This is a genomic window from Pseudomonas sp. PA-6-3C (assembly GCF_021605825.1).
GTDB classification, from domain to species: Bacteria; Pseudomonadota; Gammaproteobacteria; order Pseudomonadales; family Pseudomonadaceae; genus Aquipseudomonas; species Aquipseudomonas edaphica.
In genome coordinates this window covers 1-57,671 of sequence record NZ_WKDV01000019.1, presented here as the reverse complement: position 1 = coordinate 57,671, position 57,671 = coordinate 1, and the positions used below count along the sequence as shown (strand labels likewise).

Sequence of the window (57,671 nt, the reverse complement as noted above, 5' to 3'; positions counted from 1 at the left end):
CCAGTTCGCCGCAGGTATCGTTTTCCAATAGCCAGCAATCGTACCGATCGAGCAGTTGCGCCACCTCCAGGCGGTCTTGGGGCTGCAAGGCAAAGGCTGACGGCAAGCTGATCGACGACGACAGCACGACCAATTGCACTGATTCGTGACGCAGCATCCCTTCAAGCAATGCCAGTTCCAGGCGGCCATCCTCGCCCCAGGGCAGTTCAAGGACACGTACCCCGGCATCCTGCAGCAGGCGCAGGATCGACCACTCGCAGGGTGACTCGACCACCACCGAGGCACCGCGCAAGCCCAATACCTCGATAAGGATGTCGAGCACACCGCGCAAGTCCGCGCCGATGTACACGTCATCAGCATGCCAGCAGCGGGTCGGTGATGAGGTGTAGCGAGCCGCCAGTGCGGCTCTTAATTCCCACACCCCGCAGGGCTGTGACCAAGGCTGCAGATGCCCAGGATACTGGCGCACCAACTCGCGCTCCAGGCGCAGCAAGGTGCCGTCCAATGATGCCAGCAAGGCCGGTTCATCGCCGCTGAGCACTGTCATGCCCGGGCGCCGGGACGCCACATAGAGACGCTCGAGCAGATCCCCGCTGGGACACGCCACGGGTCCACCGGCGAGCGGCCAGGCGTAGTACCCCGACTTGGCCACCGAATACACCCTGCCCTCCTTTTCCAGCAACGAATACGCATATTGAATGGTGGAGATCGACACGTTGAGTCGCTGGGATAACTGGCGCAATGACGGCAGCTTTACGCGCGTATCCGTGCTCACCTCGTTAATCAGGCTGATCATGTAGCGGTAGACCGCCTGATAAGCAAAGTCAGCCTGCCGTGCGCCCCGCAGCGTCATCGCCCAGACAGCTGAAAGGCCATGCCATCACGGGCTTGAGACCTTTGCACAGGCGCGCTGCGGGCACCGCCGAGGGCCAGGTTCATCGGCCGCTTGCGGTACAGATGCTGGAGCAAAGGCAACGGCAACCCACTGGCATCGGCGACCCATTGCTGCAGCATCTCGGCTGCCGGTTTACCCTGCAAAACCTTGTGCAACTCGGGCAACGCCACCAGCATGCCAGGGTGGCACTGACGCAAATAGCCTTCCAGCCGTTCGCCATGATGAATGAAAGGCGAAAACAGCAGGCAGACCAACTGGTTCTCGTCCAGACCGAAAAATTGTTGGGCAAGGCTGCTCGACAACGCACGCTCCCCGCGATTGGCGACCTGGTTCACCAGCTCTTCGGGCACCTGCCGACGCCGCAGGTAATTGCGCGCCTGCCCGAGGAACTCCTCCACGCCCTCCTCGTAATGCAACTCGCGCAGGCATTCGGCCTGCAGGCCGCGCAGGTGCGCCATCAACGGTGGGTTGGCAAAGCTTGGGTGGCTAAAGTGAAAGCCCAACGGATCTGGCGTGTAAGCCATGAAGTCGATGAGCAACGGCGCAGTCGCGCGGTCGATGCCTTCGAGCAAGTCGGCAATGCCGATATAGGCCAGGTGGCGATACCCGCCTGGGCTGACGTCAGCTTTGGGCACATAGTGCTCGCCGTACAGGTCACGGTAGAAGTCGCCGCTCCACTCATCCATGCGCGTGAACAACCCGCCAAGCGACGTCGGTATACCCTTGGCAGCCTTGACGCTTTTGGCCTGGGCGGCTTTTTTCAGCCAGGCCAGCAGCTGGCTCTGTTTGCGCGCGGAATCGCCGCTGACCAGCGCGTGCACGCCACCGTTCCAGGCGGTGACACGCTGATAAAAGTCCCCCAGTGCCAGGTAGGCATCGTTACACAGCGTGGCGCGAACATCGCCGGAGGTCAGGTGCCCCACCATCAACATGTTGCGCTGGTGAGCTTCACAGCCACGGCTGGAGGCCGGACGCTGATGGTTGAAGGGCAACACCTGTTCGTTTTCGACCATCAACAACTCGACCCGCTCGTCATCATGGAAAAACAGCCGGCTATAACCGCGATGAATCGCGTCGAGGGTTTCTTGCGTCATACCCGCGTGGCGTAACGTTGCCACCCGTAACTGGAAGGTCCTGGGCGCACGTGCGGCAATACTCAACTGTGCGGCACGCAGTAGCGCCAAGGTGTAGCTGCTGACTTCGCCACCGCCATGGGCCACCAGCACTTTGTAATCGCCTACTTGTTCCATGCCGCCGGCGGCCACGACAATACGCTGAATCAATAATTGAAGTGCGGTGCGCTCCGCGCGTGTGAAATACCCAACCAAGCGTTGTTGAACTTGCTGGTAAACATAATTCATGGCCTGCTCGTGAATAGCGCTCATAGTTCTACTACCTGAGTTGAAATATCAGTTCAAAACAACTACCGAGCGTAGTTGTCCGATCTATTGCATGTGTAAGAACGTTGCCTGCGGCGCAGTGTGTGCGACAGATAAACACTAGCACCCGGTAACAAATCGATAAGGACCGCGTAGGGGGCTCCTTGCACGGCAGCGCTGGCGTCGAACAGCCGTACCACAAGCATCCCAGCGATTTTCAGCAGCGCTCCTAGGAATATTCAGACAAGCTCCTACAACTCTTTAACCTCGAATTTAAAGATCCATCTGACAAATAAAACTTGTCAATTTTCAATCTCCGGTCATGCATCGATCGGAACCAGTCCTTGGCGTGCCGATCACCTCGCGTCCTGATAGCAATGGCGTCACGCGTAGTTGCAGGAAGTACCTGCTGACGAATCAGACAATCATTCATTACTCAGTCCTTGAGTTGAAAGTGAAGTACCAATTATCAGGGCTGAAATAATGATTAACAGATACAGAAGCTGGCCGAAAACCAGTTCAGATAGTTGCCGGGCCAAATACGCAGGGCGCAGACACAACAACGCCGCGCTGAATTTCAGGGCGGCGGCGGGAAAAAGGGCATCGTTTGCGGGACCGGACGGCCGTTGCGCGTTTCAGACAACGCGCGGATTCAACCCTTTCAAATGGCGCATTTGCCCCATGCGCCGAGGGTTTGTAAAACTCATTTACGAATCTTCCTACACCTCAAACAGCCTCAACCTGCAACGCAACGCGCTCGCGGCACGGGCATTCGTCCATGTAACGGTGTGCTTCTACAAACTGGTTGAACGCAAACACGGTGGTTTTCAGCGGCACAAGCACGCGATCGGCCGTCAGTTGGTTGATGTCACGCAATGCGCGTTGCAAGGCGACGTGGTCCTGAATGATGCCCAGTTCCGGCTTACCGGTGAAGTTACCGATACAGTGCACAAAGAACTGGATGTTCTTCTGGAACGCTGCACAGGCCGGGAACGGCGTCTGGTTACCGCCTTGCAAACCGTAGAGCACCAGGCTGCCACGGGGCGCCAGCACATCACCGAGCAATGACATCTGCGGGCCGCCCAAGCCATCGAACACCACATCCACGCCGCGGTTATCGGTGAACTTGTTGATTTGCATCAGCAGGTCCTGCTCTTCGGTGACGATGACCTTCTCGGCCCCCAGCGACAGCAGGTATTCACGCTCGGCGCTGTCCTTGGTGGCGGCGATCACGCGCACGCCCAGCGCCTTGCCCAGTTGTACGAACGAAGGGCCGGCACAGTGGCTGGCGTCAGTCACCAGGGCAAATTGGCCGGGTTTGACCCGCGCCAGGTCCATATAGGCAAAGTAGGCGATCAACAGCGGCGTGTAATGCACGCTGGCTTCAATCGGGCTCAGCACATCCGGATAACGGGTCAGCGCCGAGCGCGGCAATACGATTTGCTCGCCATATACCGGGTAATCATTGGGGCTTTCGGCCGGAAAACTGGCCACCTTATCGCCTACCGCCAAGTCATCCACGCCCTCACCGAGGGCCACCACCACACCGGCCATCTCATGGCCAAGGCCGGACGGCAAGCGTGCATGGGAGGACGCCAGGTTCTGGCGCCACAGAATGTCATACCAGCTGATGCCAATCGCTTCGACACGCACCTGCACTTCGCCCGGTGCGGGCTGCGCGGCTGCATGCTCTTCGCATTTGAGCACCTCGGCCGGACCAAACTTGTGAAAACGGATCGTGCGGGACATCGCAAACCTCGTCAAAGTAACCTCTAATGCCATGAACTCTATCTGGGCTTTCCAGGTAAGGCCACCGGTCGCCATTAATAGTCGACATGTCTGTCATTGATTCCGCAACTGAGGCATTTGCCTCAAGTATCGTAGGAAAACTCAATTATCCGGTGCAGAGTACCAGCCTTTCCCCGTAAGATTCATGCCGGTCATTGTTTACATGTGGCCGCTCACGTCAAGTTAGCTGACTCTTCCAGGACACAAGATGAACCGTAACGACCTGCGTCGTGTCGACCTTAACCTCTTGATCGTATTCGAAACCTTGATGCATGAGCGCAGTGTGACCCGCGCCGCCGAGAAATTGTTCCTTGGCCAGCCGGCCATCAGCGCGGCGTTGTCGCGTCTGCGTGGGCTGTTCGATGACCCGCTGTTTGTACGTACCGGGCGCAGCATGGAGCCGACGGCACGTGCCGTGGAAATCTTCGCCCTGCTCTCCCCGGCCCTGGACTCGATCTCCACCGCGGTGAGCCGCGCTGCCGAGTTCGACCCCGCCACCAGCACCGCCGTGTTCCGTATCGGCCTGTCCGACGACGTTGAATTCGCCTTGCTGCCGCAACTGCTCAAACGCCTGCGCGCCGAGGCGCCAGGCATCGTGCTGGTGGTGCGCCGCGTCAACTACATCCTGATGCCAGGCCTGCTCGCCTCCGGCGAAATTTCCATCGGCGTCAGCTACACCGCCGACCTGCCGGCCAACGCCAAGCGCAAAGTGCTGCGCCGCAGCCTGCCAAAACTGCTGCGCGCCGACAGCGTGCCCGGCGCCCTGAGCCTCGACGACTTCTGCGCCCGCCCTCACGCCCTCGTGTCCTTCGCAGGCGACCTGAGCGGGTTTATTGATGAAGAGCTGGAAAAACTCGATCGCAAACGCCACGTGGTATTGGCCGTGCCGCAATTCAACGGGCTGGGCACACTGCTGGCCGGCACCGACATCCTCGCCACCGTGCCGGATTACGCCGCCGAAGCACTGACCTCGGCGGGCGGTTTGCGCGCCGAGGACCCACCGTTGCCGGTGCGCACGTTTGAGCTGCATATGGCGTGGCGTGGGTCGCAGGATAATGATCCGGGGGAGCGGTGGTTGAGGTCGCGGATTCAGATGTTCTTTGGCGACCCTGACAGTCTCTAGGCGTCTTCTGGAGGGCTCGAATGCAACTGCCAGAGCAACGCCGACGGTTTGGCAGTCACAGCGCCGGGGCAACGGGCATGGCAATACGGGTGCGCCGCTCATTCAGGGCAAATACCGTCATCGCCAGCGCCGCAATCGCGCCGGGGATCGCAAAGACCATGAAATTCAGTTGCAGAGGCAGTTCGATCGCCATCAGCGCGCCGCCCAACAGCGGGCCGACAATCGCGCCATTGCGACCGATGCCGGACGCCCAGCCCAGGCCCGTGGCGCGAATCGACAAGCCGTAAAGCTGCGCAGCCCCCGCGTACAGCAGGATCTGCGTACCAATGGTGGTGGCGCCCGCGACGAAGATCAGCAGGTACAGAACCGGCATCGGGCTGTTGATGCCCAGCAGGCTGATCGAGACCATGGCCGCGGCGAAGAAGCAGATCACGACTTTCACCAGATTCAGGCGGTCGCCCAAACGGCCGCCGAGCAGCGCCCCGGCCATGCCGCCCAGGTTCAGCGCGATCAGGAACGACAGGCTCGACCCCAGGCTGTAACCGGCGCCGGCCATCAGCTTGGGCAGCCATGAACTCAATGCGTAGACCATCAGCAGGCAGCAGAAAAACGCGACCCAGATCATCGCCGTACGTACCGCCAGGCCATGGCGGAACAGCTCTACCACCGAGGCGCCTTTACCGTTGCTGTCGACGATCACCAGTGCATCGTCGACCTCGATCCTGGTGCCTGGCGACAACCGATTAAGCAGCGCGCGAGCCTTGTCTTGTTGGCCCTGGCGGATCAGGAAGCCGATGGATTCTGGCAGCCAGTACACAATCAGTGGCAACAGCAGCAGCGGAATCACCGCCACAAAAAACATCGACTGCCAACCGTAGGCCGGCAGCATGAAAATCCCCACGCTGGCGGCGAGCATGCCGCCCAGGGAATAGCCGCTGAACATGAAGGCCATCAAGGTACTGCGCAATTTCTTCGGCGCGTATTCGTTGATCAGCGCCGCCGCGTTGGGCATCAACCCGCCGCAGCCGAGCCCGGCGATAAAACGGCAGATACCGAACTCGGTTGGGCTGCTGGCAAAGCCATTGATCACGGTGGCCAGACTGAACAGGGTGAAACAGAACACGATGCCTTTCTTGCGCCCGAAACGGTCCGCCAGGGTGCCGAAAATCAACGCGCCGAACATCATGCCGAACAGCGCATAGCTGCCCAGGGCGCCAGCCTGCAACGGCGTCAGCCCCCACTCGCGCATGATTGACGGCAGGACCACGCCGTAGATAAACAAGTCATAGCCGTCAAAGATCAACAGCAAGGCACACAGGCTCACGATCAACCAGTGGAAGCGGTTGAACGGGGCATTATCGATAATCGAATGGACATCATGGCTACGCATGGCAGTGCTCTCTTTATTGTTGTTGTGAGTCAGTGTCATCTGATGGAAAAAGCCTTAGCCGAGGTCGCCGCCGCCCACCGGCAAGGTCACGCCGGTGATGTAGGAGGCCTCGTCGCAGGCCAGGAACAGAATCGCGCCAGCTTGTTCGTCGATGCTGCCGTAGCGTTTCATCGGGCTGCTGTCGAGGGTCTGGTCGACGATCTGCTGGTACCACACACGCTCTTGCTCGCTCTGCGGCTGGCTGTTGCGCGGGATCCGCCGTGGCGGTGCCTCGGTGCCGCCGGGCGCGGTGGCGTTGACCCGGATCCCGCTGCCGGCAGTCTCCAGGGCCAGGCAGGCCGTCAAGGCATTCACGCCGCCCTTGGCCGCGCCATACGGCACGCGATTGACCCCACGCGTCGCCACGGAAGACACGTTGACGATGGCGCCCGCGCCCTGCTCCAGCATGTAGGGCAGCACGCAATGGCAGCACCACAACGTAGGGAACAGCGAGCGGCGCACTTCGGCCTCGATTTCAGCCTCGGCGTAATGCTCGAAGGGCTTGGCCCAAATGGTCCCGCCGACGTTGTTGACCAGCACGTCGATGCGCCCGAAACGCGCCGTGGCGGCGGCCATCACCCGCGCGCACTCGCTGTAGTGTTCCAGGTCGGCGGTCAGCAGCAGCGCTCGCTCATGCTGCAATTCATGCACCAGCTCGGAGCGATCCACCGCGACCAGCCAGGCGCCCTCCTCCAGCAAGCGCTCGGCGACACGCCGGCCGATCCCTTGGGCAGCGCCGGTGACCAGCGCGACCTTGTTGTTAAACCGTTGAGTCATGCGGCAGTCCTCAGGCGGCATCGCACGTGGCGACGGCGTTAGCGGTGAATTTCTCGTAATGGAAGCTGGCCGGGGTCACGCCCTGCTGCTTGAAGTGCTCGCGCACCGCATCGACCATCGGCGGCGGACCGCACAGGTACACGTCGACATCGCCGCCATTGAGGGCTTCGTCGGCCATGTGCTGGGTCACATAGCCCTGGCGCGGGTGAGTGGTGTGCGGATCAGCCACGCAGGTCACCAGGTTGAAGTCGGGCAAACGCGCGGAAAAAGCCTGCAACGCCTCGACCATCACCAGGTCCTGATCGCGCGTTACGCCGTAGATCAACCGGATTGGGCGGGTTTCCTGGCGCTGCGCGAGCACTTCAAGCATCGACAGGAACGGCGCCAGGCCGGTACCACCGGCCAGTAACAGCAGCGGCCGCGCCACCTCACGCAGGTAGAAACTCCCCAGCGGGCCGGTAATCGCCACGCGGTCGCCGGGCTGGGCGTGCTCCAGCCAGCTGCTCATCAACCCGCCGGGCACGTGCTTGATCAGGAAGCTGGCGTGCGTGTCGCCCGGGCGACTGCTGAAGGAGTAAGCGCGTGTCTGCCCACTGTCGGGCACGCTGATATTCACGTACTGGCCGGGCAGGAATACTGGCGCCTGGTCCAGCTCGAAACTCACCTGCAGCGCGGCATCGGCATGTCGGGTGATGCCGGCCAGCGTCGCGGCAAACTGCGTGGTGCCGGTCTTGCAGGCGCTGGACGGCACCGGCACGGCGATCACGCAGTCGGACTGCGGCACCATCTGGCAGGTCAGTACCTGGCGCGCCTGCGCTTCGTCGGCGCTCAGCGCGTCGTCGATATAGTCGTCGCCCAAGTCGTAGGCGCCGGTTTCACAGCGGCATTTGCAGGTGCCGCACACACCGTCCGAGCAGTCCATGGGCAGGTTGATGCGTTGGCGGAAGGCGGCATCGAGCACCTTTTCCCCCACCTTGCAGTCGATGAAGCGGGTCACCCCATCTTCGAAGTTCAGAGCAATGGCATACGTCATGGCGGTGTCCTCAGATATGGTAGATGTCGATGACCTGGTGGATGTAGTCGTTTTTCAGCACCACCTTCTTGCACGTGATCAGCGGCTGCTCGGCACGGATGTCGAGGCGATAGAAGGAGGTACCGAAATAACTGTCGGTGGTTTTGTAGCGGTGGCTGAGGGTGTGCCAGTTGAAACGCAGGTCCACCTGCGAGCCATCGTCGGCCAGCACTTCGAGGTTGCACAGCATGTGCACGGTGCGTGGCTCGGGCGTGCTGGCGCTGGAGCGCTCGGTCTTGATGCGGAAGATGCGGTCTTCCAGGCCGTCACGGCTGGGGTAGTAGATCAGCGAGATTTCGCGCTGCGGGTCTTCGGTGAGGGTGTCGTGATCGTCCCAGGCGGGCATCCAGAACTCGGCCTTGGGCGAATAGCAGGCCAGCCAGTCATCCCATTGGCGGTCGTCGAGCAGGCGCGCTTCACGGTAGAGAAAGTCCAGCAGGTGCTCACGGGCAAGGCTCATGGCTGCACCTCGCGGTCGCTGGCAATCAGCCCTTGCTGTTCGCGCTCGATCGCACGCTGCAGGCTTTGGGCCCAGTGCGCATGCTGGCGCACAAACAAGCCCTCGTCCTCGGTCTTGACCCCGCTGAGCTGCGGTTGCATACCCATGGCCAAGGCATTCTCATCAGCCCCTTCCACCCACTGTTTGGCGCCACGGCTGAGGTCATTCCACAGGGTGCTCGCGCCCTGGTAACCGGTCTGGCAGGCGCGGAACTCCTCGAGGTCATCCGGGGTGCCCATGCCGCTGACGTTGAAGAAGTCTTCGTACTGGCGAATCCGCGTGGCGCGCTCCTGGGCGCTTTCGCCGATGGGCGCCATGCAATAGATGGTCACTTCGGTTTTATCCACGGCGAGGGGGCGCACCACGCGGATCTGGGTCGAGAACTGGTCCATCAGGTACACATTGGGGTAGAGGCAGAGGTTGCGGGTCTGGTCGACGATAAAGTCGGCGCGCGCCTGGCCCAGGCGTTCGGCCAAGGCCTCGCGGTGAGCGTGCACCGGACGCACTTCGGGGTTGAGCAGGCGCGTCCACAGCAGGATATGCCCGTGGTCGAAGGCGTAGACGCCGCCCAGGCTTTTCGACCAGCCATTGGCGTCGACGGTGCGCGTGCCTTCGGCCTCGTAGTTGCGCCGGCCCATGGTCGCCGAGTAGTTCCAGTGCACCGAGCTGACGTGGTAACCGTCGGCGCCGTTTTCGATTTGCAGCTTCCAGTTGCCGTCATAGACATAGGATGAGCTGCCGCGCAGCACCTCCAGGCCCAAAGGCGCCTGGTCGACCATCTGGTCGATGATCACGCGGGTTTCGCCCAGGTAATCGCGCAGTTCCGGCACCGCATCGCTGAGGCTGCCGAACAGGAAACCGCGGTAGTTTTCAAAGCGCGCCAGGCGCTTTAGGTCATGGGAGCCGTCGCAGTCGAAGCTGTCCGGGTAGGCGCCGGTCTTGGCGTCCTTGACCTTGAGCAGCTTGCCGGCGTTGCTGAACGTCCAGCCATGGAAGGGGCAAGTGAATGAGCCCTTGTTGCCTTGTTTGCGCCGGCACAGCATGGCGCCGCGATGCGCGCAGGCGTTGACCAGGCCATGCAGCGCGGCGTGTTTGTCACGGGTGATGACCACCGGCTGGCGGCCGATCCAGGTGGTGAAGTAATCGTTGATCTCGGGCACCTGGCTTTCATGGGCCAGGTAGATCCAGCCGCCTTCGAAGATGTGTTTCATCTCCAGGGCAAACAGGTCGGGGTCGGTAAAGATGTCGCGGCGGCAGCGGAACACTCCGGTGGCGGGGTCTTCCTGTACGGACTCGCGCAATTGGCCGGCGAGTCGGTCGAGTGTACTGATCATGGGGCGGGCCCTCCGTTGTTCTTGTATCAGGCGCCCTCACCGTACGTGTTCGCCCTGCGCGTCAATATCCGCTGCCTGCACATCGTTATCCGCCCGGCGCACGTCGCTTAACGATGGCGTTTGAAGGTCTGCGACGGCAGTTCGCCGAAGCATTTGCGATAGGCCTCGGCAAACCGCCCCAGGTGCATGAAGCCATGGTCCAAAGCCACCTCGGTCACGCTGCGCGTGCTGCGCAGTTGCAAGTGTGCGTGTACCCGTTCGAGCTTGCAGCGGCGTACATAGTCGCGCGGCGACAGCCCCACCTGGCGCGCAAACAGGCTGTACAGCGAACGTTCGCTGACGTTGGCCACCGCCATCAACTGCTCGACGCTGATGTCATCGCCCAGGTGCTGCTGGATAAATTCGCGCACCGCTTCAAACCCACCGCCGTGGGCCGCCTGGGGGATCACCCGCAACACATTGCTGCCCAGCAATGCCAGCAGCTTGTTGGCCACGATGCGTTCATACAGACCCTGCGTGTGGGGCTCGGCAGCGTTTTCCGCCTCATGGCAGATCAGCCCGAGCAACGGCAGGAAGCCGCCCATTTCACTGAGCGCGTGGCGGGCCGTCGCGAAGCGGATACCCACCTGCGGCAGGCTCCAGTGCTGCTCCAGGCAGGCGTTTTCCAGCAGGCGCACCGGCAGTTTGATGATGAATTTCTCGCAGTCGGCGGAATAGGTCAGGTCTACCGGGTCGTCCGGGTTGATCAGCAGGATTTCCCCCGGCCCGAACACGTCATCCTCACCACGGGAGCTGGAGCGGCAATGCCCGCTCAACAGGATCTGCAGGTGATAGATGGTCTCCAGCGCCACCGATGTGACCCGTACCGGTGCGCCGTAGCTGATGCGGCACAGGTCCAGGCTGGCGAAGGTGCGATGGCTGATACTCGCCCGGGGCCGGCCCTTGGGAGGCAGGCGAATGCAGTGGCTGCCCACGTGCTGGTTGACGTAGTCCGACACCGCGTAGGCATCGGCGCCCCGAAAAATCTGGCTGCGCTCACTCAATAGCACGGTCATGGTTGCGCCTCTTTTATAGTTATTGGGCTCAGGCTGACGCGTGGGTACGGGGGCGTCCAATATGGATAAAGTCTGAAGGGATACCCTGGAGGTATTGTCGGGCGTTCTGCGCCAGGGTTTCAGCGGTGCGCCGGGGCGCGCAGGGCTTGCGGTGAGCATGGCGTGCTAAAACTTTGAAACAATACGCTTGGCCGGATTGGACGGCCGCTCGGGTACCTAGCGATACCCCCGCGCCTGAACATCGAACAACTCGGCATAGCGCCCACCCGCCGCCATCAATTGGTGATGGCTGCCCTCCTCCAGGATTCGCCCGCCGTCCAGCACGATGATGTGGTCGGCATTGCGCACGCTGGAGAATCGATGGGAAATCAACAACGTCATGCGGCCCTTGGCGTGTTCGCGAAAATGCTCGAACACCGCCGCCTCGGCGCCGGCGTCCAGCGCAGCCGTCGGCTCGTCAAGAATCAGCAGGTCCGCCTCCTGGCGCATATACGCGCGTGACAAGGCGACTTTCTGCCATTGCCCACCCGACAACTCCTGGCCGCCAAGCCAGCGCCCTAACTGTGTGCCGTAGGTTCTGCTCAGGCGCTCGATGAATTCGGCGGCCACCCCCTGGGTAGCGGCAGTGCGCCAGCGCGCCTCGTCGTTCAGCGCATCGACGTCACCCACGCCAAGGTTCTCGCCGACGGTCATCTGGTAGCGGATGTAATCCTGAAAAATCACCCCGATGCGCTGGCGCAGTGTCTGTTCATCCCAGTCTTGCAAGTCGCTGCCATCCAGCAGAATGCGCCCCGCGTGCGGTGTATACAGGCGCGTGAGCAGTTTGATCAGGCTGGTTTTGCCCGAGCCATTCTCGCCCACCAGGGCCAGGCTTTGCCCCGGCGCCAAGTGCAGGTTGATGTCAGTCAATGCCGGCCGCTCAGCGCCGGGGTAACTGAAGCCCACGTGCTCGCAGCGCAGACCGTCGCCGGGACGCGCGCCCTGGGTAAGCCGGCCACGCGGCACGACCACGGGGGTTAGCAGGTACTCATAAAGGTCCGACAGAAACAGACTGTCGTCATACAGGCCGGCAATCGCGCTGAGGCTGGCGGTGATCGCACTTTGCCCCTGCTTGAACAGCACGATGTACATGGTCATCTGGCCCAGGCTGGTCTGGCCGCGCACGGTGTCCAGCACCACCCAGGCGTAAGCCACATAAAACGCCGCGGTGCCCAGCAGGCCCAGGGCAAAGCCCCAGGCATCCCGGCGCACCGTCAACTGGCGGTCTTCGGTGTACAAGCGCCGGGCGTTGTCGCGGTAGCGCTTGAGGAACAGCGGCGCCAGGCCGAACAGTTTGACCTCTTTGGCGTGGGTTTCGTGGGACAGCAGCGATTCCAGGTAATTCTGCTGACGGGTCTCGGGCGCGCGCCGGTGGAACAGGCGAAACGCATTGCCCGAGAAATGCGTCTCGGCGAAGAACACCGGTAACGCGCCGACCACCAGAATCACCAGCGCCCACGGCGAAAAGTGCACCAACAGCACGGCAAAGCTGATCAGCGAGATCAGGTTCTGCACCAGCCCCAGGCCCTTGGTGACCAGGCTCAGCGGCCGTGTCGACGCGCCCTGGCGCACGCGCACCAGCTTGTCGTGGAACTCGGCGTCTTCAAATTGCAGGAGTGAGAGGGTCTGGGCTTTCTCCAGAATCATCAGGTTGACCTTCACCCCCAACTGCACCCGCAGCAACGATTGCTGCATGGACAACGCACGCTGGGCGGCGGCCAGCAGCGCCAACACGCCCGCCTCGGCCAGCACGTACTGCATCACCGGCCACACGGGCGCCTGGCTGCCGGCGGCATGAATCTGCATCGCGTGCACCACGCCATCGACAATGCGCTGGCCGATCCAGGCAGCCAGCGCAGGCAACAGACCGGCAATGATGGTGGCCAACAGCAGGCCTATGAATAAGGGCCGCGACGTGCCCCACACCAGCTTCAGTGCCCGGCGCGCCTGGATGGAAAACGCGCTCAATCGATTCAACAGCACCATGAATGGCATGGACTCCGTGTGGGGGGCTGGGGTGAGACGGGTGGATTATGGCAGGCGATGGCGTTGCGCACATCCAACGACGAGGCAACGGGAGATTAATTAAAACAGAAGAAAAAAGGCGCTCCGCAGAGCGCCATAAACACACTTATTGCAGGCTTACTTGACGCTGGTCTGGCTTGCCGGCAGTACCGATCTCAATACGTTTTGGCTTGGCTTCTTCGGGTATAACCCGAAGCAGCTCGATGGCTAACAGGCCGTGGGTGAGCGCTGCACCTTGCACTTCGATATGGTCAGCCAGCCGGAAGGACAAGCGGAAGGCGCGTTGCGCTATCCCTTGGTGCAGGTAAGTCACCTTCTCGTCGTTTTCACGTTTTCCACCAGAAACGCTCAATACGCCATTTTCAACCTGAATGTCTATGTCCTCCTCAGTAAGCCCTGCCACTGCAATCACAATGCGGTATTGATCCTCACCATGCTTCTCCACGTTATGCGGTGGATAGGTATTACCAGCCTCACTACGAAGCGCTGATTCAAACAGGTCGTTGAAGCGATCAAAACCCACAGACTGACGAAACAGAGGGGCCAAAGAAAGAGTAGTAGCCATAGTAAATCTCCTGAGTGTTCTCCAAGTGATTTAAGACGCGACCCGTTTGCGGCATCGCGTAGAACCGAAAATAGGTGCTACCAAAACGTTTTCAAGAGCCCCTCGAAAAATTTTTTCAACTCGATTGTTTAGGCAGGCGGAGCCCGATCCTGCGTGGCTCCGGGTAGGTAGATGCAGTACTCACTGATCAGAGGCGAGCAGCTTTTTAACTTCGGCAATGATCAAGTCGATGTTGAATGGTTTCGACACTACCGCATCAAACAGATCCGATCTCTGCATACCGATGTGTGCCTGAGCACCGCTCATCAAGATGATCGGCAATTGATTAGCGCACGGGAGGGCTCGAACGGCTGTGGCAAATTCCAGGCCGTCCATAACAGGCATCATAAAGTCGGTGATGATCAAGGCAGGCCTTTCTCTATCCAGCACTTCCAGTCCTTTTCGACCATTGCTGGCAGTCACCACCATGAACCCCTCATCCTCCAGCGCGAAGCTGAGAATGTCAGCGATCAAATACTCGTCATCGACGACCAGGATGGTGGTCATGTTAATTCAACCCACTCAAAAGCTTAAGAAAGTGAACCGGGCGATGTCTCAGTGGGGGCTGAAGGTTCATGTCTCGAAGCCTTTTTCAGGAAAACATCGCGATCTTGGATGACAACCTCAAATCTGGAGGGGTCATAAGAGCTATCTCGTACCTTAAGAATGGAAAGCGTCCTGCTTAGTTCAGAGTGATTCTCAGAGAAACGCATCAGCATCAAGTTATCGACGATGCTGGACAGGTCAGAGTTTGGCGCGCTGACCTCGGAGCCAAATAGATCACGCATTTCCCAGGACGCGAATACGGTTACGCCCCTGGATCGCAGTTCATTCATCAGCGCACTGAAGAAGTCAGTAGTTCGCGCCGGGTTTGTAGAGACTCGGGTCATACCGCTGAGGCTATCGATGAACAGGCGCTTGATGCCCTTTTCTTCTACAAGACTCAACAGGCGAGCGCCCAACCCATCCAGTAACCCCTCAGTCGTCGGCTGCCAGGCAATGCTCAGGGCGCCGCTGTTCTCCATGCCTTGGATATCGATACCCAATGATTGGCCTTTGAGTCGCAACCGTTGCGGGCTTTCATAAAAGCCAAAATGCAGTCCCGGAGCCTCCACCGTCGACTCGGCCAGAAATTTCAGGCCCAGCGTCGTTTTACCAATGCCGGAGGGGCCCATGACCAGAGACACGCTGGAACTGTAAAGGCCGCCACCCAATATGCCGTCCAGCGAACCAATGCCACTGGCGATACGCGTCATGTCGGCGCTGTCGGGGGCGGATGGGTGGCTATAAAGGCTTTCGAGACGAGGGTAAACCACCAAGCCATTGTCGGTAATCTCACACTCATGAAGGCCTGTCAGTGCTCCACTGCCGCGAGTTTTACGCAGTTGAATACGACGTACCGAGCGAGTGCCAAATAGCTCTTCGCCCATTTCAATGACGCCATCAACCATGGTGTGTTCAGGGCTGCCGTCGTCGAGACGGGAGCTGGTCAGAAACAGCACCGTGCAACCCGCGAAAGCAGCGTGCCCTTGCAACTCGGAAATGAATTTCTTGGTGTCGATGTGCGAGTCGGCTTTTGAGCGAGCATTAAGCAAGCCGTCTACCACCATCACTGTAGCTTTTTGTCGACTTATCTCGCGCCGAAGCAGTTTTACCACCTCGTCCAGCCCTTCGTTTTCCAACGTATCAAACGCGCTGACAAACTGAATGTCGGCGCCCACTTTGGACGCGTCGAAAAAGCTCAGAGTAGAAAGAAACTGAAAAAGACGGTCGTGTGACTCGGCCAGCAGTGTGGCGACCAGAACCCGGCCTCCATTGTTCGCATGATGGAACCCAAGTTGGTTGGCCAGGATCGTTTTGCCAGACCCTGGTCGCCCCTGGATTATGTAGGAGGCGCCCGCGACAAGCCCTCCCTTGAGCAGAGCGTCGAGCCCTTCAATTCCACTTTGGAGGCGTTTTAGCTTTTCCACAATGCGACCCTGATCTGAAAAACAGGCTGTTTAAGCCGAGTGGTGGGAATGCTAACGCCATTTACGCTTTAGAGCCATTCAGACCTGAAGCATGGTGGGCGAATCAGCGGGGATGGAGTTCCAGATCGTGTCTCCCCATGCACCCATTCGCAGGTAGCGGCGGTAAAGACCTCACCTTGACCTTGTGGAAGTGCACCACCATGCCGACCCCGCACCTATGCAAATCGACACGAGTGTGACTAAGGTCGGGCGCCAGTCGGATGGCGGGCGGCAACTTCAGAAGCACGCAAGGTCGCACTGGGCGGCAGATATCTCATAGGGGCGGTATCCAGCGAGTCATCGGAAAGGCGCGTACATGAACGTTAACTCATGCAGCAGCCAAACTTACTGTAAACGTCGCCTCCCTGACGGGACAGTGGCTCAATTGACACTGAATGCTCAATGATGGGGAGGCTTTTCGGTGTACTGGATCCGGAAGGCCAACAGGGCGATGAGCCTTTACTCCTTGGCCCTCAGCACAACAATCCCCGGCGTGTTAGCCACATACGTAAGAAACGGCGAATCCACCACCTTCTGGCTGCCTGAATGCGAGGACGCATTGCGCAGTACGGGGCCTTTGTCCGTCATGATAAAGAACCCCACATGGGTCACATCCAGCCCGGCCAAGGGCGTATAGATGCCAATAAAATCGCCCTCGTGCAGGCGATTGATGACCTTCTTATCGATAAAACCGGCGGGAATGTAGGTGACCGTACGCTGGACCACCGGCAGGCCAGGCAAGTAGGTACTGCCGTCGGCTTTTTGGTTGAGGCGTTTTTCGCGGCGAACGGCATGGGCACTTATCTGCGCGGTGATGTCTTGCGCCGGTTTATACGTGCCGCTGTAGGCCCAATCCGTGTAGAAGTGCTTACGGCTCAGAAAGTCGAGATCGCCATCAACATAACGCGTGCGCAACAGGTTTTTCATAAAGTCGGGTTGTGCTGCTGATCGTCGCAGGGCCTCGACGTAATCCAGGTAGGTAAAGCAATCCAGGCCTCGAAAATCGACCACCAACTGTTCGGGCGTGCTCAGTGAGCCCTGTAACTTGTTGGCAACATAGGGCGTGCCTAAAAAGGCCTCCGAGATCAGGCCGATCTGTTGGCCCGCGGGAAGCAACCGGTAGTTTGGACGCTCATGGAGAATCGCATTGAGCTTCTCAACGGTGTAAGGATCCAGCGGTGCATCGAGCGTCAGCGGCGCGTTTGGCTGACGTTCGAACGCATGGCTTCCAGTGGTTGCGCCCGACGAGCCGCAACCCGCCAACAGCATCGACATCAAGATAAAAACATAGGGTGTGCGCATCTGACTCTTCACTTATCCAAGGGGCATCCGATCATACCTGCCAGCGCAAGTCAGCCGTGGCCGGCGCTCAAGCGCTCCCACAAAAAGCCGTAGACCAGCGCTTTCATGTACGCACTCTGGGCATTATCCGCTGCGCCGCCGTGGCCGCCTTCGATGTTTTCGTAGTACGTCACGTCCTGGCCGGCATCGATCATTTTGGCCGCAAGTTTACGGGCATGGGCCGGGTGTACGCGGTCATCGCGGGTCGAGGTGGTGAACAGCACCGGCGGATAGGTCTTGGCCGGGTCGAACAGGTGGTAGGGTGAAAACGTCTGGATGTAGGCCCATTCTTCAGGCACGTCCGGGTTGCCGTACTCTTCCATCCACGAGGCGCCTGCCAGCAAATGGTGATAGCGCTGCATGTCGAGCAACGGCACCTGGATGACGACGGCTGCGAACAGCTCGGGGTATTGGGTGAGCATGTTGCCGGTCAACAGGCCGCCATTGCTGCCACCTTGCACGGCCAGGTGTCGGGGCGAGGTGATCTTGCGGTTGATCAGGTCTTGCGCCACTGCGGCAAAATCCTCATAGGCGCGCGCACGCTTGTGCTTGAGCGCCGCCTGATGCCAACGCGGGCCGTATTCGCCGCCGCCGCGAATATTCGCGACGGCATACACACCGCCTTTGGACAGCCAGGCGCGGCCCAGCCCGCCGGAATACTCCGGGCACAGCGACACTTCAAAACCGCCATAACCGTAGAGCAAGGTCGGCGCGTTGGCGTTGTACTGCAAGCCCTGTTCGTGCACCAGGAAATACGGCACGCGGGTGCCATCTTTGGACACGGCAAAATGCTGAGCAACCACATGCCGGCTCGCCTCGAAGAACGCCGGCATGGCTTTGAGCACTTCGGGTTGCGCCCCAAGCTCGACCAGTGACAGCGTGACCGGCGTGAGAAAACCTCGGGTGACCATCCACACGGCGTCGCTGTCATCGCTGTCGACGGCGCTCACATCCACGGTCGCCATCGCCGGCGCGCCGATAAATGCGCTGCGTGCCCAGCCTTGTGGGCCTGGCGTCAGCACGCTGAGGCGGTTTCTGACGTCCTCCAGCACGTTGAGTACCAAGTGGTTGCGGGTCCAGTCCATGCCGGCCAGTGAGGAGCTGTCCGATGGCACGAACAACAGGTCGAAATCCCGCGCGCCGGCCATGAAGCGTGCAAAGTTGATCGCCAGCAACGAGCCGGCCACGTAGCCATCACCCACCGTCCAATCATCACGCAATTGCAGGAGCAACCAGTCTTTGTGCACCGACTTGTCGGCCGAGTTCGGCGCGTCGATTTTGCTCAGCGTGCCATCCGGGGCGCGCAGGTACAGCTCGTTGTTGTAGAACGCCAGGGTGCGGCTGACGAAATCACGCTCGTAGCCCGGTGTGCTGTCGTGCATCGCCGCGATATACATATCGTCGTGCCGGCCTTCGTAGACGATCGTCGCGGCACTCAGGGGCGTACCGCGCTGCCATTGCTTGACGATGCGCGGGTAACCCGAGCGGGTCATGCTGTCTGCACCGAAGTCGGTAAACACATACACGTTGTCGTGGTCGATCCAGCCCAGCCCACCCTTGGATTCGGGCAACTCGAAGCCGTCTTTGACCCAGGCTTTTTCGACCAGGTCGAATTCGCGCGTGACACTCGCGTCCGCGCCGCCCCGGGACAGTGCAACCAAGGCGCGTTGATAGCCAGGGTGCAGGCAGTCGGCGCCGTGCCATACCCAATTCTCACCTTCCAGGGCATTCAACGCGTCGATATCCAGCACGGTTTCCCAGGCCGGTTGCGCCTTGCGATATTGCGCAAGCGTGGTACGCCGCCACAGGCCGCGAGGGTGGGCGGCGTCGACCCAGAAGTTGTAATAGTGGGCGCCGATTTTTTCCACGTAGGGGATGTTGCTGTCCGAGTCGAGCACCGCCAGCAGGTCGGCCTGCATCGCCTTGAAAGGCGCGGATTCGGCGAGTCGGGCGTGGGCCTTGAGGTTTTGTGCGCGCACCCAATCCAGCGCCTGCGTGCTGTCGACGTCTTCCAGCCAAAGGTAAGGATCGTCGCCCGTGGAAGGCGGTGTCGGGAGGTTTGGCATCTGCGCATCCTGTGGAAAATTTGTTCGGAAAATCAAGGAGTGTCACTCAACCGCGCCCAACCCTGCAACCAGCACCTCCACCACCGCACGCACCTTGGGCAGCGCATAGCGGTTTTTGACCCAGGCCACACTGATGCCCATGCCGACACTGGCCAACTGCGGCAAGACTTGCACCAGCGAGCCGTCCTGCAAGTGTTGCTCAACCAGCCACGACGGCAGTTGCGCGATACCGCAGCCGGCCAGCGCAGCCAACTTCAGCCCGGCGCCATGGCCGATCACCAGTTGCGGCTGCACGTGGCTGTGCAGTGTCGCGCCATGTTCGCCGGCGTGCTGCCAGTGGCTGACGCGACCATCGACCCAGCCGTAGGCAATGCACTGATGCTGTTCAAGGTCACGCTCGGACTGTGGCGTGCCGTGGCGAGTGAGATACGCAGGGGACGCACATAAAACATGCCACTCTCGGGTAAGTAACTGGTGCCCTACCGTCTCCGGCCAGGCCGGGTCGTCGCCGATGTGCACGACGATATCCACGCCTTCCTTGAACGGATCGACAAAGCCATCAGAGAAGGAGATGTGCGGGGTCAGCAATGGATGAGTGTTCAGCCACGGCAGCAGGATCGGCAGCACCTGCGCCTGGCCAAAGGCGCCGGGCAGGTCAATGCGCACACGCCCGCGCAGTTCGGTGTTTTCAGCCTGCAATGCCCATTCGGCTTCTTCCAGGTCGGTTAATACGCCGGTGCAGGTGCGCAGGTAGGCAACGCCGGCATCGGTCAGCGACAACCTGCGCGTGGTGCGGTGGAACAGTCGGGCACCCAGACGGGCTTCCAGGCGCGCAATGCTTTTACTCACGGCCGAGGCGGTCAGGTTCATTTTCTCGGCGGTCGCGGTAAAGCTGCCGTGCTGCGCGACACAGACAAATACATCGATGCCCTTCAGGCGCTCTGAAGAAAACATGCACAGCCCTTATTCATGAATTGAGTTCCTGTGTCTGGATAAAAACCATCCTAAATCAGAACTCGGTTCAAAGGTAAGCTGCTTGTACTCTGATAAATGGACTCTGAGGCTCGAATGCTGGCCACGCTGAAAAACTACCCCGCCACCCTCAACCTGCTATTGAGCGCCTCGCTGATACTGACGCTCGCCCGCGCAATCACCCTGCCCTACCTGGTCATCTATTTGTCGAGCCACTTTGGCTTGAGCATCGCCGATATCGGCTTGGTGATCGGCAGCACACTGATCATCGGCTCGCTGCTGAGCCTGTATGGCGGCTTTCTGGTGGATCGGATGAGCAGTTACCGGCTTATCCTGCTCTTCTGCGGTGTGTTCACGCTGGGCTTTCTCGGCGCCCCTATCGCGCCTGCGCTCTGGCTGTTTTACCTGTGCCTGGTGTTGGTGAACCTGGCGTATGCGGTGATTGATATCGCGGTAAAAGCCGGGTTTGGCAGCCTGCTCCCCGTTGATCAGCGCAGTGAAGCGTTTTCGATCAAATACACGCTGACCAATATCGGTTATGCCGTCGGGCCGTTCCTGGGCGCGGGGTTGGCCGCCGTGGATGCCAGCCTGCCGTTTCTGATGTCAGCCGGGCTGGGTGCCGGGTTCTTGTTTATTTACTTCGTGTGGGGCGACAGGCGTTTGGAGACGGCCCAAGCAAACCAGCCACCCGTAGCGTTCCTGGCGGTCGCCACACTGCTGCTGCGCGATTACCGCCTGGTGTGCTTTACCCTCGGCGGACTTCTCAGTGCCGTGGTATTCGGCCAGTTCACGGCCTACCTCTCGCAGTACCTGATCGTCACCACTACACCTCAGGAGACCTACCGGATCATCAGCACGATCGTGGCCACCAATGCCCTGACAGTTATCAGCTTGCAATACAGCCTCGGCAAGCGGATTTCCCCGCGCGACCTGAATCGGTGGCTTGCCGCTGGCCTGAGCCTGTTTATTGTCGGGCTGGGCGGGTTTGCGCTGTCGACCACGCTGCTGATGTGGGTGCTGTCGATGGCGATTTTCACCCTTGGCGAAATTATCGTGTTCCCGGCCGAATACATGTTCATCGATAACATCGCGCCCAATCACCTGCGCGGCATGTACTACGCCGCGCAGAACCTGGGCAATGTCGGCGCGGCGTTGGGGCCGGTGTTGTGTGGGTGGGTGTTGGCTACGCAGCCGGCGTACAGCATGTTTTATATGTTGGTGGTTTTTGTTGTGGCGGGCGGGTTGATGTACTTTTTGGGAGGGCTGACTGCTAGTAAGCGTGGCAGCCTGACGCCACCGTAAGACGTTTGAAGGAGTGGATTCATCTTGTTGCGAGGCAACGACAGCGGGTTGTGAGCCTCGTTCCTTGCACGCTACGCAATACACCTTTGTCATCACGCCTATTGATAGCTCCCTAACGAAAACGCCATTCTAGAGGGCTCGCCTCTCGCTTATATCATTCCGAATGATAGTTACCTTTGTTTCATTCGATTCGTGACATAGCACCTCGCCGCGCATGATCCGCCCATCTCAAATACATTGGCGGATGCACCTCATGGAACAGTCACTCAAACACTTGCGCTTCCCCTTGGCGATTTTGGCCGTTGTGGTGATGAGCGCCTGCGGTAAGACCCCGGATCAAGCGGCCGCCATGCCCCCCGCGAAAATCAGTGTGGCCAAGGTGCTGGAACAGCCGGTCAACGAGTGGGATGAATTCACCGGTCGCCTGGAAGCCCCGGAAACCGTGCAAATTCGTCCGCGCGTATCCGGCCAGATCGACCAGGTGGCCTTCACCGAAGGCGCTCTGGTGAAGAAAGGCGACCTGCTGTTCCAGATCGACCCGCGCCCGTTCCAGGCTGAGGTGCGCCGCCTCGAAGCCCAGCTCGCACAAACCAAAGCCGCCGCCAGCCGTAGCGATAACGAAGCGCAACGTGGCGAGCGTCTGCGCCAGAGCAATGCGATCTCCGCTGAACTGGCTGACTCGCGCACCACCGCCGCCCAGGAAGCCCGCGCCGCTGTCGCCGGGATCCAGGCGCAGTTGGACCTGGCCAAGTTGAACCTGAGTTTTACCCGCGTGACCTCGCCGATCAGTGGCCGCGTCAGCCGTGCGGAAATCACCGCCGGCAACCTGGTGACCGCCGACACCACGCCGCTGACCAGCGTGGTCTCTACCGACAAGGTTTACGCCTACTTCGACGCCGACGAGCGCGTGTACCTCAAGTACACCGAGCTGGCTCGCGAAGGCCGCCGTGGCGCGACCACTCCTGTGTACCTGGGCCTGTCCAACGAAACCGGCAACCCGCACCTGGGCCAGATGAACTTCGTCGACAACCAGGTCAACCCGGCCACTGGCACCATCCGTGGTCGCGCCGTGTTCGATAACAGCAAGGGCGAATACACCCCGGGCCTGTATGCCCGCTTGAAGTTGGTCGGCAGCGGCACCTACTCCGCCGTGCTGATCAACGACGAAGCGGTGGGCACCGACCTTGGCAAGAAGTTCGTGCTGGTGATGGACGGTGACAAGCCGGCTTATCGCTCGGTGGAACTGGGGCCGAAGATCGAAGGCCTGCGCATCGTGCGCAGCGGTTTGACCAAGGACGACACCATCGTCGTGAAGGGCTTGCAGCGCATTCGTCCGGGTTCGCCGGTTGCGCCGGAAACGATCCCGATGGCCAGCAAGGAAACCCTCGCCGCCTTGGCACAACAACGACAAGCGCTTGAAGCCAGCAACCTGGAACAAGTGGCGCCGGATAAAGCCGCGCCCAAGCTCGCAGCCGTCGCGACTCCACGCGGTTAAGGGATACAACTCAAGATGAATTTTTCCAAGTTCTTCATTTCGCGGCCGATCTTCGCAGCGGTGCTGTCGCTGTTGATTTTGATCGCCGGTGCGATCTCGCTGTTCCAACTGCCGATCAGCGAATACCCGGAAGTGGTGCCGCCCACCGTGGTGGTACGTGCCAACTTCCCGGGCGCCAACCCCAAAGTCATCGGTGAAACCGTGGCCGCTCCGTTGGAGCAAGCCATTACCGGCGTCGAGAACATGCTGTACATGTCCTCGCAGTCGACTGCCGATGGCAAGCTGACCCTGACCATCACCTTCGCCCTGGGCACCGACCTGGATAACGCGCAGGTGCAGGTGCAGAACCGTGTGACCCGCACGCAGCCCAAGCTGCCTGAGGAAGTGACGCGCATCGGTATTACCGTCGACAAGGCTTCCCCTGACCTGACCATGGTTGTGCACTTGACCTCACCGGACAAGCGTTACGACATGCTCTACCTGTCCAACTATGCCTTACTCAACGTAAAGGATGAGTTGGCGCGTCTGGGCGGTGTGGGTGACGTGCAGTTGTTCGGCATGGGCGACTACTCCCTGCGTGTTTGGCTGGACCCGAACAAAACCGCTTCGCGCAACCTGACCGCCACCGATGTGGTCAACGCGATTCGTGAGCAGAACCGTCAAGTGGCCGCCGGTGCCCTGGGTGCGCAACCTGCACCGAATGCCACTAGCTTCCAGTTGTCGGTGAACACTCAGGGCCGCCTGGTGACGGAGGAGGAGTTCGAGAACATCATTATCCGCTCCGGCGCCAACGGTGAAATCACCCGCCTTAAAGACATTGCACGGGTAGAGCTGGGTTCCAGCCAGTATGCGCTGCGCTCGTTGCTCAACAACCAGCCGGCGGTGGCGATCCCGATCTTCCAGCGCCCAGGTTCCAACGCCATCGAGATCTCCAACGAAGTACGCGCCAAGATGGCGGAGCTGAAAAAGAGCTTCCCGGAAGGCATGGATTTCAGCATCGTCTATGACCCTACCATCTTCGTGCGTGGCTCTATTGAGGCGGTGGTTCACACCCTGTTCGAAGCACTGATTCTGGTGGTGCTGGTGGTGATCCTGTTCCTGCAAACCTGGCGCGCCTCGATTATTCCATTGGTGGCGGTGCCGGTATCGTTGATCGGTACCTTTGCGGTGATGCACTTGTTTGGCTTCTCGCTCAACGCACTGTCGCTATTCGGCCTGGTACTGGCCATCGGTATCGTGGTGGACGACGCCATCGTGGTGGTGGAGAACGTCGAGCGAAATATCGAGTTGGGACTCGAACCGTTCCCGGCCACCGAAAAGGCCATGAGCGAAGTAACCGGCCCGATCATCGCGACCGCGTTGGTGCTGTGTGCGGTGTTCATTCCAGCGGCCTTTATCAGCGGCTTGACCGGTCAGTTCTATAAGCAGTTCGCGTTGACCATTGCCATTTCCACGGTGATCTCGGCATTCAACTCGCTGACCTTGTCCCCTGCCCTGGCCGCCGTGTTGCTGCGCAGCCATGACGCGCCGAAGGATCGCTTCTCCAAGGTGCTCGACAAGCTGTTGGGTGGCTGGTTGTTCCGCCCATTCAACCGCTTCTTCGAGAAAGCCAGCCATGGGTATGTGGGCACCGTACGCCGGGTGATTCGCGGCAGTGGTATCGCGCTGTTCCTGTACGCCGGCCTGATGGTCCTGACCTGGCTGGGCTTTGCCCACACGCCAACCGGTTTCGTACCGGCCCAGGACAAGCAGTACCTGGTGGCTTTTGCGCAATTGCCGGACGCCGCGAGCCTGGACCGTACCGAAGACGTGATCAAGCGCATGTCTGACATCGCGCTGAAACAACCCGGCGTGGAAGCCGCCGTCGCCTTCCCGGGCCTGTCGATCAACGGCTTCACCAACAGTCCGAACAGCGGCATCGTGTTCGTGACCTTGAAGCCCTTCGATGAGCGTAAAGACCCGAGCATGTCTGCTGGCGCAATTGCCGGTGCATTGAACGGCAAATACAGCAGCATCGAGGAAGCCTACATGGCGATCTTCCCACCGCCGCCGGTACAGGGCCTGGGTACGATCGGCGGGTTCCGCCTGCAAATCGAAGACCGTGGCAACCTGGGTTACGACGAGCTGTACAAGGAAGTGCAGAACATCATCACCAAGAGCCGCACCACGCCTGAATTGTTCGGCCTGTTCACCAGCTACACGGTCAACGTACCGCAGGTCGATGCTGCCATCGACCGCGAAAAAGCCAAGACCCATGGCGTGGCGATCAGCGACATCTTCGACACCCTGCAGATCTACCTGGGTTCGTTGTATGCCAACGACTTCAACCGCTTTGGCCGTACTTACCAGGTCAACGTGCAGGCAGACCAGCAGTTCCGCCTGGATGAAGACCAGATCGGCCAGCTGAAAGTGCGTAACAACAAGGGCGAGATGATCCCTCTGGCGACCTTTATCAAGGTCAGCGACACCTCGGGGCCGGACCGCGTGATGCACTACAACGGCTTTATCACCGCCGAAATCAACGGCAACGCCGCACCGGGCTACAGCTCCGGCCAGGCTCAGGCGGCGATTGAGAAACTGCTCAAAGATGAATTGCCCAACGGCATGACCTACGAGTGGACCGACCTGACCTATCAGCAAATCCTCTCGGGCAATACCGCGCTGTTCGTGTTCCCGCTCTGCGTACTGCTGGCGTTCCTGGTGCTCGCCGCCCAATACGAAAGCTGGAGCCTGCCACTGGCGGTGATCCTGATCGTACCGATGACCCTGCTGTCGGCCATCACCGGGGTGATTATCTCCGGTGGCGACAACAACATCTTCACCCAGATCGGCCTGATCGTATTGGTGGGCCTGGCGTGTAAGAACGCGATTCTGATCGTCGAGTTTGCCAAGGATAAACAGCAGGAAGGTCTCGATCCGCTGGCCGCGGTACTGGAAGCTTGCCGCTTGCGTCTGCGGCCGATCCTGATGACCTCGTTCGCCTTCATCATGGGTGTGGTGCCTCTGGTGTTGTCCAGCGGTGCCGGTGCCGAGATGCGTCATGCCATGGGTGTGGCGGTGTTCTCCGGGATGATCGGGGTGACCTTCTTCGGTCTGTTGCTGACCCCAGTGTTCTACGTACTGATCCGTCGTTATGTGGAGCGCGGCGAAGCACGCAAAGCGGCCAAGGCCTTGAAGCTGGAGACACAGCAATGAGCGTGAAAGTATTTTTGCCGAGCTTGCTGGTACTGGCGCTGAGCGCCTGTGCCGTAGGCCCGGACTACAAAACCGAAAAATTGGAGGCGGCCAATATCACGGCCGCCGCCGACACCAAAAGCTATGACCACGCCAAGTACGAAGGCATCTGGTGGCAGCAGTTCGAGGACCCGACCCTCAACCAACTGGTCACCCAGTCGTTGAGCGGTAACCGCGACCTGCGTGTGGCGTTCGCCCGTCTTCGGGCGGCACGCGCCATCCGTGATGACGTGGCCACCGACATCATGCCGGTCGTCACCTCTCGCGCCAGCAGCGACGTGGGCAAAGGCCAGATCCCGGGCCAGACCACCAAACGCGTCAACAGCGAGCGCTACGACCTGGGCCTGGACATGGCCTGGGAAGTCGACTTGTTCGGCCGCATCCGTCGCAACCTGGAAGCCAGCGATGCGGACCAACAGGTCGCCGAAGCCGACCTGTACCAACTGCAAGTCACCATGATTGCCGAACTGGTAGACGCCTACGGCCAACTGCGCGGCGCTCAATTGCGTGAACGCATTGCTCTGGACAACCTGAAGAACCAGCAGGAATCGCGCACCATTACCGTGAGCCTGCGTGATGCCGGTGTGGGCGATCAGCTCGATGTAGAACGCGCCGACGCACGCCTGGCCGCCGTTGAAGCCAGCGTGCCGCAACTGCAAGCCGAGCAAGTGCGCGAGCGTAACCGCATCGCCACCCTCCTCGGCCAGCGCCCCGACAAGCTGAGCGTGGACCTGAGCCCCAAAGACCTGCCGGCGATTGCCAAGGCCTTGCCGATCGGCGACCCCGGCCAGTTGCTGCAACGTCGCCCGGACATTCTCAGCGCCGAACGCAAACTGGCCGCCGCCACCGCGCGTATCGGCGTGGCCAAGGCCGACCTGTTCCCACGGGTCAGCCTCAGCGGCTTCCTCGGCTTTACCGCCGGGCGTGGTTCGCAGATCGGTTCGGCTGCCGCCAATGCCTGGTCCCTTGGCCCTAGCATCACCTGGGCCGCCTTTGACCTGGGCAGCGTGCGTGCACGGTTGCGCGGTGCGAATGCCGAAGCCGATGGCGCCCTGGCGACCTACGAGCAGCAAGTGTTGCTGGCGTTGGAAGAATCGGAGAATGCCTTCAGTGATTACGGCAAACGCCAGCAGCGCCTGGTCTCGCTGATTCGTCAAAGTGAATCCAGCCGCGCTGCCGCAGACCTCGCCGCGATTCGTTATCGCGAAGGCACCGTGGACTTCCTGGTGCTGCTCGATGCGCAGCGTGAGCGCTTGGCGGCTGAAGACTCCCAGGCCCAGGCCGAAGTGGACTTGTATCGCGGCATCGTCGCGATCTACAAGGCCCTGGGCGGTGGCTGGCAGCCGGACACGGTCGTCGCCAGCAGCAAGTGATGTAACGAGCTCCTTTGGTTGGTCGCATCCAGCCAATTTTTAGCCCTGCGGCTCATTCGGTCGCGGGGCTTTTTTTTGCTGATGATTTGAGGTGAGGCTTTCAGCTCGGTCGTGCAGGAGGGCGACAGTTGTCGGGGCGCGCGCAGAGTCGGGGTCAAACCAGCGAGAGATGAGCATCCCTGCTCGAAACAACAGTGGTTACGTTTTAGAAACGATTCAGCCTTCAGACGCCTTGGGCGGTGATTGCTGGGCAAAATCTATCGTGCCGTTAACCGTATTTGGCAATCCGATGTTTCCCACTAAGTTAGTGACTTCTTTGCCCGTACGCTCGCGTGGCGATAGCCTGATTAATGTCGCGGTTTTTTTGCTACCACACACCAGTTTTCTGAAATCAGAGAGTCCTTTCCCTAATGATTTAGGGACGTTCACCCCCACGCTTCTGACGCCCATTGCGGTGAGACGAAACAAGGATTTCGCCGTGCCGGCCACTGCCCCCGGTAGATTAAACATCGACAGCACTGCTTTACCCGCAACGGTTAACTTGGCAGCTATCGACCCTGCCTTTGCGACCGCGCTGACGGCACTGGCGGCCACAAACAGAGCACCTACAATTTCCAAGCCCAGCCCAATAGCGCCCACGGCAACACGACGGCGATCGCCTGAGGCGAGCTCTTCGATATTGCCTTTGAACGGAATCAGGGTATTGATGACGAAATTATCAATAGCATCCAAACGCTGCTGAACGGCTTCGTTATACGTCGTGCCTGCAGCTTGCTTCATCAGCAGCAAGGGGTCGACGAGCAAATTTTCCAGTTGCAGGGCTCTAAGAATTTCAGCCGTTCGTGTCGATGAATAGGTATTGGGCAAGCCCGCTGATGCGTCCTGACGCTTAGGCGGCGCGGGAAAGTGCGCGACGACCTCAATATCAACCGGCAGTGTCGGGCTTAGACGCCGGCGCATGATTTTCCCGAAGGAATCGGTACCCGAATCACTCATAAACGTCATGGCGTCGACCAGTTCCGGGCGTTCTGCGTAGCGGTTAGAGCCGGGGAGAAACTCATAACACTTGGCGCCCGACGCATCTCTGAGAAACAGAACAGGCCCGATTTTTTGCTGAGCCTCTTCTTGATTGAGGTCGCCCTCTTGAGTCGAAGCGCCATAGACGGTGACTTCGCCAGACTCTAACCTTCGCCTGTCTTCAACAGGCAATTCGCTCATCAGCATTTTCGTGGCAATGCCCTGATAGGTTGCCAAGCTTGTAATTCCCTGCACGACGGGCAATAGAAACACGCTTTCGATCGGCTTCAACTTTACAAGTTGATTCTTCAATGCCTCGAACGCGGTTTTATCTGAAGAGTTGATAAAGTTCCATTGTTTCGTGTTTATATTTTCAGCCGTCAACTCGCCTGACAAGTATAAATCCTTGATTGAGCATGGCCCCGCTGCAAGCCCAAGGACAGTGGTATCAGGTTTCCACGCGTTGATGGCTGAGTTCGCAATGTTGCTCAATGGTACAGCGTTCACAACTGAAGAACTGGGCTTGAACAGTACCGTCCTTTTACTAAAGAACTCACTCTGGCCAGGGCAAACACGCTCCAATTCCTGTTCACCTACATGCGTGCGGGCTTTAAGTAATGAGCTGGCCTTATCAAGGCTGGCGGCCACTAGCCCAGTGTCCTCCACGCGCTTGTTGTAAGCAATTGCCGCGGCATTCAGCGCTGTGGGTGAGTAATCATCCTCCTCGGTCACGACCCCCTGGGCCAAGGCCCAATCGTATATCGGTCCGGCACAGTGCATTGCTTCCAATTGTTCGTGTTCAGGCGAGACCGGCCTCAGTAAGGCACGAGAGCCAAGTTGTTCTACACTCATCAGCCGCGAACTGCCTTGAGATGCCATTTCCGCCAGTGCCGTGTGGACGCGCAGGCTGACCAGTGGCAACGTCCCCACACGTACAGTATCCGCGCCCTTCACCAGAAACTCGGGGGCGACGGTCGACAACAATGCATGCGTGACCAGTATCGCTTGATCGAGGGGCAGTTGTTTTTCTCTGGCCAGGTGTTGTTCAAGCTCAGTACGCACCTCGAACAGGGTTTTTCCTGCGTTTGATGCCGAGTACAGGTTGTAGCCGCCGATATGATTGCGCTGCGTACCCAGCGTTGGATCTATGATCAGCAGATCACGGGTAAGGATCAGCTGTTTGCGATAGCTTGGCGAAGCCTTCCCGCGCACCTCTGCCCCGTCGTCTTTAAGTGCAGCAAGAATGGGCTCACAGCGCCTCAGTCCTGCACCTTGAGTCAACGCTTGGCTAATGAGTTCGTCGGCATTCTGGCGGATGGATACCGGGCTCTGGCCTGCCCAGGGTTTGGGTGAGCAATCAAGCAGTGTCAACTGTGGGGGTATGTTGTTGCCGGGTGCTGAGCGGCGGACTCTGATACGTTGCCCCTCGGTCAGGGAATCAGGTGATTGCTGATCTTCCAGAAAATTACGGGCATAGCTGCCAAGTGGTGGTTCTGGTGGTAGCGGGTTGAGTTTCCAATTCACAATGTTGCGCAAGTCGCTGGCAGTCATGACGGCCGGTAATTCGCTCGACGTTGCATAGCGCAGCAATTGCCATACATCGCCGATTGAATGTGATCTGATTATTTTTCCAGTTGCTTCCGATTGCTGAATGGCACTGTCGAGCAGTTGCGCGAGCGTGGGATGGGCCAGAACTTGCTCCGTCACGTTGCGCCACGGTCCAGATGTGCCGTTGGCGCTGACCATAAACTGCCCATTCTCCAGCCGAACCTGGGCATTCACGCCTGTGCGGTTTGCGCTCAAGATGGGTGCCATCAGAGGATCGCGCATCAAGCGCTTCACTATTCTGAGCCCCGAGCGATTGGCAATCCCAAGTGACGACCCCGGTGCAATGTCCTGGGAAATCGCTCTGAGGTCGATGTCCTCGTTGTCTGGTTTGTCCTTGAGCTTACTGAGCAGCGTATTTATCAATGCGCTTTCATTTTCTACATCCATGAACTCACGCTCTGCCAGCTTGCGCATTTCAGGCGACCGCAGGGGGTCTTCCTCAACAGGCTTTACCGGAAAACCGGTGGCTTTGAGAGCGTCGGCATCGGTACTGTTGATGGGCCAGCGAACGCCGTAGAACGCCGCAATCTCAGCGGGCAAAAGCCTGGTTCCGGGGTTGCTCAGGCCATTTGCTTGCGGATCAAGCATGGCAGCACTGGCAATCACCTGCCGTCCGATCGGCCACCAACCGCTGCCATCAGACGGGGTAAATGTAGTGATTTTACCGGTATCTTGCGCTTGTACCGTCAGGGTGGACCCCACTATGTGAAACCTAGGCATCACGAAATTTTGCGCCCTTACCCAAGCCTGCAGGGACGGCGCGTTCCACGCGTCAACAAAGTGGCCCATCCATTTGCCAATCGACGTCTCTGGCGACAAATCTTGAAAGCGCCATTCGTCTTGGTGCCCGCTACTCAGCAGGGTGGCCAGTTCAGCGTCAGCTTCAGCGGTTGGTTTAACGGCAACCGCCAGCTTGTCGGTTTGGCCGGTTGACGTCGCCAGGTTCAGCTCACCGGGTGACGGATTTGATTGGTGTGAGAGCGCACTGTTGCCTGTATCAACACGGGATAAGCTCATTAGACGTACTCCAGAGAAAGGAGCCTAATAATCTGAGAGCCGCCCCTTCGAAACGGATCGGCTTATTCTGAAGCGCAGTGCAGCAAGTGTATGTACACATTACCTCCTGCTAATCAACGCATGAGCCTGCGTCACAAAGACGGCAACGCGTCACTCAGAATCAGGCTGCGGTAGTGCCCTGGGTTTGAGCCGGACCATTTGCGGAAGGCTTTGTAGAATGAGCTGACATCAGCAAAACCAAGGCGCACGGCAATTTCAACAAAACTGATATCGGCCTCGGCAAGCCAGACAATCGCCAGTTCCTTGCGCACGCTATCCTTGAGCCCCTGATAAGTCTGCCCTTCATCTGCCAGGCGGCGACGCAAGGTTGACGCCGATATACACAGGTTGGCCGCCAAGCCTTCGGTTTCGGGCCAGGTATTGGCAGGCATATGGCGCAGATCATTTTTGATGCGATTGGCCAGGCTCGCCGGGTCGCGGTACTTGACCAGTATGTTGGCCGGCGCATGCGCCAGGAACCGCTTGAGTTCTTCCGGGCTACGCTTGATCGGCAGGTCGAGACAGTCGGCAGAAAAGATCATGCGCGTGCGTGGCCGATCAAAGCGCAGGTTGTCGGAGAACATCACGCGGTAGTCATCACAGAATTGCGGCTGCGGGCAACGCAGCTCAATGGCGAGTATCGGGATACGCCGACCCGCCAGCCAACAGGCCACGCCGTGGACGATCATCCAATAGGTGAAATAGGTAAACGCGCGTTTGGGTTCGGGTTCGAGCAAGACGATTTCTGCCAGGCTCTGTTGGCGCACCAGCTGTGCAGGCATCTGCTCGAACATCAGCGACAAAAAACCCAGGCCGGTTTCCAGGCCGGCATCCAGGCTCGGTTGCGCCATCGCGGCGCGGCACAGGAACGCCAGGCTGCCAGACTTGAGTTGGCGCGGGTCCATGCCAAAAAACTCATCGTCCATGCGCCGCGCCAGCAAGCGCCACAGGCGTGCGTAGGCCGTGGCGGGCACGCGAGCGTCGGGCTGCTCGAGCAGCGCCGGGTCTATTCCGACCTTGCTCAAGGCTTCAACCGTGGCCGTGCCGGGCGCGCAGCTCTGCAGCAAGGCTTCGCGCACAAGATGGATAGAGATGGTGTCTTTTTCCGCCATGGGAATCGGGCTATTCAATGCTGCAAAAGATGGGATGCATCATAAGGGCGGTTGCGATTCGCCACCACCGTTCAGCCGCAGTTCAGCAAAGGTCAATATTGGCTGTTTAGTAATGAGTATCATTATGTTACAAATTAGCATCCTATCCAGCCTTGATGCGGTGCCGAATGCTCGTTCCCTTTCTAATCATGCTGCGCGAAGGCATTGAAGCCGCATTGATCGTTGGCATTATTGCCAGTTACCTGCAACAGACCGGCCGTGGCCAGTGGATGCCCGCCGTGTGGATCGGCGTGTTCCTGGCCGCTGCGTTGGCCCTGCTGGTAGGTGGCGGCCTGGAACTGGTCAGTGCGGAGTTCCCGCAGAAACAACAGGAATTGTTCGAAGGTATCGTCGGCTTGGTAGCCGTCGGCATCCTCAGCTCCATGGTGTTCTGGATGCGCAAGGTGGCGCGCTCCATCAAGCATTCCCTGCACGAATCCCTGGATCATGCACTGGCCGGCTCCAAGCACCAAGTCATCGCGCTGATCGCCATGGTGTTCTTTGCCGTGGCCCGTGAAGGTCTGGAAACCGTGTTCTTCCTGCTCGCCGTGTTCCAGCAAAGCGAAGGTCCGGGCGCCCCGATTGGCGCCCTGCTCGGCTTGATCCTGGCGATTATCGTCGGCTTCCTGATCTACACCGGCAGCATGCGCCTGAACCTCGGCGCGTTTTTCCGCTGGACCGGCCTGTTCATCCTGGTGGTGGCCGCCGGCATTCTTGCCAACTCGGTGCAGGCGCTGCATGAAGCCGGGGTGTGGAACCACCTGCAAACCGTGTTGTTCGACTTCAGCGCCGTGCTGCCGATGGACAGCCCGTTGGGTTCGGTGCTCGCCGGGATGTTCGGCTACCAGGAAGCGCCGACCGTGAGCACCCTGGGTGCCTATCTGATTTATCTGGTGGTGGCGCTGGTGATGTTCTTCCTGCCCTCGGCCCCTGCCAAGCCTGTCGCCAAACCTTCTTCCGTTTCCAGCCATTAAGGACCGTCTCTTGTCCAACCCAACCCTTCAACCGGCACCGCCGTCGCGCGCCCTGCGCTGGGCAGTGGCCGGCTCGGTGGTGGTGATGATCGCCGCCGGTGCGCTGTTTTATTACGCCGCGCAATTGGCTGCCGCCAAGCGTCAGACCAACCACAATGAAATCGCCGTGACGATTCACGCTCACGCTTGCGAGCCGAATGAAATCAGCGTGCCCGCCGGGCGCGCGAGTTTTCGCATCATCAACCGCTCCGACCGCGCGGTGGAATGGGAAATCCTCGACGGCGTGCTGGTGATTGAAGAACGCGAAAATATCGCGCCGGGCCTAAGCCAGGTGATCAACGCCAACCTGTTGCCCGGCGACTATGCGATCACCTGCGGCTTGCTGAGCAACCCGCGCGGCACGCTGCATGTGACCCCGACCGCCGAGTCCAATGCCCAGGCCAAGGCCAAACCGTCGATGGTGGCCTTTATCGGCCCGCTGTCGGAGTTCCGGGTGTACCTGAGCGGCCAAGGCAGTGCACTGGTCAAGGCCGTGACCGCGATGCAGCAAGCCATTGCCGCCGGTGACCTGGCCCAGGCGCAAGCGCTGTATGTGCCGGCACGTGAAGCGTATCAGCGCCTGGCTCCCGCCGCGCAACGTCTGGCCGAGCTGGACAACGCGATCAACGCCCGCGCCGATTACTTCGAAAAACGCGAGCAAGACCCTGCGTTCAGCGGCTTCCACCGCCTCGAATACAGCCTGTTCCAGCAGCGCAGCCTCGATGGCCTCGGCCCGATCGCCGAGCGCCTGGTCACTGACGTCACCACCCTCAAGCAACAGCTGCTTGCGCAATCACTGCCGCCGGAACAACTGGTCAGCATTGTGGTGCGCAACCTCAACAGCCTGGCGGATGTGCGTGCCGCCAGCGGTGAAGAGGAACGCTACAGCCATATCGACTTGAACGGTTTTGCCGCCAACCTGGTGGCCGCCCGCAAGGTGGTCGACCTGATGCGCCCATTGCTGACCAAATCGGCGGCGGACCTGTTGCCAAAAATCGACAGCGCGCTCGATGCCTTCGATGCCCAACTCAACAGTTTTAAAGTCGACGGCCAGTACAGCCGCTACGACAGCGTCACGGCCGATCAGCGCAAGCAGATCGCCGACAAGGCCAAGGCTCTGGCCGTTGCACTCGATGGAATCGACCCCGCCCTTGGCCTTTCCGGCCTGCAGTGAAGACGACCTAATAGATGAGTGATTCAGAACAGTTTTCCGCGCAACGTCGCCGCGTCCTGTTGGGCATGGCCGCCACCGGTGCCGCGATTGCCGGCAGCACCCTGACCTGCCCGGCCATGGCCGCCGCAGCCGAGCAAGTCACCACCGCACCACGCAGTGACAAGACCCAGGACCACCACGACTTTTTCGGCCAGCACCAGACCGGCATCGTCACCCCGCGCCCGGCCTGCGGCATGCTCGTCGCCTTCGACGTGCTGGCCAGCGATCGCGAAGACCTGGAGCGCCTGTTCCGCACCTTGAATGAGCGCATTGCGTTTCTGATGACCGGCGGCACCGTGCCGCAAGTCGACCCGAAACTGCCGCCCACCGACTCCGGGATCCTCGGCCCGGTGGTCACGCCGGATAACCTGACCATCACCGTCTCGGTCGGCGAATCGCTGTTCGATGAGCGCTTCGGCCTGGCGGCAGCCAAACCCAAGCGCCTGAGCCGCATGGTCGGCTTCCCCAACGATGCGCTGGAACCCGCGCAGTGTCACGGCGACCTGAGCCTGCAATTCAGCTCGAACACCCCGGACACCAACATCCACGCCCTGCGCGACATCGTGAAGAACCTGCCCGACCTGCTGCTGGTGCGCTGGAAACAGGAAGGCAGCGTACCGCCCCAGGCACCGGCCAAACCCGGTGAACCGGCGCAGAGCGCACGCAACTTCCTCGGTTTCCGTGACGGCTCGGCCAACCCGAACTCCAACGATGCCAAGGCGATGGACCAGATCGTCTGGGTGCAGCCCGGCAGCGACGAACCGGCGTGGGCCGCCCACGGCAGCTACCAGGCCGTGCGCATCATCCGCAACTTCGTCGAGCGTTGGGACCGCACGCCGCTGCAGGAACAGGAAAGCATCATCGGCCGTATCAAACCGACTGGCGCGCCCATGGATGGCGACAAAGAAACCCAAGTACCTGACTACAGCAAAGACCCGCAAGGCAAGTTGACCAAGCTCGATGCGCACATCCGCCTGGCCAACCCGCGCACCCCGCAGACACAGGCCAACCTGATCCTGCGTCGGCCGTTCAACTACTCCAACGGCGTCAACAAAAACGGTCAGCTGGACATGGGGCTGTTGTTCATCTGCTACCAGGCTGACCTGGAGAAAGGCTTTATCAGTGTGCAAACCCGGCTCAACGGCGAGCCCCTGGAGGAATACCTCAAGCCGGTTGGCGGCGGGTACTTCTTCACCTTGCCTGGGGTGACGGGGCCTAAGGACTTCCTTGGCCGCACGCTGCTCGCTGCAACGCACTCTCAAACCACTGCCAAGACCTAAAACAAACCCAGAGCGGAAAAGCCCCATGAAGAAGTCGACTATCGCGTTGTCGTTGCTAATGACCCTTTCACCGTTGGCAGCCTTCGCCGCCACCGCGCCTCTGGACCTGGTAGGCCCGGTGTCGGACTACAAGATCTACGTCACCGAAGAAATCGGCGAATTGGTCACCCAGACCAAGGCGTTCACCGATGCCATCAACAAAGGCGACCTGGCCACTGCGCAGAAGCTCTACGCACCGACCCGCGTGCACTATGAGTCCATCGAGCCGATCGCCGAGCTGTTCAGCGACCTCGACGCTTCGATCGACTCGCGTGTTGACGACCACGAGAAAGGCGTGACCGCTGAAGACTTCACCGGTTTCCACCGCATCGAATACGTGCTGTTCTCCGAAAAGACCACCAAAGGTCTGGAAGCGCTGACCGCCAAACTCAACACCGACGTCAACGACCTCAAAACCCGCGTGGATGGCCTGACCTTCCCGCCGGAAAAAGTCGTCGGCGGCGCAGCAGCACTGTTGGAAGAAGTGGCTGCCACCAAGATCTCCGGTGAAGAAGACCGTTACAGCCACACCGACCTGTATGACTTCCAGGGCAACATCGACGGCGCGAAGAAAATCGTCGACCTGTTCCGTGGCCAGATCGAGAAGCAGGACAAAGTCTTCCTGGCCAAAGTCGACAAGAACTTTGCCGCCGTGGACAAGATCCTGGCCAAGTACAAAACCAAGGACGGCGGTTATGAGACATACGACAAGGTCAAGGAAACCGACCGCAAGGCCCTGGTGGGCCCGGTCAACACCTTGGCTGAGGACCTGTCGACCTTGCGCGGCAAGTTGGGTCTGAACTGATTAAAAGCCCCGAGCCATGCATTCATACCGCAATGCACGGCTCGGGGCTTATCGGTGCTTAGTTCACCGGTGCGTCGGGCTTGAAGTCTTCAATTGGCGCTCCAGTGGGTGTCTGAGTTACCGGATCAATCGCATACCATTTAGTGTCTATTTGTACCGCATATGTCGGGCAACTTCGACTCACGCCCAGCTGGCTTCCTGGGTAAGCGCCGCTCGCCTGCCGTGGGGCTAACGCGTCATACGCCCCAAGCCCCCAACGGCATTTCTCAAAGGCGGTGGTCGTCAGAAAAAAGCCTGGCCCCACACAAACCAATTCGCCTCTGAGCACCTGCCTGGCCGCCCCCAGGGCTTTGGGGCCAATCCTGAGCACATCAAAAACCCCGTCCAGCGGGTTGAACAAACCGCGCAACGTTTTCGATCCACCCTTCAGCGCGGTCATCGTAAACGCACGACTGCCGAACGGCACAACCGTTTTGAACCCACTGAAAAAGCCACGTAACCCACCGGTAAACGCAAAAGAAGTAAAGTCGATCACCAGCCCCTTCAGGCCTGCGCCAATCTTGCCGTCGGCAATATCGGCAATCGCCCCCACAAATGGGATCAGGCTTAATACCATCCTGAGGTTTTCACGGGTAAAGACCTTTCCGGAATCAAACGGATAACTGCGTCTTCTCTGTAGCGTTGTCGGCGCGTTGGCGTATTCCAACAGCGTCTTGCGCTTCACATCGAACGTAGCGTTGACGATGGCCCTGGCTATATCGTTGGTTTTTTTCGACGCCCAACTGTTAGGCACAGCACCTGGCGTGCTGCTGGCCCACCTCGACGAATTTTGCCCCGGCAACGTCTCTCCGAACTTTTCGATAATGGCCTTGGTTCGCACGCCGGGACGCAGCTCGCTGCCTGTCTGATAGGCCTGAAGGTCAAAATCTACTTGTGTTGCCTTGCGATAGTCCGCAGGTACATTGGCAAAAGGACCATACGGGACCGTCCCCTTTTCAATCACCCCGTCCAACTTTAGCGTAGAGAACAGCAAGTTACGCTTGCACACTTTCATGGACCCCGGGAACATTTCGAGACAGGTATCGCCTCCCTCTGGCCCCTTGTTTTTGTAGCGCAACAACACACCCTGCTTGGCCCTCTTTTCGACCACCTTCGAGTCGCTCCCCTGATCCTGTGCCAGGGATTCCCCGGTTTCCTCACGCAACGTGAAAATCTCCACATCGCCGGACTCCAACCCTGTGCGTACATCCAGCGGTGCATTGGCGATCATCAGTTTGATCACCGTTTCCTGTGCGCGACGACTGTCGGCCAGGTATTGGTCCACTGCCGGCGCTACCAGCGGCTTGATACGTGGAAGCTTCTTGATTCTTTCTTCAAAGGTTTCCTGGGAGATAGTGGGGTGCGTGAATGCGTATTTCTTCTCGCCAAAAAGTCGCGTATTCACCCACTGCTGAGCCACGAAAAAAGGGTCCTCCTCAGGTTCTCCGGCAAGGATCAACTCGGTCAACAACGGGGTACGTGTTTCCAGGTGGCCCTCGTTTCTGGCGTCATACGGTTTGTCGGTCACCAGCGTCAACTTGATCTTGGCGATCTCATCCCGCGTCATTTCGGGAAACAACAGAACCAATTGATCAATCAATAGGCTCGTCTGCGAAGGTGGCTCACTTGTCAGGCTCTGGAAGGCCGCGACAGTACTGCTCTGGCGGTCAGCAAACGCTTGCGCGGCCGCCCGATAATCCCCTGCGGAATAAGTCCCATCGCTGGTTTTGGGAAACACACCGGCCATCACCGCCCAATCCAACAGAGGCGCAGCCCCCAGGCATTTGATCAGCGTCTCGTGCTCCGGCCCCATGGGTTCGAGTCGGGTAAGGGCTTGCGCCTCCGAGATGTTCAATGCGCGCGAACTGCCTGCCCCACTGAGTTTTTCCGCCATGGCGCAACCCAGGCGCAGGCTCATCCAAGCGGTCGAGCCCACGCTGACTTGGCCAGGAGACAGCTTGAGCGCCTCAGGTGCCTGTGGCGATAACCCAGGATCCGGTTTGATCAGAAACTCGGGGGCCGCCTGTGCCAACAACATATGGGCGATCAAGGGCGCGGTATTGACGTCGGCACCCTTTTTTCTCAATAAGCCTTCAATGTCAGCACGTACTTCGTCCAAGGTACGACCAAGGTTGTTGGGCTGATAAATGTCGTAGCCCGCAACCATCCCAGGCTTGCCAGGCATCTGTGCATTGACGCTGGCCTTGATGGTGGCCGCCAGGAGTTGATGGCGGGTAGCCTTTGACAGCTGTTTGCCGCCGGTAACCTCAGCCATATTCAACTGCTGCGCCAATGCCTGAGCCTTGATGATCGCCTCGTGCGAGTCGAAAAACTGCTGCAGTTGCAGGTCAGGGTCGCGGGGCAAATTTGTCCGGGCCATATGGCTGGCGAACAGTTCGGACACCGAGCCAGGCCCGCTGGACGCTGCCTTCAACACGTTCAGGTCAGCGGGCGACAGCGCGCCAGGGGCCCATGTATAAGGTGACAAACGGGCATAGTCACCCTGCGTTGGCGCGGGTGGCAGCTTGGCGGTCAGCCAACTGATGGCCGAATTGATCTGCGTAACCGTTTCGGGGCTTCCCAGCCCGGAAAACGCCAGTACTTGCCGCACGTCATAAACGGCCTGGGAGTACAGGGCATTCCCGGTCGCCTTGCTCATCTCTACCAGTTGATGGAGGTCGTTATTGAGCGCGTGGATAGCGGCTTTTTCGGCCGGGCTGCCACCTATCGAAACGTTGTAGATCTCTTGGTCAAGAATGACTTGAACACTGATCCATTGATTGGCCGAGTCACGTATCTCAAGGCTTCCATTGGATATCCTGTAAACGCTCTCAGCACCACCCAGACCGGACCTCTCGATGAAAGCCTTGAACGCCGGCCTGCCCAGCCACTCAACAAAACGTTCACGGGGCGCATGACTTTTGTGTGCCAGCGTCGATTCAGGATAAACGGTGGCGTACTGCGCGCTCAGAGTGGGCGTATCACCCTCCCCACGGTCCTTGACCAACCCTCGCAACTGAGAGGTGAGGTGCGTTCGCACATCAATGTCACTGTTGTGCTGCATGAGCTGCTCATACTGCCGGCGCCACTGGTCGCGATGCTGGTCGGATATCGGCGGCCAGCCGTGTTTTTTCAGGCGTTTCCCAAGCGCCTTTGCATCTATTTGAGGGGCCGGATATTCCACACCGTAGAATTCGAGCACCGCATTAAAATCGCGAAATTTGACCGTGTGCTGGCCCGGCAGCAATACACCCATATCACTCGGCTTCAACTGCTTCACCGCCGCACAAACTTTCGCGCTGACCTCCCACCAGCCGGAGCCGTCGGTGGTCGTGAAGGTTCGCGCGACTGTTTTGCCGTCAACCACCACTGTGCCTTCGACCCTGTCGCTGAAAACAAGCGCAGTTGATAGATCCAGGCCTTTGGATGTGAGCCAGGCCTGCACCTGTGGCTCGTTCACCGCCTCAGTGTAGGCATCAATGAAGGGCCTTATCGAGGCACCTGGAGGAAACGGGTCGGCGTTCAGTTTGTGGGTAGTCAGCAGATGAGTGAGGGTTTTCTGCAGGCTGCTGTCGGCTTTTTTTGCTTGCGCCAATGCGGGATAAACCGCTGTTTTGCGCTCAGCGTCGGGGGCGTGCGCGTCACTTTCAGACGCAACCTCGCGCGTCTTGCGTATCGATGCGGGTTCAAACTTGAATTGCGTCAGCTGTCCGCGTACCGGGCGGGGTGCGCCTGCAGGCGGCCCGTTTTCAATCATTGGCAAAACAGCGGGGTCAGGCGTTGCAGGCTTTACAGCAGGCCCCGTGGGGAGCTGCATCTGAGACAGGTGGGGATGACTGACAACTGTAACGCTACCCTTGGAAAGGCTTGTCGACATTCAAAAATTCTCTCTACCGGTTGGGTTGATGAGAGTTCTCGTCCCTAAAAACAGTCGGTTAAGAAAATATTAAGAATTCTTGAGATGCAGAGTAGGAAATTTCTCGATTGACTGAGGAATAGTGTGAAAACCTGAGCGCTTGAACCGGCACCGAAAGGATGTGCCCGTTGTGGGCCACCATCTGGCGACCAAGCCCTTGCGGGAGGGAGATCCACTCAATGAGCGCAGGTATGTGCGCACAAGCGAGTGGCAGCGTGCGCGTCCCTTAGATCTGTTCCACAGAGAAATGTACGAACCTGGGTGTAGGCAAACTCTCAAGATGGCGAAGACCTTCTGAGAGTTTGCGGTAACGCGTCCGCTTTCCTACAAGATCCGGTAAAGCAACCGCTCAATCCGCACCCGGCTGACCCGGCGCAAAAACTTGCCGACTGCTGGCGGATACTCCACCAGGGTCTGCAATTGCTGATACCGCTCGATGCGCGTGGTGTGCTGGAAGATCTGCGCGAGCTCTGTGCGCCGCGGCGCCAGCCACTCGCCCTTGGGATCATCGATCAGCAAGGCATTTTCCAGATCGAGGCGGAATGCCCGTGGGTTGAGGTTGTTGCCCGTGAGCAAGGTGTAACGCTGGTCGACCCACATACCCTTAAGGTGATAAGTGTTGTCGCCGTCACGCCATAAGTGCAGGTTCAACTGGCCGCTGTCGATCATCGGCTGATGGCGTTTGGCGAAGCGGCGCAGGCTGATTTCATACAGGTAAGGCAAGGCCGAGATCACCTTGAACGGCTCGCTGGGCGGGATGTAGAAATCGTTGGCGGTTTTGTCGCCGACGATAATGTCGACTTTCACCCCACGCGCCAGGGCGCGGTTTATTTCGCGGGTCACCGGCAGCGGCAGGTTGAAATACGGCGTGCAGATGGTCAGTTGATGCTGGGCACTGGCAATGAGTTCGAGGATCACCCGGTTCAACGGATTGTTCTTGCCCACACCCAGCAACGGGCTGACCGACAAGTGCCCATTGGGCAGCAAACCTGTGGTGGTGTCGTAGGTCGCGTGCTTCAAGCGGCTGCGCAAGTCACCGATGTCATTGCGCAGGCTGCGGGTGGTCGGCAGGTTTGGCAGGTCCAGGCGATGCACGGCTTTGGACGCGACCAGGCCGTGTTCCACCAGGTGTTGCATCGAATCAGCCAAGGACTTGCTGTGGATCAGGTGATAGCGGTCAAAGCGGTATTTGTCGAACTTGTGCAAGTACACATTGTTCAGGCTGGCGCCGCTGTACAGCACGCTGTCATCGATCACAAAGCCCTTGAGGTGCAACACGCCGAACAGTTCGCGGGTTTGCACCGGCACGCCGTACACCGGTACTTCGCTGGCGTGGGAGTGGGTCATGGCCTGGTACCAGGCGCTGTTGCCCGGCTGCTTGCCGGCGCCGATCAGGCCGCGCTGGGCGCGCAACCAGTCAACCACCACCACGATATCCAACTCGGGCCGTGCCGCCTTGGCGGCGTGTAAGGCGTCGTAGATTTCCTGCCCCGCTTCGTCCTGCTGCAAGTACAGCGCGACGATGTAGATGCGTTGTGTGGCCTGGGCGATTTTTTCCAGCAGGCACAAACGGTACGCAGCGGCACCGGACAGCACGTCGATGGCATCGGGAGACAGCGGGAAACCACGCAGTTTGGGCAACAGGGAGCGTTTGAAGAACGACGGCATAAGGCTCGCAATGGGTCGAATCCGAAGAGGCACAGAGCTTACACCATGGGGCTGCTCAGGTCTCGTCGCGGCCAATGGAAAAAATTTAATTGACCATGAAGAACGATCGTTCTACTGTTTGTTTCATGAACGATATTAACAGCAACAAAACCCGCGACATTATCCTCGACGTCACCGAGAAGTTGATCTATCGCCACGGCATCGCCGCCACCGGCATGGAGTTACTGGTGAAAACCGCCGGCGTCTCACGCAAAAGTATTTACCGTTACTTTGCCAATAAAGACGAGCTGGTCATCGCTGCCCTGCAACGCCGCGACGCACGCTGGATGCAGTGGCTACGCACTGAAGTGGAACGCAGCGAAGGCAGCGGCGAGCGCCTGCTGGCGCTGTTCAGCGCACTCAAGGCCTGGTTTGGCTCGGCAGACTTTCGCGGCTGCGCCTTTATCAACACCAGTGGCGAAACCGGCGATGCGCAAGACCCGGTGCGCCTGCTGGCCAAGGCGCATAAACAAAAACTGTTCGAGTACGCCCTTGAACTGTGTAAAGCACATGGCACCCCCGACCCCGAACGGCAGGCAGCGCACCTGCTGATTCTGATCGATGGCGCCATTACCGTTGCCCTGGTCATGGGCGATTCAACAGCAGCTGATAATGCGCAATGCATGGCGCGAACGTTATTAGGACTTTGAACGCACAGGCTGAGCAACTTTCGACAACACCTTGGTATTGATAGGAGCTGCCCCATGTCATCGACAGCAGAACAACGTCCGCCGCTGCCACCGTTCACGCGTGAATCGGCCATTGAAAAAGTGCGCCTGGCCGAAGACGGCTGGAACTCCCGCGACCCGCAACGCGTGTCGCTGGCGTATACCCTGGACACGCAGTGGCGAAACCGTGCCGAATTCGCGCATAACCGCGAAGAGGCCAAGGGTTTTCTCACGCGCAAGTGGGCCAAGGAACTGGATTATCGGCTGATCAAGGAGTTGTGGGCATTCACCGGCAACCGTATCGCCGTGCGCTATGCCTATGAGTGGCATGACGACTCCGGCAACTGGTTCCGTTCCTATGGCAACGAAAACTGGGAATTCGACGAAAACGGCCTGATGGCCAACCGTTTTGCCTGCATCAACGATCTGCCGATCAAAGCAACCGAGCGCAAGTTCCACTGGCCGTTGGGCCGGCGCCCGGATGATCATCCGGGGTTATCCGACCTCGGCCTGTAAGCCACACGCATAGGTATCTACACAACCGGTTATTGTGGCGAGCAGGCTTGTCCTGCGTTGGGCTGCGAAGCGGCCCGAGTGAAGGCACTGCAATTTTCCTGAAAAAACTCGGCGTCCGGGTTAGGGGCTGCTTCGCAGCCCAACGCAGGACAAGCCTGCTCGCCACAGGAGAAATTGGCGGCCTTCAAGCCAGCTCCCACATTGGACCATCAGCCTCTGTCAGTCCTGATTCAAGCCGACGCGATAAAGCACGCCCTTGTCCTCATCGGTCAGCACGTACAGGAAGCCGTCCGGCCCCTGACGCACATCGCGAATCCGTGCCTTCAACCCGCCCAGCAGGCGCTCCTCGTGGATCACCTTGTCGCCATCGAACTGCAGGCGAATCAACTCCTGGCTGGCCAACGCGCCGATAAACAGGTTGTGGTCCCAGGCTTTGAAACGCTCGGCGTCATAGAACGCCATGCCACTGATGCCGGGTGATTTTTCCCAGACGTGGTGGGGTTCCACAGTGCCCTCCACAGCCTTGCCCTTGGCTTCCGGAATCGGCGTCAGCGAATAATTGATGCCGTGGGTTGCCAGGGGCCAGCCATAGTTTTTGCCGCGCTCGATGATGTTTATTTCATCGCCACCGCGCGGGCCATGTTCGTTTTCCCAGATCGTGCCGCTCCAGGGGTTCAACGCCAACCCCTGCGGGTTACGCTGGCCGTAGGACCAGATCTCCGGGCGCACGCCCTGCTGGCCCACAAAGGGGTTGTCGTCCGGCACACGGCCATCCGGGTAAATGCGCACGACCTTGCCTTGCAACTTGTCCAGGTCCTGGGCCGTCGGCCGGTCATTGTTCTCGCCCAGGGTCACAAACAGGTAGCCGTCCCGGTCGAACGCCAGTCGCGAGCCGAAGTGATTGCCGGTCGACAGTTTGGGCTCCTGGCGCAATATCACTTTGAAGTCTTTGAGCCCGCTCAAATCATCGGCCAAACGCCCACGCCCCACGGCAGTGCCGGCCTTGCCACCCTCGCCGCCGCCTTCGGCATACGACAGGTAGACCAGGCGGTCTTGCTTGAAGTCTGGCGACAGCACCACGTCGAGCAAACCGCCCTGCCCTTTGGCCCACACCTGCGGCACGCCGGTCAGCGGCGCAGAGAGCTTGCCGTCCAGGCTGACAAAGCGCAGGTGGCCGGGGCGCTCGGTCACCAGGAAGCCTTGTTTGTCCGGCAGAAACGCCACGGCCCACGGGTGATCGAGGCCTTTGGCAATGGGGGTGGCAGTGATGCTGCCTTGCTCACTGGGGAACTGCTGGGCATCCGCCGCCATGACGGCCGTCACGGGCAGCAGGGTTGCGCAGATAGCGGCTAACAGGGTTTTGCGTAAAAACATAAGACAGAGTCCTTACCGGCGATTGCCGTTGGCATCGTAAGTGGGCGCTTTGGGTGCAGTGGCAGGACGGCTCGGGGCCGCGTTACGCGTCGGGTAACGATTGCCGATACCGCCGTTTTCCACGGTCGGTGCAGGGCCGGTCGGCGCGGGTTGAACCCCGCGGGTGGCGGCCGGCGCATTGGGCTGGGTGCCCTGCATGCTGTTGGGGTTAGCCCGATGGATTGGGCTGTTATTGGTGTTGTAGCTGCCGGGCAGGTTCTGCGCCTGGGCCAATGGCGCGAGGGCCAGGCCCAGCGCGACTACGGCGAGGTAACGCACACAGCTGTTCATGACAAAGCCTCATTGGGGCGAGTAGTACGTGCTTTCGATAACACGCTACGCCTTGGGTTCGGCTTTCGACATTAAATAGTTTCTCATCAGATGTAACACGATCTGTCCGCGCATCCGTCCGCCGAAACTTTTGCGCCAGCCTGCGAGTCACCAGAACACCGACTCTTCTCAAGGAACCGCAGCCATGCCAAGGGCAATCTGGAAAGGCGCCATCAGTTTCGGCTTGGTCCATATCCCGGTCTCGCTGGTCTCGGCCACGTCCTCCCAGGGCGTTGACTTTGACTGGCTGGACAAACGCAGCATGGACCCGGTGGGCTACAAGCGCATCAACAAGACGACTGGCAAGGAAGTCACCAAAGACAATATCGTCAAGGGCGTGGCCTTTGAGAAAGGCCGCTATGTGGTGCTCAGCGAAGACGAGATTCGCTCGGCCCACCCCAAGTCGACCCAGACCATCGAAATCATTGCCTTTGTTGCCGCCGACCAGATCCCGCTGCAAAACATCGACACGCCCTACTTCCTGGCCCCGGACAAACGCGGCGGCAAAGTTTACGCGCTGCTGCGTGAGACCCTGAAAAAAACCGCCAAGGTCGCCCTGGCCAATGTGGTGCTGCACACCAAACAGCACCTGGCAGCGCTGATGCCGCTGGAATCAGCGCTGGTATTGGTGATGCTGCGCTGGCCCGCCGAAGTACGCAGCCTCGACGAGCTTGAACTGGGCAGTGACGTGACCAAACCGAGCCTGGCCAAGGGCGAATTGGACATGGCCAAGCGCCTGGTCGAAGACATGAGCGCCGACTGGCAGCCGGACGAATACCGCGACAGCTTCCAGGAAAAGATCATGGCGCTGGTGGCGAAAAAGGCCAAGGCCGGCAAAATAGAAGACGTCGAAAGCCAGCCAGGCAGCGAAGAACGCAAATCTGCCGATGTAATCGATCTGACCGAACTGCTCAAGCGCAGCCTGGCCGGCAAGCCCGCCGCGAAAAAGCCCGCAGCAAAAAAACCGACCGCGAAAAAAACCAGCAAAAAGGCCTCTTGAGCCCGCCATCAGCAGGAGAACGCCATGGCCAAGCCCCTGAGCGAATACACGCGCAAACGCGACTTCGAGATCACCGCAGAGCCCGCAGGCGATGCACCTGCCAGCAAATCCAAAGCCTCGGCATTGTCATTCGTGATTCAAAAACACGACGCGCGCAACCTGCACTATGACTTTCGCCTGGAACTCGATGGCGTACTCAAAAGCTGGGCGGTGCCCAAAGGCCCAAGCCTGGACCCCAGCCAGAAACGCCTGGCGGTCCACGTTGAAGACCACCCATTGAGTTACGGCAACTTCGAAGGCAATATCGCCGCCGGGCAGTATGGCGCCGGCGATGTGATCGTGTGGGATCGGGGGGTCTGGCAGCCTCACGACGATCCGCACAAGGCGTATGCAGCCGGCAAACTCAAATTCACCCTGGTCGGTGAAAAACTCTCCGGCGATTGGGCGCTGGTACGCACCCGCCTCAAGGGCAGCGGCGACAAGGAGCAGTGGTTGCTGATCAAGGAAAAGGATCAGCAAGCCCGCCCGGCCGCAGACTACGACATCGTAAAGGCCCAGCCCAAAAGCGTGCTCAGCGATGCCACCGTGGGCAAGCCCGCGCCTGCACCGCGTGCAAAGCGCCAGAAAGCCAAGACCGCCCTGCCCGATCAATTCGCGCCACAACTGGCCACCCTGGTCGACCGCGCCCCGCCCGGCGATTGGCAATACGAGATCAAATTCGACGGCTACCGCATGCTGGCGCGTATCCGCGACGGCGATGTGCGCCTGTTCACCCGCAACGGTCATGACTGGACCGAGCGTTTGCCGCGCCAGGTCAAGGCCCTCCAAGCCCTCAAGCTCAAGGACAGCTGGCTGGATGGCGAAGTGGTCAGCCTTAACGCCGACGGTTTACCGGACTTCCAGGCGTTGCAAAATGCGTTCGATATCGGCCGCAGCCTGGACATCGTTTACTACCTGTTCGATGCACCTTTTTTACACGCAAAAGACCTGCGTGAAGCGCCCGTGGAACAGCGCCGTGCTGCGCTTAAATCCGCGCTGTCGGGCAGCCGCAGCAAATTGCTGCGGTTTTCCGAAACCTTCGCCGCCAACCAACGCGACATCTTCGAAAGCGCCTGCGACCTGGCGCTCGAAGGCGTGATCGGCAAGCGCGTCGGCAGCCCGTATGTGTCCAGCCGCAGTGCCGACTGGATCAAACTCAAGTGCCGCCTGCGTCAGGAGTTCGTGATCGTCGGCTATACCCGTCCCCAGGGCTCGCGCACCGGCTTCGGCGCGTTGCTGCTGGCGGTCAATGACGACAACGGTTTGGTGTATGCCGGGCGTGTCGGCACCGGGTTTGATCAGCACGCGCTCAAAGCGATTTACGCCCAGCTCACGCCTTTGGCGCGCAAAACTTCGCCACTGCAAAACCCGCTGACCAGCAGCCAGGCACGCGGCGTGCACTGGGTGGAGCCCGAGCTGGTCGGCGAAGTCAATTTCGCCGAATGGACCCGCGAAGGCGTGGTACGCCAAGCCTCATTCGTGGCGATGCGCAGCGACAAGCCTGTGGCGCAGATCATCCATGAGCAACCGCGCGCGGCCAAATCTCTCAAGCAGGCCTCAGTGCCGAAAAAAGCCGGCAACGGCGTGAACATCACGCACCCCGATCGCGTGATCGATCCACGAAGTGGCACGCAAAAGCAGCAGTTGGCAGACTTTTACGCCAGCATCAGCGAATGGCTCCTGCCGTTTCTGCGCCACCGGCCGGTCTCGCTACTGCGCGCGCCGGATGGCATCGAAGGCGAGCAATTCTTCCAAAAACATGCAGAGCGCCTGGCCATTCCCCATATCAAACAACTGGATCAGAACCTCGACCCTGGCCATGCACGGCTGATGGAAATCGACACCACCAAAGCCCTGCTCGGCGCCGTGCAGATGGGCACCATTGAGCTGCACACCTGGGGCGCGACTGCCGACAAAATCGAAACCCCGGACCGGTTTGTGCTCGATCTCGACCCGGACCCGGCGCTGCCCTGGAAAAGCATGCTGGAGGCCGCGCAATTGACCCTGTCGGTACTGGATGAGTTGGGCCTTGAGGCGTTCGTCAAAACCAGCGGTGGCAAAGGCCTGCACGTGGTCATCCCGCTGGCGCGCCGGGACGGCTGGGAGGCAGTAAAGGCCTTTGCCAAGGCCATCGCACAGTTTATGGCACAGCAACTGCCTGAACGCTTTACCGCTACCAGCGGCCCGAAGAACCGCATTGGCAAGATCTTTATCGACTACCTGCGCAATGCCCGCGGCGCGAGTACGGTGGCGGCCTATTCGGTACGGGCACGCCCGGGCCTGCCGGTCTCGGTGCCGGTGAGCAAGGACGAACTGAAAGGGTTACGCGGTGCGCAGCAATGGACGGTGGCTAATCTGCATGAGCGTTTGAGCACGCTCAAGGATGACCCCTGGGCCGGTTACGCCAACCGGCAGAAGATCAGCAAGAAGATGTGGGACAAGCTGGGGGCGCAGCCGCCACAGTGATTGGCATCCAGCGTGCGCCGCCGATACGAAAGCGTCGGGGATCGCTTTGGCCAGGCCCCCAGCAAAGCCAACACAGCAAGCAAACCACCAGCATTCTTGAATACGGTACCGCGCTTCATGCAAAAACCTCTACGAACAGGGATGGTGTTTGTGTGCCGACATCCCTGTCGTTAAGGCTAACGTTTGGCGGGGGCCATAAATTCCGGCCCGATTGGATCTTTTATCGTGCTGGCAAGAATACGGTCGATATGTGTCAGGTCATCGGCGGTCAGGTGCCAGCCAAACACCTCTTCAAAACCCTTCAATTGTTCCGGGCGGCGCGCGCCCCACAGTGCAATGGTCGGGCCTTGGTCCAACACCCAGCGCATGGCCAGGGCCAGCACCGACTTGCCATGGCATTCGCGCGCATAGCTGTCCAGCGCCGCCACAGCCGCCAGGTATTGCTCGAAACGCGGCGCCTTGAATTTGGGATCAAGCTTGCGCACATCATCCCCGGCAAAGCGGGTGGCCGAGTGCATGCTGCCGGTCAGCAAGCCACGGCACAGCGGGCCATAGGCCAACAGCACCAGCGAGCGCTGGCGGGCATAGGGCAGGATGTCGCTGTCGATGGCGCGCTCGAACAGGTTGTAGGGCGGCTGCACGGTGGCCAGCGCCGTGTGCCGACTGAAGTCGTCCATTTGCGCACAGGAATAGTTGCTCACGCCAACGGCAAGGATCTTGCCCTCGCGGCGCAGGCGCTCGAGCTCTTCGGCGGTTTCTTCCTGGGCCACCAGCGGGTCGGGCCAGTGCACCTGGTACAGGTCGATATAGTCGGTGTCCAGGCGCACCAAAGAGTCTTCGACTTCTTTGCGGATGCGCCGCGCCGTGGCATTGCGCCGGGTGGTGCCGTCGTCCCATTGCAGGCCGGCCTTGGTGGCAATCACCGCGCTGTGGCGCATGCCGCGCACGGCCTTGCCGATCAGTTCTTCGGACAGCCCAAGGCCATACACCGGCGCGGTGTCGATCAGGTTGATGCCGCAGTTCAATGCATGACGAATGGTCTTGATCGACTGCTCGTTGTCCGCACCGCCCCACAAATGCCCCCCCATGGACCAGGTGCCGAGGGCAATCCGCGAGACGGCCTTGTCGATGCCGGCAATCCGGAGGGTCTCGATGCGCATAAAAAACTCCTCGAAGAGCAAAAATACGTAGGAAAACAATTACTCTAGATCATCCGATGTTGAATAGGGCTCAACGCCCCATGCAACCGAACTCCTAGTAAAGAGGCTTGATATGGCGGCTTTTAATCGTTCCGAATTGGCCGATCTGAATGTGTTCATGGCGATCATCCGGCGCCGCAGTTTTCGCCATGCCGCCCATGAGCTGGGCGTGACCACCTCGGCGCTGAGCCACACCATGCGCAACCTCGAAACGCGCCTGGGGGTCAAGCTGCTGTACCGCACCAGCCGCGCGGTGGAACCGACTGACGCCGGCACCCTGCTGGCGGAAAAACTCACCCAGGGCTTTGCCGTCATCCAGGACGGTCTCGATACCCTGGAGCTGCACCGCGAAGCGCCGATTGGCCGCTTGCGCATCAATGTGCCACGGGATGCAGCCGTGCTGCTGTTGGCGCCGATCCTCGGCGACTTCACCGACGCCTACCCGCAGTTGCGCCTGGACTTGATCGTCGAAGACCACATGCTCGACATCATTGCCGAAGGCTACGACGCGGGTATCCGTTACGGTGCGACCGTGCCACAGGACATGGTCGCGGTGCCGCTGACCGGCGCACTGCGCTGGATCATGGTCGCCTCCCCCGCCTACCTCGCCCGTCGCGGTACACCTCAGGTACCCAAGGACCTGCTGGAGCACGCGTGCATCCGCATGTACCTGGGCGACAAGACCACCTACAAATGGGAGCTGGGCAACGGTGCGCGCCAACAACGCATCGATGTGCCCGGGCACTTCAGTGCGGCCGACACAGAAACCATCGTCAATGCTGCGTTGCAAGGCGTGGGGATTGCCTATTGCCTGTCCGACCGCGTGCAGCAGCAGCTTGCCGAGGGCCGACTGGTGGAAGTCATGCCGGACTGGGCCTGCATGGGCGAACCGCTGTGCATGTACTACCCGAGCCGCCGCCAGTCGCAACCGGGTTTGCGCCAGTTGATGGATATGATCCGGATGAAAACCATCGGTTCGCAGTTAATGGAAACACATTGAACCTGGGCCAGGCAGGTTGGCCTGGAGGGGGCGAAATATAGGGTTACGACTGAATCGGTGGAAGCAGGGAATCAAACCGAAGCGGCTGTTACGTAAGGGAAATGCCTCGTTAGTTCCCACGTCGAGGCGCTATTCCCACACGCACAACGGCAGCCCACTATGAACAGTGTTTCCAATCAGATCATCGCACGCCCTTCATCTGCTCCAACGTTGCCGCTACTGCCGCCGCTTTCAAGGCCAAAACGTGACACCGCGTCCCCGCAGGAAGAGCAGGCTGCCACACGGGCCAATGGAGACAGCGAACTGGCCATGCAATACGCGATCGCCCTGAACCTGGCTGGCCGTCGCACTCATGTTGAAGACTTCGATCACATTGCTCCCCACTCCACCTTTGGCCAATGGTGGAGGCACTTGCATGATGCCTTCCAATTGCCCGATGTTCAGCAGTGGATCAAGGCCTTGGGGGTTGATACCACCTCGATAAAAATCGATCCAAAATCAGGTCAGATTTCCTTTTACCGTGAGCGCTTTCTTGACCCGCTAAGCACATTACACACGCTGGGCCAGGACGACAGCCAGTGGGCTGCCCTGAGCGGGCCTATCCTGCGGGCCGCGAGCGTCATAGATGGCGAATTTCCTTTTGCGCCTCCCGTCAATAGCCCGGACGCACCTGTACCCTGGAAGCTCGTCGGTCGATTTTATCAGGAGCCACAGAACCTGACGCTGTCTGGCATGCTCAAGCGAGCGGACGAAATCAGCCACCAGACGGGTAACTTCAAAACCCTCGATCCAGGCCGCTTTGCGGACAAGATCCAGTCGCGCAGCGAAGAAACACTACAGGAACAGAAAGCGGCACTGGGTGATATCCACAACTGGCACCGGGCGGGTGCTGCACTGCAACGCCTGGCGATGGCCCTGGAGGATGGCAGTAAAAAATTCGAGGAACTCCAGCCCGAACTGGGACAGCCGCTGCCACTGTCTGCAGACAGCACCTACCGGCCAACGGGCACTGGCGCCGCCAACGAAACCAGCCTGCTTCAATTTCTGACGGAGCATGGCATTGACGTCCCCACCAACCCCGAGCAACTGGAAAACCTCTCCAGCGCGCTCCTCACGACGCCCCCCAAGGCCGCCCCCCATGGCGACTTGGGCGGCGCGCTGACATGGCCCGAACCACTTGCACGTGACAACCAGACACAACTGAAGACGGGAATTACCGAAGGAAAATTCGGCGACGTCAGATTAAAACCCTTCAAGCATGTCCTGGATTATCTGCTCAACGGCAGATCGATCTCCGCGCAGGAACAGCTGAATCCGCGGCAGTTGATCAGCAGCTTGATAAGTTCAGACAGAGGCACCGCACTGGGCAAGGCAATTGAAGCCACATTCGAGGCTCGCTCAGTCAAAGGCAGTGTCACCGACTGGCTGCTGGCGGCCTTGGGCGTGGGGAAATACGACCAAGCCCACGGTGAAACACGTATTGAGGGCTACCCCCTGGTTTCAGCCCACAACAGCCATAAATCGGCTTCGAGGGTGGTCAAGGAGCTGGAGGAGCATCTGCTTGCCAACGGCCTCGCTTCCAGCGCGCAAACAGCAGCCGTGCAGGCCCACCTCATGCTCGCCAGTCGCGCACCGCAGTTTCTGGTCAAGGGTATCCCGCAGGAAGTGACGATGGGTTCGCACAGCTGGGTCAGCTTCACCACGGCGGTAGCGCGCGTGGAAGCGAAAGCGCCAGGCGCGACAGCCAACATGGACTACGCGCAAATCATGCTCGCGGCCAATATTGCACCGATCTCGAACGAGGAACGCCAGATCGAATATGCCGCCCAGAACGAGGCGATCAAAGCCTGGGGCGTTCCCAACGGCATGGGCTATCCGACCACGCAGACAGCCCTGTCCGAGGTGCGTGAGGCGTTCAACCGGCATATCAGCGAAATGAGCGAAGCCGCCTCACTGCCGCTCCTCGAGACGCCGACCACCAAAGCCATTGCGGTCGAGCTTATGAAAAAAGCATGCCCCGGGATGGACCCAGCGCTGTTTGAGAAAAAGTGCATTACGTCGCAGCCCTCTACCAACGTATACCCCGGCCCCTACTCACTGTTGGACCTGCTCATTGATCGCAGGGCGCTTAGATCCCCACCACCAGATTCCGACAACAGAAAGCCTGCGGTATGGGTTTCATCATCAGACGAAATCAATATCGGCGATCTGCTGCCAATCCTCAAAACCCTGCCGGATCCCATCAAGCAGTTCAATGAGGACTTTCGCACGTTCTCTGACGCCGTCAAAAAGGCCACGTCGGCGCAGTTCAAGGTCATGATTTCGAAATTGCAACTGGAAGACCGGCAAAATCTGGCGTTCGGCGAAATCGTCGTACACAAAGAAATTCGCTACGACCGCATTCAAGGCTCCAGTTATGACAAGCGTGTTGAAACAGGCGTGGTACTGGTGGAGACCCTGCGTACCGTCAACGGTAAACCTCAGACCAGGCAGTACGCAATCAACCGGCTGGAGGGCACTATCACCCCGCAGCCGAGCCTGTTTTATGCATCACTCCCGCCCGCCAGCCTTGCGTCTACCGGCCCACGTTATATAGCAGACCAGATAACGCCCAGGGGTGAGTACCCCGCGGGAATAACAGACGAACGCAAAGGCGCCACGGGTATACCTGATAGCGTTGCCAGTGCCAGAACCCAATACCTGGCCGATGCATTGATTGAGGATATGAAGCTGCCTGAGTTGGGCGCATATTCCAGGGGAACAACGACCTTTCAGACGGAACACAGCACCACCGAAGCCATTCGCGAGGTCTTGCTGGGCTTTATTCCGTTCAGGTCGGCCATTAAAAATTTCAACGAGGGCAAGACTGCCGACGGTGTTCTCGACTTGGCGTTCGACATTTTTGGTTTCGTGGTCGGCGTCGGCTCCGCAGCCAAGGCCGCGAGAGCTTCATTTGTCGGTGCTTCCGTGCTGTCAAAAGCTGCCCTGGGGTTCAAGATTGTCGGGCGGGCAGCAGTGGGCGCGCTCAATCCGTTGGGCGGTATTGATGACCTCGCGCGTAGTGCGATAAGGGGCGTAAAGTTTGTAGCCGGCAAAGCCTATAAAGGTGTCAATGATCTGCGCCGTTCGTACCGCCATGTCAACCTGTTGGAGGTGGCCAAAAGGGCCGATATCGCTGAAGGCGCATTCAGTGCCGCCAACAGCGCTCGCAACACAAAAGCCCTGGCTAAGTTCGATGAGGCAACCCATAAGTGGTACGCCTTGGATCCGCGCACGAAGCAGGCCTACGGCAAGCCGCTGGAGAACTTCGTCCCAGACGTGCCAAAACCGGGCGACTCGAATAGTTTGCGAGCAATCTCCAGTGACGACGCAATCCAGAACATCAGCAAGCAACACGGCCTGGCAGCAACCGGGACAATCCAGGTGGGCCAAGAAACAGTCGAGCGCCAGGCTGTGATGTTTCTGGGTAATTGGCATGAATACGATGCATTGAAGCAACGCGCCATGGGCCTGCCCTTGAGAGACTTTAAACCTAACCGCGTTGCTGCCAATGGAGAAGTACGCTCACTGGATGATCTGCACAGTTATGAAGCCCGCTACATCGCCGCAGACGAGTTATCGACCACGGGGTTGCAGAACAACGTGTTGGTGGGCCGCAGTAAACGCGAATATGTGAAGGTTGATGGCAGGCTCTTTGAGTCCCAAGTCAAAGACGGCCGGCGCGTCATCCGCCATCCGAACGGCACGAGCCCCGATATACCCGTCAAGGATCTTGGCCCTACAGGGTGGGCACCTTTATCCCGATCCGAACGTTTGCTGGCCGGCGCAGGTGGCACACCGACGCCTTTCAGGCTGGGAGATGGAACCTACGTAGTGCCGATGGACGATATTAAACGCGTGGAAACCTCAGGCAATCCATTCAGGATTACTTACAAAAACGTCGATCAGGAAGTTGCGTTCGACAGCACGGCCGGCGCATGGAGAGGCACCCACGAGCAAGGCCAGCAGTATTACTGGCGAACTACCAAAGGCCACTGGCAACGGGGAACACTTGAAGCGTCCAAAAAGGCTAAAAAAGCCAGCGCCCATCACTATAACTTTGTGGATATTTCGTCGATTCCCAGAATCCCCAAACAACTGGCTCCCGTGCCCAAAACGTTGAACTATTTCTGGGCGGGCCAGGAGATTCCCACCCTCTTGGTCGACAACATGACAAAAAACGCCACCCGAGCTTCAGGCTATAAAACAGTCCTGCACGTGGACGCCGACAGCCCCGCTGTGTTCAAACAAATAGAAAGCAAGCTGAAGGAGAAAATTCCCGGCGTGACGGTGCTCAATCTTAATGAAGATGCCGCATTCAAGCAGTTGAAGACCGGCGAAATGTACAACTACTTCCGACAAGGGCAAGGGAAGAATCTGGCGGCAGCTTCGGATGTAGCCCGCTACCCGATAATGAATAAACACGGTGGTTTTTACCTGGACACCGATGATCTTATCCAAAGCAACGTCGGGGCCGTCGATGTAGCAGCAGGCGCCGACGATGTGCTGCTCGGCGCAGCAATGACGAATTACGTAACCAATTACAAAACGTTCTATAACACCAGTAACTTTGCTACTCGACCCGGCAACCCTGTACTTGGAGAGATGATCAAGGAGATGAACAAGCGGTTTGCGGCTAACAAATCCTATTTTGCGAACAATCGACCGACCGTCAGTCGCGGTCCCGATGGCAACGTTCAATTCACCCAGGAATTCAAAGAGTATGAGGAAAAAATTTTTAATACCGTAGGCCCGGATATGTTTAATGACACGCTTAAAACCAAAAGACCCGATATGTACGACTTAGGTTTCGATGGCCTCGCTAGAGAAGCAAAGTGGGACGGTGTCAAACTCGTGCCGCACGGTCCAGTCGTCAGCATTGAAAACACAGTGAGTGAGGCCTATGCGCGTCAGGGCATGGTGGTGCCGATAACAGAGCCCTTACAGATCAAGAGGGCCAAGGAGCATTACTTTCCGCTTCGCTACAAATTCAACGTGAAAATTGGGGCTGACCATTCCTGGATCAATACCTGATCGAAACCCGTTGATCCAGCCTGCACCGAGTTGCTGGGCCGTCGTTCATGACCTGAGCACTCAGCCAAAGCTGGCGTGGTATGAACGACGAGCCAAGGCGAACGCTCAATCCTGACTTTCGGTGTTGCCTACATCCGCTGCATCATCGAGGTCGTTGAGCGGTACTTCTGCATCATCCATCAATGAACCTGGGTCTTCATTGCCCGGGTCATTGAGTTCTTCATCGTCATCGAGTTCCTGGGACATGACCTTCTCCTCTAACCACCTTGGGTGTCGATATCGGCATCGGTTTCAGGCTTGGGCTCGCGCGTGGGCTTGAAGTCTGGACTGTAGTCGTTTTCCCGGGCTTTGGGGTCGCTGGCAGGTTTCGGGTCTTTTGGCGCATCGGCAGCGGTGCCGGGCGCCGGCTCGCCGCCATCGATGGCCGGGTCGTTACGGTTGCCGGTTTGGGGGTCCTTGCTGGTGTTCATAGGTCACCTCTTGAGTAAAACGCAGCCTGCGTAGAGTTAAGGGTGTGCGCAGCACCACGAAGTTCAAATTGCTTAAGAGACCGGGTTATCCACCTGGATATAAAACGCGTAGGCACCCAGCAGCACCCAGAACACCATAAACAGCCACGGTGCACGCATGGAGAACAGCAGCGACTTGCGATAGCCCTTGTGTGACGATTCGGTCTCGCAGAACAGCGGCGAATCATCGTAGGCCATGCCCATCACCGGCTCACTGCGCAGCAGCTCGCTCTGCTTGTAGTGCCAGTGGTCGATAATTTCGTAGGCGGCGCGAATACCTGGCCAGGCATTCAATGAGCTAAGAATGCCGAGGAAGGCCAGAAACGCGGGCACAACCAAGGTAAAAAACTTGCCCCACTCCGGGTTCAGGTTACCCATGCCGGAGACAAAGGCGATCACCAGGAACGACTGTGCCGAGAGATAGGCGTCGGTACGGTTGGCCAGAATGGTGGTTTCGTACTGGATCTCGCGGCGATAGAAATCGAGGCGGTCTTTGGGTGAGCCGAAAATCTTGGCATTGTGCTCGTTGTGATCGTCCAGGGCGGCTGCCGGTGTGTTGGGAGAGATGATTCTGGGCACGGCGGTGCTCCACAAGGTGACGAGCCTTGTTAGAAGAATCGGGGCTGGATGAAGTTCAAGTTTGTTCATGCACCAATTTGGCGCATTCGCTGCACCCTTGTAGTGAGCGGCTTTTAGTGGCACCACGCTTTTGTGGCGAGCGAGCTTGCTCGCGTTGGGCTGCGTAGCGGCCCCAATAAAAGCGGGAGCGCGGCGCCCTCCAGCCGCTGGTCCTTATAACCATC

The 57,671-nt window shown here is 59.3% G+C and carries 41 protein-coding genes (1 of these 41 running past the window's edge); 15 read left to right on the top strand and 26 right to left on the bottom strand.

The features are described from left to right. The 3 genes from GIW48_RS14790 to GIW48_RS14780 all read right to left on the bottom strand — a co-directional run. Nucleotides 1–853 carry the 5' portion of an aminotransferase-like domain-containing protein gene (locus GIW48_RS14790; RefSeq protein WP_236460691.1) on the bottom strand. The gene continues 554 nt to the left of window position 1, outside the view, so the window shows 853 of its 1,407 coding nt (coding positions 1–853); it begins with the start codon at nucleotides 851–853; its stop codon lies off the left edge, out of view. Further along, nucleotides 850–2,280 carry a hypothetical protein gene (locus tag GIW48_RS14785; protein ID WP_099549800.1) on the bottom strand — a complete coding sequence of 477 codons (1,431 nt, stop codon included), beginning with the start codon at nucleotides 2,278–2,280 and terminating at the stop codon, nucleotides 850–852. The genes GIW48_RS14790 and GIW48_RS14785 overlap by 4 nt, the downstream gene beginning before the upstream one ends. A gap of 720 nt (nucleotides 2,281–3,000) precedes the next feature. After that, nucleotides 3,001–4,023 carry a zinc-dependent alcohol dehydrogenase family protein gene (locus GIW48_RS14780; RefSeq protein WP_017135574.1) on the bottom strand — a complete coding sequence of 341 codons (1,023 nt, stop codon included), beginning with the start codon at nucleotides 4,021–4,023 and terminating at the stop codon, nucleotides 3,001–3,003. A gap of 247 nt (nucleotides 4,024–4,270) precedes the next feature. Here GIW48_RS14780 and GIW48_RS14775 point away from each other — a divergent pair, with 247 nt between their 5' ends. Further along, the gene (locus tag GIW48_RS14775) at nucleotides 4,271–5,185 is read left to right on the top strand and encodes a LysR family transcriptional regulator (protein ID WP_225933053.1); all 915 of its coding nucleotides are present in this window, start codon (nucleotides 4,271–4,273) and stop codon (nucleotides 5,183–5,185) included. Nucleotides 5,186–5,240: 55 nt separating this feature from the next. Here the strand turns inward: GIW48_RS14775 and GIW48_RS14770 are convergent, their stop codons facing one another. From GIW48_RS14770 to GIW48_RS14710, 13 genes are all read right to left on the bottom strand, one after another. Next, on the bottom strand, nucleotides 5,241–6,575 hold the full coding sequence (locus GIW48_RS14770) for an MFS transporter (RefSeq protein ID WP_186616927.1): 1,335 nt from the start codon (nucleotides 6,573–6,575) through the stop codon (nucleotides 5,241–5,243). A 54-nt stretch (nucleotides 6,576–6,629) separates the two neighbouring features. Beyond that, the gene (locus GIW48_RS14765; protein WP_099549812.1) at nucleotides 6,630–7,391 is read right to left on the bottom strand and encodes a 1,6-dihydroxycyclohexa-2,4-diene-1-carboxylate dehydrogenase; all 762 of its coding nucleotides are present in this window, start codon (nucleotides 7,389–7,391) and stop codon (nucleotides 6,630–6,632) included. A 10-nt stretch (nucleotides 7,392–7,401) separates the two neighbouring features. Beyond that, nucleotides 7,402–8,424, bottom strand: a complete 1,023-nt coding sequence (gene benC / locus GIW48_RS14760; protein ID WP_236460693.1) for a benzoate 1,2-dioxygenase electron transfer component BenC — start codon at nucleotides 8,422–8,424, stop codon at nucleotides 7,402–7,404. Between the two features lie 10 nt (nucleotides 8,425–8,434). Beyond that, nucleotides 8,435–8,923, bottom strand: coding sequence for a benzoate 1,2-dioxygenase small subunit (gene benB / locus GIW48_RS14755; protein WP_236460694.1), 489 nt, complete (start codon nucleotides 8,921–8,923; stop codon nucleotides 8,435–8,437). Then, complete coding sequence (locus GIW48_RS14750) at nucleotides 8,920–10,296, bottom strand: Rieske 2Fe-2S domain-containing protein (RefSeq protein ID WP_236460695.1); 1,377 nt, start codon at nucleotides 10,294–10,296, stop codon at nucleotides 8,920–8,922. The genes benB and GIW48_RS14750 overlap by 4 nt, the downstream gene beginning before the upstream one ends. 107 nt (nucleotides 10,297–10,403) lie before the next feature. After that, nucleotides 10,404–11,351, bottom strand: a complete 948-nt coding sequence (locus GIW48_RS14745; protein WP_170038301.1) for an AraC family transcriptional regulator — start codon at nucleotides 11,349–11,351, stop codon at nucleotides 10,404–10,406. Between the two features lie 216 nt (nucleotides 11,352–11,567). Then, entirely contained in the window at nucleotides 11,568–13,376 is a 1,809-nt protein-coding gene (locus GIW48_RS14740; RefSeq protein WP_170038465.1) for an ABC transporter ATP-binding protein, read from the bottom strand. Between the two features lie 145 nt (nucleotides 13,377–13,521). After that, nucleotides 13,522–13,980 carry an Hsp20 family protein gene (locus GIW48_RS14735; RefSeq protein ID WP_056859925.1) on the bottom strand — a complete coding sequence of 153 codons (459 nt, stop codon included), beginning with the start codon at nucleotides 13,978–13,980 and terminating at the stop codon, nucleotides 13,522–13,524. Between the two features lie 180 nt (nucleotides 13,981–14,160). Then, a complete protein-coding gene (locus GIW48_RS14730) occupies nucleotides 14,161–14,526 on the bottom strand; it encodes a response regulator (RefSeq protein WP_065930162.1) in 366 nt (121 codons plus the stop codon). A gap of 23 nt (nucleotides 14,527–14,549) precedes the next feature. Beyond that, entirely contained in the window at nucleotides 14,550–15,989 is a 1,440-nt protein-coding gene (locus GIW48_RS14725; RefSeq protein ID WP_170038303.1) for an ATPase domain-containing protein, read from the bottom strand. Nucleotides 15,990–16,487: 498 nt separating this feature from the next. Next, a complete protein-coding gene (locus GIW48_RS14720) occupies nucleotides 16,488–17,330 on the bottom strand; it encodes a DUF1460 domain-containing protein (protein ID WP_236460696.1) in 843 nt (280 codons plus the stop codon). Nucleotides 17,331–17,380: 50 nt separating this feature from the next. Beyond that, nucleotides 17,381–19,435, bottom strand: coding sequence for a prolyl oligopeptidase family serine peptidase (locus GIW48_RS14715; protein ID WP_236460697.1), 2,055 nt, complete (start codon nucleotides 19,433–19,435; stop codon nucleotides 17,381–17,383). A gap of 42 nt (nucleotides 19,436–19,477) precedes the next feature. Beyond that, a complete protein-coding gene (locus GIW48_RS14710) occupies nucleotides 19,478–20,389 on the bottom strand; it encodes a LysR family transcriptional regulator (RefSeq protein WP_186616941.1) in 912 nt (303 codons plus the stop codon). Nucleotides 20,390–20,503: 114 nt separating this feature from the next. Between GIW48_RS14710 and GIW48_RS14705 the strand changes: the two genes are divergently transcribed. The 4 genes from GIW48_RS14705 to GIW48_RS14690 all read left to right on the top strand — a co-directional run bounded on the left by GIW48_RS14705 (nucleotide 20,504) and on the right by GIW48_RS14690 (nucleotide 27,811). Continuing rightward, nucleotides 20,504–21,709 carry an MFS transporter gene (locus GIW48_RS14705; protein ID WP_186616942.1) on the top strand — a complete coding sequence of 402 codons (1,206 nt, stop codon included), beginning with the start codon at nucleotides 20,504–20,506 and terminating at the stop codon, nucleotides 21,707–21,709. Nucleotides 21,710–21,962: 253 nt separating this feature from the next. Further along, nucleotides 21,963–23,204: a multidrug efflux RND transporter periplasmic adaptor subunit MexE gene (mexE, locus tag GIW48_RS14700; RefSeq protein ID WP_058419743.1), complete on the top strand. Its 1,242-nt coding sequence runs from the start codon at nucleotides 21,963–21,965 to the stop codon at nucleotides 23,202–23,204. Nucleotides 23,205–23,219: 15 nt separating this feature from the next. Then, the gene (locus GIW48_RS14695; RefSeq protein ID WP_017135542.1) at nucleotides 23,220–26,399 is read left to right on the top strand and encodes an efflux RND transporter permease subunit; all 3,180 of its coding nucleotides are present in this window, start codon (nucleotides 23,220–23,222) and stop codon (nucleotides 26,397–26,399) included. After that, complete coding sequence (locus GIW48_RS14690) at nucleotides 26,396–27,811, top strand: efflux transporter outer membrane subunit (protein ID WP_099549834.1); 1,416 nt, start codon at nucleotides 26,396–26,398, stop codon at nucleotides 27,809–27,811. The genes GIW48_RS14695 and GIW48_RS14690 overlap by 4 nt, the downstream gene beginning before the upstream one ends. A gap of 216 nt (nucleotides 27,812–28,027) precedes the next feature. Here the strand turns inward: GIW48_RS14690 and GIW48_RS14685 are convergent, their stop codons facing one another. Both GIW48_RS14685 and GIW48_RS14680 read right to left on the bottom strand, forming a co-directional pair. Continuing rightward, nucleotides 28,028–31,453: a hypothetical protein gene (locus tag GIW48_RS14685; protein WP_236460698.1), complete on the bottom strand. Its 3,426-nt coding sequence runs from the start codon at nucleotides 31,451–31,453 to the stop codon at nucleotides 28,028–28,030. A gap of 131 nt (nucleotides 31,454–31,584) precedes the next feature. Further along, complete coding sequence (locus GIW48_RS14680) at nucleotides 31,585–32,604, bottom strand: AraC family transcriptional regulator (protein ID WP_017135539.1); 1,020 nt, start codon at nucleotides 32,602–32,604, stop codon at nucleotides 31,585–31,587. 167 nt (nucleotides 32,605–32,771) lie between these two features. Here GIW48_RS14680 and efeU point away from each other — a divergent pair, with 167 nt between their 5' ends. Genes efeU through efeO (GIW48_RS14660) form a run of 4 tightly spaced genes read left to right on the top strand, consistent with a single transcriptional unit; the run spans nucleotide 32,772 to nucleotide 36,993 of the window. Beyond that, nucleotides 32,772–33,617: an iron uptake transporter permease EfeU gene (efeU, locus tag GIW48_RS14675; RefSeq protein ID WP_099549836.1), complete on the top strand. Its 846-nt coding sequence runs from the start codon at nucleotides 32,772–32,774 to the stop codon at nucleotides 33,615–33,617. 10 nt (nucleotides 33,618–33,627) lie between these two features. Next, nucleotides 33,628–34,830, top strand: a complete 1,203-nt coding sequence (gene efeO, locus GIW48_RS14670) for an iron uptake system protein EfeO (protein ID WP_176992256.1) — start codon at nucleotides 33,628–33,630, stop codon at nucleotides 34,828–34,830. A gap of 14 nt (nucleotides 34,831–34,844) precedes the next feature. After that, on the top strand, nucleotides 34,845–36,149 hold the full coding sequence (gene efeB / locus GIW48_RS14665; protein ID WP_017135536.1) for an iron uptake transporter deferrochelatase/peroxidase subunit: 1,305 nt from the start codon (nucleotides 34,845–34,847) through the stop codon (nucleotides 36,147–36,149). Nucleotides 36,150–36,174: 25 nt separating this feature from the next. Beyond that, nucleotides 36,175–36,993, top strand: coding sequence for an iron uptake system protein EfeO (gene efeO, locus GIW48_RS14660; RefSeq protein WP_017135535.1), 819 nt, complete (start codon nucleotides 36,175–36,177; stop codon nucleotides 36,991–36,993). Nucleotides 36,994–37,051: 58 nt separating this feature from the next. Here efeO (GIW48_RS14660) and GIW48_RS14655 read toward each other — a convergent pair whose 3' ends face one another. Together GIW48_RS14655 and pssA are read right to left on the bottom strand one after the other, a co-directional pair. Beyond that, entirely contained in the window at nucleotides 37,052–40,909 is a 3,858-nt protein-coding gene (locus tag GIW48_RS14655; RefSeq protein ID WP_236460699.1) for a hypothetical protein, read from the bottom strand. A gap of 363 nt (nucleotides 40,910–41,272) precedes the next feature. Then, on the bottom strand, nucleotides 41,273–42,616 hold the full coding sequence (gene pssA, locus GIW48_RS14650; protein WP_017135533.1) for a CDP-diacylglycerol--serine O-phosphatidyltransferase: 1,344 nt from the start codon (nucleotides 42,614–42,616) through the stop codon (nucleotides 41,273–41,275). Nucleotides 42,617–42,741: 125 nt separating this feature from the next. Between pssA and GIW48_RS14645 the strand changes: the two genes are divergently transcribed. Next, complete coding sequence (locus GIW48_RS14645) at nucleotides 42,742–43,305, top strand: TetR/AcrR family transcriptional regulator (protein WP_236460700.1); 564 nt, start codon at nucleotides 42,742–42,744, stop codon at nucleotides 43,303–43,305. Nucleotides 43,306–43,359: 54 nt separating this feature from the next. Beyond that, nucleotides 43,360–43,839 carry a nuclear transport factor 2 family protein gene (locus GIW48_RS14640; protein ID WP_099549842.1) on the top strand — a complete coding sequence of 160 codons (480 nt, stop codon included), beginning with the start codon at nucleotides 43,360–43,362 and terminating at the stop codon, nucleotides 43,837–43,839. Between the two features lie 219 nt (nucleotides 43,840–44,058). Here the strand turns inward: GIW48_RS14640 and GIW48_RS14635 are convergent, their stop codons facing one another. Together GIW48_RS14635 and GIW48_RS14630 are read right to left on the bottom strand one after the other, a co-directional pair. Further along, nucleotides 44,059–45,213 carry a PQQ-dependent sugar dehydrogenase gene (locus GIW48_RS14635; protein WP_138454046.1) on the bottom strand — a complete coding sequence of 385 codons (1,155 nt, stop codon included), beginning with the start codon at nucleotides 45,211–45,213 and terminating at the stop codon, nucleotides 44,059–44,061. A gap of 12 nt (nucleotides 45,214–45,225) precedes the next feature. Then, nucleotides 45,226–45,543 (bottom strand): hypothetical protein, encoded by a 318-nt coding sequence (locus GIW48_RS14630; RefSeq protein WP_099549844.1) that lies wholly within the window; start codon nucleotides 45,541–45,543, stop codon nucleotides 45,226–45,228. 184 nt (nucleotides 45,544–45,727) lie between these two features. Between GIW48_RS14630 and ku the strand changes: the two genes are divergently transcribed. Together ku and ligD are read left to right on the top strand one after the other, a co-directional pair. Beyond that, a complete protein-coding gene (gene ku, locus GIW48_RS14625; RefSeq protein WP_236460701.1) occupies nucleotides 45,728–46,582 on the top strand; it encodes a non-homologous end joining protein Ku in 855 nt (284 codons plus the stop codon). A gap of 24 nt (nucleotides 46,583–46,606) precedes the next feature. Then, a complete protein-coding gene (gene ligD / locus GIW48_RS14620) occupies nucleotides 46,607–49,087 on the top strand; it encodes a DNA ligase D (RefSeq protein WP_236460702.1) in 2,481 nt (826 codons plus the stop codon). Nucleotides 49,088–49,263: 176 nt separating this feature from the next. Here the strand turns inward: ligD and GIW48_RS14615 are convergent, their stop codons facing one another. Further along, on the bottom strand, nucleotides 49,264–50,247 hold the full coding sequence (locus GIW48_RS14615) for an aldo/keto reductase (protein WP_099549847.1): 984 nt from the start codon (nucleotides 50,245–50,247) through the stop codon (nucleotides 49,264–49,266). A gap of 112 nt (nucleotides 50,248–50,359) precedes the next feature. On the opposite strand from GIW48_RS14615, the gene GIW48_RS14610 reads away from it, so the two are divergent. Beyond that, on the top strand, nucleotides 50,360–51,286 hold the full coding sequence (locus GIW48_RS14610) for a LysR family transcriptional regulator (protein WP_017135525.1): 927 nt from the start codon (nucleotides 50,360–50,362) through the stop codon (nucleotides 51,284–51,286). 159 nt (nucleotides 51,287–51,445) lie between these two features. After that, nucleotides 51,446–56,359, top strand: a complete 4,914-nt coding sequence (locus GIW48_RS14605; RefSeq protein ID WP_236460703.1) for a glycosyltransferase — start codon at nucleotides 51,446–51,448, stop codon at nucleotides 56,357–56,359. 105 nt (nucleotides 56,360–56,464) lie between these two features. On the opposite strand, the gene GIW48_RS14600 is transcribed toward GIW48_RS14605, so the two are convergent. The 3 genes from GIW48_RS14600 to GIW48_RS14590 form a co-directional block, all read right to left on the bottom strand. Then, nucleotides 56,465–56,605, bottom strand: coding sequence for a hypothetical protein (locus GIW48_RS14600; protein ID WP_017135523.1), 141 nt, complete (start codon nucleotides 56,603–56,605; stop codon nucleotides 56,465–56,467). A gap of 11 nt (nucleotides 56,606–56,616) precedes the next feature. Further along, nucleotides 56,617–56,829 carry a hypothetical protein gene (locus tag GIW48_RS14595; RefSeq protein ID WP_170038331.1) on the bottom strand — a complete coding sequence of 71 codons (213 nt, stop codon included), beginning with the start codon at nucleotides 56,827–56,829 and terminating at the stop codon, nucleotides 56,617–56,619. 72 nt (nucleotides 56,830–56,901) lie between these two features. Further along, the gene (locus GIW48_RS14590) at nucleotides 56,902–57,447 is read right to left on the bottom strand and encodes a hypothetical protein (protein WP_026013566.1); all 546 of its coding nucleotides are present in this window, start codon (nucleotides 57,445–57,447) and stop codon (nucleotides 56,902–56,904) included. Nucleotides 57,448–57,671: the final 224 nt, after the last annotated feature.

What these genes read in the sequence shown, in the direction of transcription:
- GIW48_RS14735 (WP_056859925.1), bottom strand. Translation starts at nt 13,980, where the DNA reads ATGGCTACTACTCTTTCTTTGGCCCCTCTGTTTCGTCAGTCTGTGGGT.
- benC (WP_236460693.1), bottom strand. Translation starts at nt 8,424, where the DNA reads ATGACGTATGCCATTGCTCTGAACTTCGAAGATGGGGTGACCCGCTTC.
- GIW48_RS14710 (WP_186616941.1), bottom strand. Translation starts at nt 20,389, where the DNA reads ATGTTTTCTTCAGAGCGCCTGAAGGGCATCGATGTATTTGTCTGTGTC.
- GIW48_RS14695 (WP_017135542.1), top strand. Translation starts at nt 23,220, where the DNA reads ATGAATTTTTCCAAGTTCTTCATTTCGCGGCCGATCTTCGCAGCGGTG.
- GIW48_RS14785 (WP_099549800.1), bottom strand. Translation starts at nt 2,280, where the DNA reads ATGAGCGCTATTCACGAGCAGGCCATGAATTATGTTTACCAGCAAGTT.
- GIW48_RS14595 (WP_170038331.1), bottom strand. Translation starts at nt 56,829, where the DNA reads ATGAACACCAGCAAGGACCCCCAAACCGGCAACCGTAACGACCCGGCC.
- GIW48_RS14745 (WP_170038301.1), bottom strand. Translation starts at nt 11,351, where the DNA reads ATGACCGTGCTATTGAGTGAGCGCAGCCAGATTTTTCGGGGCGCCGAT.
- GIW48_RS14780 (WP_017135574.1), bottom strand. Translation starts at nt 4,023, where the DNA reads ATGTCCCGCACGATCCGTTTTCACAAGTTTGGTCCGGCCGAGGTGCTC.
- GIW48_RS14645 (WP_236460700.1), top strand. Translation starts at nt 42,742, where the DNA reads ATGAACGATATTAACAGCAACAAAACCCGCGACATTATCCTCGACGTC.
- GIW48_RS14600 (WP_017135523.1), bottom strand. Translation starts at nt 56,605, where the DNA reads ATGTCCCAGGAACTCGATGACGATGAAGAACTCAATGACCCGGGCAAT.
- GIW48_RS14705 (WP_186616942.1), top strand. Translation starts at nt 20,504, where the DNA reads ATGCTGGCCACGCTGAAAAACTACCCCGCCACCCTCAACCTGCTATTG.
- ligD (WP_236460702.1), top strand. Translation starts at nt 46,607, where the DNA reads ATGGCCAAGCCCCTGAGCGAATACACGCGCAAACGCGACTTCGAGATC.
- GIW48_RS14690 (WP_099549834.1), top strand. Translation starts at nt 26,396, where the DNA reads ATGAGCGTGAAAGTATTTTTGCCGAGCTTGCTGGTACTGGCGCTGAGC.
- GIW48_RS14640 (WP_099549842.1), top strand. Translation starts at nt 43,360, where the DNA reads ATGTCATCGACAGCAGAACAACGTCCGCCGCTGCCACCGTTCACGCGT.
- ku (WP_236460701.1), top strand. Translation starts at nt 45,728, where the DNA reads ATGCCAAGGGCAATCTGGAAAGGCGCCATCAGTTTCGGCTTGGTCCAT.
- GIW48_RS14750 (WP_236460695.1), bottom strand. Translation starts at nt 10,296, where the DNA reads ATGATCAGTACACTCGACCGACTCGCCGGCCAATTGCGCGAGTCCGTA.
- GIW48_RS14605 (WP_236460703.1), top strand. Translation starts at nt 51,446, where the DNA reads ATGAACAGTGTTTCCAATCAGATCATCGCACGCCCTTCATCTGCTCCA.
- GIW48_RS14635 (WP_138454046.1), bottom strand. Translation starts at nt 45,213, where the DNA reads ATGTTTTTACGCAAAACCCTGTTAGCCGCTATCTGCGCAACCCTGCTG.
- efeU (WP_099549836.1), top strand. Translation starts at nt 32,772, where the DNA reads ATGCTCGTTCCCTTTCTAATCATGCTGCGCGAAGGCATTGAAGCCGCA.
- GIW48_RS14715 (WP_236460697.1), bottom strand. Translation starts at nt 19,435, where the DNA reads ATGCCAAACCTCCCGACACCGCCTTCCACGGGCGACGATCCTTACCTT.
- efeB (WP_017135536.1), top strand. Translation starts at nt 34,845, where the DNA reads ATGAGTGATTCAGAACAGTTTTCCGCGCAACGTCGCCGCGTCCTGTTG.
- GIW48_RS14610 (WP_017135525.1), top strand. Translation starts at nt 50,360, where the DNA reads ATGGCGGCTTTTAATCGTTCCGAATTGGCCGATCTGAATGTGTTCATG.
- pssA (WP_017135533.1), bottom strand. Translation starts at nt 42,616, where the DNA reads ATGCCGTCGTTCTTCAAACGCTCCCTGTTGCCCAAACTGCGTGGTTTC.
- GIW48_RS14615 (WP_099549847.1), bottom strand. Translation starts at nt 50,247, where the DNA reads ATGCGCATCGAGACCCTCCGGATTGCCGGCATCGACAAGGCCGTCTCG.
- GIW48_RS14655 (WP_236460699.1), bottom strand. Translation starts at nt 40,909, where the DNA reads ATGTCGACAAGCCTTTCCAAGGGTAGCGTTACAGTTGTCAGTCATCCC.
- GIW48_RS14770 (WP_186616927.1), bottom strand. Translation starts at nt 6,575, where the DNA reads ATGCGTAGCCATGATGTCCATTCGATTATCGATAATGCCCCGTTCAAC.
- GIW48_RS14765 (WP_099549812.1), bottom strand. Translation starts at nt 7,391, where the DNA reads ATGACTCAACGGTTTAACAACAAGGTCGCGCTGGTCACCGGCGCTGCC.
- efeO (WP_017135535.1), top strand. Translation starts at nt 36,175, where the DNA reads ATGAAGAAGTCGACTATCGCGTTGTCGTTGCTAATGACCCTTTCACCG.
- GIW48_RS14775 (WP_225933053.1), top strand. Translation starts at nt 4,271, where the DNA reads ATGAACCGTAACGACCTGCGTCGTGTCGACCTTAACCTCTTGATCGTA.
- benB (WP_236460694.1), bottom strand. Translation starts at nt 8,923, where the DNA reads ATGAGCCTTGCCCGTGAGCACCTGCTGGACTTTCTCTACCGTGAAGCG.
- mexE (WP_058419743.1), top strand. Translation starts at nt 21,963, where the DNA reads ATGGAACAGTCACTCAAACACTTGCGCTTCCCCTTGGCGATTTTGGCC.
- GIW48_RS14740 (WP_170038465.1), bottom strand. Translation starts at nt 13,376, where the DNA reads ATGGTGCTGTTGAATCGATTGAGCGCGTTTTCCATCCAGGCGCGCCGG.
- GIW48_RS14720 (WP_236460696.1), bottom strand. Translation starts at nt 17,330, where the DNA reads ATGCGCACACCCTATGTTTTTATCTTGATGTCGATGCTGTTGGCGGGT.
- GIW48_RS14730 (WP_065930162.1), bottom strand. Translation starts at nt 14,526, where the DNA reads ATGACCACCATCCTGGTCGTCGATGACGAGTATTTGATCGCTGACATT.
- GIW48_RS14630 (WP_099549844.1), bottom strand. Translation starts at nt 45,543, where the DNA reads ATGAACAGCTGTGTGCGTTACCTCGCCGTAGTCGCGCTGGGCCTGGCC.
- GIW48_RS14685 (WP_236460698.1), bottom strand. Translation starts at nt 31,453, where the DNA reads ATGAGCTTATCCCGTGTTGATACAGGCAACAGTGCGCTCTCACACCAA.
- GIW48_RS14680 (WP_017135539.1), bottom strand. Translation starts at nt 32,604, where the DNA reads ATGGCGGAAAAAGACACCATCTCTATCCATCTTGTGCGCGAAGCCTTG.